The 54,693-nt window shown below is 71.5% G+C and carries 55 protein-coding genes, 2 tRNA genes, 1 pseudogene and 1 riboswitch (1 of these 59 running past the window's edge); of the genes and pseudogenes, 30 read left to right on the forward strand and 28 right to left on the reverse strand.

Translation table 11 applies throughout. The annotated features are described in order from the left end of the window. Nucleotides 1-120: 120 nt before the first annotated feature. From ACFYZB_RS10835 to ACFYZB_RS10850, 4 genes are all read right to left on the reverse strand, one after another. On the reverse strand, nt 121-657 hold the full coding sequence (locus ACFYZB_RS10835; protein ID WP_107100742.1) for an NUDIX hydrolase family protein: 537 nt from the start codon (nt 655-657) through the stop codon (nt 121-123). A 7-nt stretch (nt 658-664) separates the two neighbouring features. Further along, the gene (locus tag ACFYZB_RS10840; protein WP_388756821.1) at nt 665-1,840 is read right to left on the reverse strand and encodes an amidohydrolase family protein; all 1,176 of its coding nucleotides are present in this window, start codon (nt 1,838-1,840) and stop codon (nt 665-667) included. Nucleotides 1,841-1,842: 2 nt separating this feature from the next. After that, the gene (locus ACFYZB_RS10845) at nt 1,843-3,246 is read right to left on the reverse strand and encodes a glutamine synthetase (RefSeq protein WP_388756824.1); all 1,404 of its coding nucleotides are present in this window, start codon (nt 3,244-3,246) and stop codon (nt 1,843-1,845) included. Between the two features lie 89 nt (nt 3,247-3,335). Further along, a complete protein-coding gene (locus tag ACFYZB_RS10850) occupies nt 3,336-4,145 on the reverse strand; it encodes an SAM-dependent methyltransferase (RefSeq protein ID WP_388756827.1) in 810 nt (269 codons plus the stop codon). A 195-nt stretch (nt 4,146-4,340) separates the two neighbouring features. On the opposite strand from ACFYZB_RS10850, the gene ACFYZB_RS10855 reads away from it, so the two are divergent. Continuing rightward, a complete protein-coding gene (locus tag ACFYZB_RS10855) occupies nt 4,341-5,195 on the forward strand; it encodes a Cof-type HAD-IIB family hydrolase (RefSeq protein WP_388756830.1) in 855 nt (284 codons plus the stop codon). Between the two features lie 15 nt (nt 5,196-5,210). On the opposite strand, the gene ACFYZB_RS10860 is transcribed toward ACFYZB_RS10855, so the two are convergent. From ACFYZB_RS10860 to ACFYZB_RS10880, 5 genes are all read right to left on the reverse strand, one after another. Further along, entirely contained in the window at nt 5,211-6,017 is an 807-nt protein-coding gene (locus ACFYZB_RS10860) for an SAM-dependent methyltransferase (protein ID WP_388756833.1), read from the reverse strand. 48 nt (nt 6,018-6,065) lie between these two features. Further along, a complete protein-coding gene (locus ACFYZB_RS10865) occupies nt 6,066-6,713 on the reverse strand; it encodes an endonuclease (protein WP_388756837.1) in 648 nt (215 codons plus the stop codon). Between the two features lie 2 nt (nt 6,714-6,715). Then, the gene (locus tag ACFYZB_RS10870) at nt 6,716-7,060 is read right to left on the reverse strand and encodes a DUF3140 domain-containing protein (RefSeq protein WP_388756840.1); all 345 of its coding nucleotides are present in this window, start codon (nt 7,058-7,060) and stop codon (nt 6,716-6,718) included. Nucleotides 7,061-7,072: 12 nt separating this feature from the next. Then, complete coding sequence (locus ACFYZB_RS10875; protein WP_388756843.1) at nt 7,073-7,288, reverse strand: hypothetical protein; 216 nt, start codon at nt 7,286-7,288, stop codon at nt 7,073-7,075. Nucleotides 7,289-7,377: 89 nt separating this feature from the next. Continuing rightward, the gene (locus ACFYZB_RS10880; protein WP_388756846.1) at nt 7,378-8,187 is read right to left on the reverse strand and encodes an alpha/beta hydrolase; all 810 of its coding nucleotides are present in this window, start codon (nt 8,185-8,187) and stop codon (nt 7,378-7,380) included. A gap of 174 nt (nt 8,188-8,361) precedes the next feature. Here ACFYZB_RS10880 and ACFYZB_RS10885 point away from each other — a divergent pair, with 174 nt between their 5' ends. The 3 genes from ACFYZB_RS10885 to ACFYZB_RS10895 all read left to right on the forward strand — a co-directional run bounded on the left by ACFYZB_RS10885 (nt 8,362) and on the right by ACFYZB_RS10895 (nt 11,993). Further along, complete coding sequence (locus tag ACFYZB_RS10885) at nt 8,362-9,549, forward strand: thiolase family protein (protein WP_388756849.1); 1,188 nt, start codon at nt 8,362-8,364, stop codon at nt 9,547-9,549. A gap of 60 nt (nt 9,550-9,609) precedes the next feature. Further along, on the forward strand, nt 9,610-11,121 hold the full coding sequence (locus tag ACFYZB_RS10890) for a long-chain fatty acid--CoA ligase (RefSeq protein WP_388756852.1): 1,512 nt from the start codon (nt 9,610-9,612) through the stop codon (nt 11,119-11,121). 98 nt (nt 11,122-11,219) lie between these two features. Further along, a complete protein-coding gene (locus ACFYZB_RS10895) occupies nt 11,220-11,993 on the forward strand; it encodes a sulfite exporter TauE/SafE family protein (RefSeq protein WP_388756855.1) in 774 nt (257 codons plus the stop codon). Here ACFYZB_RS10895 and ACFYZB_RS10900 read toward each other — a convergent pair. Next, nucleotides 11,982-12,761 (reverse strand): HAD-IIA family hydrolase, encoded by a 780-nt coding sequence (locus ACFYZB_RS10900; protein WP_388757424.1) that lies wholly within the window; start codon nt 12,759-12,761, stop codon nt 11,982-11,984. The genes ACFYZB_RS10895 and ACFYZB_RS10900 overlap by 12 nt on opposite strands. Before the next feature lie 69 nt (nt 12,762-12,830). Here ACFYZB_RS10900 and ACFYZB_RS10905 point away from each other — a divergent pair, with 69 nt between their 5' ends. Together ACFYZB_RS10905 and ACFYZB_RS10910 are read left to right on the forward strand one after the other, a co-directional pair. Next, nucleotides 12,831-13,589 carry a cobalt-precorrin-6A reductase gene (locus ACFYZB_RS10905; RefSeq protein WP_388756858.1) on the forward strand — a complete coding sequence of 253 codons (759 nt, stop codon included), beginning with the start codon at nt 12,831-12,833 and terminating at the stop codon, nt 13,587-13,589. Between the two features lie 202 nt (nt 13,590-13,791). Beyond that, nucleotides 13,792-14,067: pseudogene (locus tag ACFYZB_RS10910) on the forward strand (IS200/IS605 family accessory protein TnpB-related protein); the annotation flags it as partial. A gap of 145 nt (nt 14,068-14,212) precedes the next feature. Here the strand turns inward: ACFYZB_RS10910 and cobF are convergent. Then, on the reverse strand, nt 14,213-14,980 hold the full coding sequence (gene cobF, locus ACFYZB_RS10915) for a precorrin-6A synthase (deacetylating) (protein ID WP_388756860.1): 768 nt from the start codon (nt 14,978-14,980) through the stop codon (nt 14,213-14,215). Between the two features lie 56 nt (nt 14,981-15,036). After that, entirely contained in the window at nt 15,037-15,543 is a 507-nt protein-coding gene (locus ACFYZB_RS10920; RefSeq protein ID WP_388756862.1) for a DUF309 domain-containing protein, read from the reverse strand. A gap of 106 nt (nt 15,544-15,649) precedes the next feature. Here ACFYZB_RS10920 and ACFYZB_RS10925 point away from each other — a divergent pair. Continuing rightward, nucleotides 15,650-15,723, forward strand: a tRNA-Pro gene (locus ACFYZB_RS10925). Nucleotides 15,724-15,780: 57 nt separating this feature from the next. On the opposite strand, the gene ACFYZB_RS10930 is transcribed toward ACFYZB_RS10925, so the two are convergent. Both ACFYZB_RS10930 and ACFYZB_RS10935 read right to left on the reverse strand, forming a co-directional pair. Then, nucleotides 15,781-16,707, reverse strand: coding sequence for a hypothetical protein (locus ACFYZB_RS10930; RefSeq protein WP_388756864.1), 927 nt, complete (start codon nt 16,705-16,707; stop codon nt 15,781-15,783). Between the two features lie 5 nt (nt 16,708-16,712). Next, a complete protein-coding gene (locus ACFYZB_RS10935; protein WP_388756866.1) occupies nt 16,713-17,156 on the reverse strand; it encodes a hypothetical protein in 444 nt (147 codons plus the stop codon). Nucleotides 17,157-17,373: 217 nt separating this feature from the next. Between ACFYZB_RS10935 and ACFYZB_RS10940 the strand changes: the two genes are divergently transcribed. The 3 genes from ACFYZB_RS10940 to ACFYZB_RS10950 are packed head-to-tail and all read left to right on the forward strand — an operon-like array spanning nt 17,374 to nt 23,116. Further along, nucleotides 17,374-19,188, forward strand: coding sequence for a CHAT domain-containing protein (locus tag ACFYZB_RS10940; RefSeq protein ID WP_388756869.1), 1,815 nt, complete (start codon nt 17,374-17,376; stop codon nt 19,186-19,188). Then, a complete protein-coding gene (locus ACFYZB_RS10945) occupies nt 19,185-22,241 on the forward strand; it encodes a CHAT domain-containing protein (RefSeq protein ID WP_388756871.1) in 3,057 nt (1,018 codons plus the stop codon). The genes ACFYZB_RS10940 and ACFYZB_RS10945 overlap by 4 nt, the downstream gene beginning before the upstream one ends. Nucleotides 22,242-22,252: 11 nt before the next feature. Then, entirely contained in the window at nt 22,253-23,116 is an 864-nt protein-coding gene (locus ACFYZB_RS10950; protein WP_388757427.1) for an aminoglycoside phosphotransferase family protein, read from the forward strand. Between the two features lie 3 nt (nt 23,117-23,119). On the opposite strand, the gene ACFYZB_RS10955 is transcribed toward ACFYZB_RS10950, so the two are convergent. The 5 genes from ACFYZB_RS10955 to ACFYZB_RS10975 form a co-directional block, all read right to left on the reverse strand. Next, the gene (locus ACFYZB_RS10955) at nt 23,120-25,132 is read right to left on the reverse strand and encodes a beta-galactosidase (protein WP_388756874.1); all 2,013 of its coding nucleotides are present in this window, start codon (nt 25,130-25,132) and stop codon (nt 23,120-23,122) included. Between the two features lie 33 nt (nt 25,133-25,165). Then, nucleotides 25,166-26,059, reverse strand: a complete 894-nt coding sequence (locus ACFYZB_RS10960; protein WP_055708773.1) for a carbohydrate ABC transporter permease — start codon at nt 26,057-26,059, stop codon at nt 25,166-25,168. Continuing rightward, nucleotides 26,056-27,036, reverse strand: coding sequence for a carbohydrate ABC transporter permease (locus tag ACFYZB_RS10965; RefSeq protein WP_388756878.1), 981 nt, complete (start codon nt 27,034-27,036; stop codon nt 26,056-26,058). The genes ACFYZB_RS10960 and ACFYZB_RS10965 overlap by 4 nt, the downstream gene beginning before the upstream one ends. Nucleotides 27,037-27,044: 8 nt before the next feature. After that, entirely contained in the window at nt 27,045-28,358 is a 1,314-nt protein-coding gene (locus ACFYZB_RS10970) for an ABC transporter substrate-binding protein (RefSeq protein ID WP_388756881.1), read from the reverse strand. 301 nt (nt 28,359-28,659) lie between these two features. Beyond that, nucleotides 28,660-29,451, reverse strand: a complete 792-nt coding sequence (locus tag ACFYZB_RS10975) for a GntR family transcriptional regulator (protein WP_388756885.1) — start codon at nt 29,449-29,451, stop codon at nt 28,660-28,662. Between the two features lie 179 nt (nt 29,452-29,630). Here ACFYZB_RS10975 and ACFYZB_RS10980 point away from each other — a divergent pair, with 179 nt between their 5' ends. The 5 genes from ACFYZB_RS10980 to ACFYZB_RS11000 all read left to right on the forward strand — a co-directional run bounded on the left by ACFYZB_RS10980 (nt 29,631) and on the right by ACFYZB_RS11000 (nt 33,841). Then, nucleotides 29,631-30,650, forward strand: a complete 1,020-nt coding sequence (locus ACFYZB_RS10980) for a sugar ABC transporter substrate-binding protein (RefSeq protein ID WP_351215440.1) — start codon at nt 29,631-29,633, stop codon at nt 30,648-30,650. After that, nucleotides 30,650-31,726 (forward strand): ABC transporter permease, encoded by a 1,077-nt coding sequence (locus ACFYZB_RS10985; RefSeq protein ID WP_388756888.1) that lies wholly within the window; start codon nt 30,650-30,652, stop codon nt 31,724-31,726. The genes ACFYZB_RS10980 and ACFYZB_RS10985 overlap by 1 nt, the downstream gene beginning before the upstream one ends. Nucleotides 31,727-31,730: 4 nt before the next feature. Beyond that, on the forward strand, nt 31,731-32,642 hold the full coding sequence (locus ACFYZB_RS10990) for an ATP-binding cassette domain-containing protein (protein WP_351215436.1): 912 nt from the start codon (nt 31,731-31,733) through the stop codon (nt 32,640-32,642). Nucleotides 32,643-32,644: 2 nt separating this feature from the next. Then, complete coding sequence (locus tag ACFYZB_RS10995) at nt 32,645-33,553, forward strand: sugar phosphate isomerase/epimerase (RefSeq protein WP_351215434.1); 909 nt, start codon at nt 32,645-32,647, stop codon at nt 33,551-33,553. A 93-nt stretch (nt 33,554-33,646) separates the two neighbouring features. Continuing rightward, a complete protein-coding gene (locus ACFYZB_RS11000; protein ID WP_388756892.1) occupies nt 33,647-33,841 on the forward strand; it encodes a hypothetical protein in 195 nt (64 codons plus the stop codon). Between the two features lie 48 nt (nt 33,842-33,889). Here ACFYZB_RS11000 and ACFYZB_RS11005 read toward each other — a convergent pair whose 3' ends face one another. The 3 genes from ACFYZB_RS11005 to ACFYZB_RS11015 form a co-directional block, all read right to left on the reverse strand. Continuing rightward, nucleotides 33,890-34,894, reverse strand: a complete 1,005-nt coding sequence (locus tag ACFYZB_RS11005; RefSeq protein ID WP_388756895.1) for a Gfo/Idh/MocA family oxidoreductase — start codon at nt 34,892-34,894, stop codon at nt 33,890-33,892. 69 nt (nt 34,895-34,963) lie between these two features. After that, a complete protein-coding gene (locus tag ACFYZB_RS11010) occupies nt 34,964-35,752 on the reverse strand; it encodes an SDR family oxidoreductase (protein ID WP_388756898.1) in 789 nt (262 codons plus the stop codon). 15 nt (nt 35,753-35,767) lie between these two features. Continuing rightward, a complete protein-coding gene (locus ACFYZB_RS11015; protein ID WP_388756901.1) occupies nt 35,768-36,934 on the reverse strand; it encodes a phytanoyl-CoA dioxygenase family protein in 1,167 nt (388 codons plus the stop codon). A 110-nt stretch (nt 36,935-37,044) separates the two neighbouring features. On the opposite strand from ACFYZB_RS11015, the gene ACFYZB_RS11020 reads away from it, so the two are divergent. Then, nucleotides 37,045-38,076 (forward strand): LacI family DNA-binding transcriptional regulator, encoded by a 1,032-nt coding sequence (locus tag ACFYZB_RS11020; protein ID WP_388756904.1) that lies wholly within the window; start codon nt 37,045-37,047, stop codon nt 38,074-38,076. 13 nt (nt 38,077-38,089) lie between these two features. Next, entirely contained in the window at nt 38,090-38,671 is a 582-nt protein-coding gene (locus ACFYZB_RS11025; protein ID WP_388756907.1) for a poly-gamma-glutamate hydrolase family protein, read from the forward strand. 8 nt (nt 38,672-38,679) lie between these two features. Here the strand turns inward: ACFYZB_RS11025 and ACFYZB_RS11030 are convergent, their stop codons facing one another. Then, complete coding sequence (locus ACFYZB_RS11030) at nt 38,680-39,024, reverse strand: cupin domain-containing protein (protein WP_351215420.1); 345 nt, start codon at nt 39,022-39,024, stop codon at nt 38,680-38,682. A gap of 129 nt (nt 39,025-39,153) precedes the next feature. Here ACFYZB_RS11030 and ACFYZB_RS11035 point away from each other — a divergent pair, with 129 nt between their 5' ends. Further along, nucleotides 39,154-39,669 (forward strand): hypothetical protein, encoded by a 516-nt coding sequence (locus ACFYZB_RS11035; RefSeq protein ID WP_388756910.1) that lies wholly within the window; start codon nt 39,154-39,156, stop codon nt 39,667-39,669. A 22-nt stretch (nt 39,670-39,691) separates the two neighbouring features. Here ACFYZB_RS11035 and ACFYZB_RS11040 read toward each other — a convergent pair whose 3' ends face one another. Next, a complete protein-coding gene (locus tag ACFYZB_RS11040; protein WP_388756913.1) occupies nt 39,692-40,270 on the reverse strand; it encodes a TetR/AcrR family transcriptional regulator in 579 nt (192 codons plus the stop codon). A 190-nt stretch (nt 40,271-40,460) separates the two neighbouring features. Between ACFYZB_RS11040 and ACFYZB_RS11045 the strand changes: the two genes are divergently transcribed. Then, nucleotides 40,461-41,885, forward strand: coding sequence for an MFS transporter (locus ACFYZB_RS11045; RefSeq protein WP_388756915.1), 1,425 nt, complete (start codon nt 40,461-40,463; stop codon nt 41,883-41,885). A gap of 45 nt (nt 41,886-41,930) precedes the next feature. Next, nucleotides 41,931-42,004, forward strand: a tRNA-Pro gene (locus ACFYZB_RS11050). Between the two features lie 76 nt (nt 42,005-42,080). Here the strand turns inward: ACFYZB_RS11050 and ACFYZB_RS11055 are convergent. The 3 genes from ACFYZB_RS11055 to ACFYZB_RS11065 are packed head-to-tail and all read right to left on the reverse strand — an operon-like array spanning nt 42,081 to nt 44,846. Beyond that, nucleotides 42,081-43,160 carry an ABC transporter substrate-binding protein gene (locus ACFYZB_RS11055; protein WP_388756919.1) on the reverse strand — a complete coding sequence of 360 codons (1,080 nt, stop codon included), beginning with the start codon at nt 43,158-43,160 and terminating at the stop codon, nt 42,081-42,083. A gap of 46 nt (nt 43,161-43,206) precedes the next feature. Further along, the gene (locus tag ACFYZB_RS11060) at nt 43,207-44,085 is read right to left on the reverse strand and encodes an ABC transporter permease (protein WP_388756921.1); all 879 of its coding nucleotides are present in this window, start codon (nt 44,083-44,085) and stop codon (nt 43,207-43,209) included. Then, entirely contained in the window at nt 44,082-44,846 is a 765-nt protein-coding gene (locus tag ACFYZB_RS11065) for an ABC transporter ATP-binding protein (RefSeq protein ID WP_388757431.1), read from the reverse strand. The genes ACFYZB_RS11060 and ACFYZB_RS11065 overlap by 4 nt, the downstream gene beginning before the upstream one ends. Nucleotides 44,847-45,180: 334 nt before the next feature. On the opposite strand from ACFYZB_RS11065, the gene ACFYZB_RS11070 reads away from it, so the two are divergent. After that, complete coding sequence (locus ACFYZB_RS11070) at nt 45,181-46,848, forward strand: ATP-binding protein (protein ID WP_388756923.1); 1,668 nt, start codon at nt 45,181-45,183, stop codon at nt 46,846-46,848. After that, the gene (locus ACFYZB_RS11075) at nt 46,845-47,534 is read left to right on the forward strand and encodes a response regulator (RefSeq protein WP_388756925.1); all 690 of its coding nucleotides are present in this window, start codon (nt 46,845-46,847) and stop codon (nt 47,532-47,534) included. Before ACFYZB_RS11070 ends, ACFYZB_RS11075 begins: the two co-directional genes overlap by 4 nt. Nucleotides 47,535-47,820: 286 nt before the next feature. Here the strand turns inward: ACFYZB_RS11075 and ACFYZB_RS11080 are convergent, their stop codons facing one another. Next, the gene (locus ACFYZB_RS11080) at nt 47,821-49,245 is read right to left on the reverse strand and encodes an amino acid permease (protein WP_388756928.1); all 1,425 of its coding nucleotides are present in this window, start codon (nt 49,243-49,245) and stop codon (nt 47,821-47,823) included. A 289-nt stretch (nt 49,246-49,534) separates the two neighbouring features. On the opposite strand from ACFYZB_RS11080, the gene ACFYZB_RS11085 reads away from it, so the two are divergent. The 8 genes from ACFYZB_RS11085 to ACFYZB_RS11120 all read left to right on the forward strand — a co-directional run. Then, on the forward strand, nt 49,535-49,657 hold the full coding sequence (locus ACFYZB_RS11085) for a putative leader peptide (protein ID WP_351215403.1): 123 nt from the start codon (nt 49,535-49,537) through the stop codon (nt 49,655-49,657). Between the two features lie 76 nt (nt 49,658-49,733). After that, complete coding sequence (locus tag ACFYZB_RS11090; protein WP_351215401.1) at nt 49,734-50,621, forward strand: glutathione S-transferase C-terminal domain-containing protein; 888 nt, start codon at nt 49,734-49,736, stop codon at nt 50,619-50,621. Between the two features lie 78 nt (nt 50,622-50,699). Next, nucleotides 50,700-50,811, forward strand: a riboswitch (SAM riboswitch). Between the two features lie 33 nt (nt 50,812-50,844). Then, nucleotides 50,845-50,994, forward strand: coding sequence for a hypothetical protein (locus ACFYZB_RS11095; protein ID WP_388756932.1), 150 nt, complete (start codon nt 50,845-50,847; stop codon nt 50,992-50,994). A 191-nt stretch (nt 50,995-51,185) separates the two neighbouring features. After that, nucleotides 51,186-52,166, forward strand: a complete 981-nt coding sequence (locus ACFYZB_RS11100) for an amino acid ABC transporter permease (RefSeq protein WP_388756935.1) — start codon at nt 51,186-51,188, stop codon at nt 52,164-52,166. Beyond that, nucleotides 52,163-52,954, forward strand: coding sequence for an amino acid ABC transporter ATP-binding protein (locus tag ACFYZB_RS11105; RefSeq protein ID WP_388756938.1), 792 nt, complete (start codon nt 52,163-52,165; stop codon nt 52,952-52,954). The genes ACFYZB_RS11100 and ACFYZB_RS11105 overlap by 4 nt, the downstream gene beginning before the upstream one ends. 65 nt (nt 52,955-53,019) lie before the next feature. Further along, the gene (locus tag ACFYZB_RS11110) at nt 53,020-54,042 is read left to right on the forward strand and encodes an ABC transporter substrate-binding protein (protein WP_388756941.1); all 1,023 of its coding nucleotides are present in this window, start codon (nt 53,020-53,022) and stop codon (nt 54,040-54,042) included. A gap of 154 nt (nt 54,043-54,196) precedes the next feature. Next, a complete protein-coding gene (locus ACFYZB_RS11115; protein ID WP_388756943.1) occupies nt 54,197-54,307 on the forward strand; it encodes a putative leader peptide in 111 nt (36 codons plus the stop codon). 108 nt (nt 54,308-54,415) lie between these two features. Further along, nucleotides 54,416-54,693, forward strand: the 5' portion of a protein-coding gene (locus ACFYZB_RS11120) for an LLM class flavin-dependent oxidoreductase (RefSeq protein WP_388756946.1). It continues 943 nt past the right edge of the window; only the first 278 of its 1,221 coding nucleotides appear in the window; the start codon lies at nt 54,416-54,418; its stop codon lies off the right edge, out of view.

A 54,693-nucleotide genomic window follows, 5' to 3' on the forward strand; every position in this document is an offset into this window, starting at 1 on the left:
GGGGCGCGTGGGGGGCGGGGGGCCGCCCCCCCCACCCACACACCGCCCCCCCCCGCCGGCCCCCGCGGGCGCGCCCCCGCGGGGGCGTGTTCGGCCGGGGGCCCCCCCCCCCCGCCGGCGTCAGAGGGCCAGACCCACGTGCGCGAGCGCCTGCTTCAGCAGCACCCCGTGCCCGCCCGGCATCTCGCTCTGCACCGCCGGGGAGACGGCCTCCTGCGGGCTGAACCAGACCAGGTCCAGCGCGTCCTGCCGGGGGCGGCAGTCGCCCGTGACCGGGACGATGTAGGCGAGGGACACGGCGTGCTGGCGCGGGTCGTGGTACGGCGTGATGCCCGCCGTCGGGAAGTACTCCGCGACCGTGAACGGCTGCAGGGACGGCGGGACGCGGGGCAGCGCGACCGGGCCGAGGTCCTTTTCCAGGTGGCGCAGCAGCGCGTCGCGGACCCGTTCGTGGTGCAGGACGCGGCCGGAGACCAGGGTCCGGCTGACCGTCCCGTCCGGGCCGATCCGCAGCAGCAGTCCGATACTGGTGACTTCGCCGCTGTCGTCCACGCGCACGGGCACGGCCTCGACGTACAGGATCGGCATCCGGGCCCTGGCCATTTCCAGCTCGTCCGTGGTCAGCCAGCCGGGCGTCGTCTCGGTCATGTCAGACATTGCTTGATCATACTTTCCGGGTGGGGCGGCCGCCGGTATCGCGGGCCGGGTCGGATACGGGAGGTCCGTACAGGCGCAGGGCGTTGTCGCGGCCGGTCCAGGCCGCGATCCGCAGGGCGTCGGGCAGGCTCAACTCGTCGGCGTCGACGCGGGCCTGCAGCAGATCGGCCAGCCCCTGCCGGAAGCACAGGGCGCCGAGGTGGTGGAATTCGGCCAGCCCGTAGGCATCGGAGCTGTAGAGCAGTTTGCGGAACGGGGTGATCTCCAGCGCCTCCTCCAGCACCGCCCGGCAGCGGGCCGGGCCCGTGTGGTGCAGGGCCAGACCCACGTCCAGGTGCACCTGCTCGAACACCGCGGACAGATAGGCGGCCTGGCGGTGGTACGGCCAGCAGTGCAGCAGCAGCACCGGGACCGTGCCGGCCGTCAGCCGCAGCCAGTCGGTCAGCAGGACCGGGTCGGCGTGGTGCAGCCTGAGGTCGGCGTCACCGAAGCCGGTGTGCAGCTGCAGCGGCAGGCCGAGGTCCACGGCGGTCCACAGCAGTTGCCGTACCAGCACCGGATCGGCGAGCCGGCCGCCGTCCGCGAGCCAGTGCCGGGCGGCCCCGGTCACCTCCGCGTCCGCCGGGCGCGCCGGGTCCAGGGCGAAACCGGTGCGGTAGGCGGCCACCGACTTCACGGCCACCACGCCCGGCCGGCGTACGGCGTCCTCGGCGGCGGCACGGAAGCGGGCCGCGTACTCGCCCGCCTCCACGCCCCGCGCGGCCACCGCCTGCGCCACCTGCTCCAGGCGTACGACCTCGAAGGCGGCGGCGCCGGAGGCCTCCGCCAGCTCGGCCGGGGAGGTGAGCGCGAGCGGGGCGTGGCCGGTGTCCACGAGGAACGCCCCGGCTCCCGCCGCCCGCAGGAAGCGGCGGTTGACCTCCTGCCAGCCGCATTCCGAGCGGCGGGCCAGATAGTCGGCCGGCGGCGCGTGCCGGGGGAGGTCCAGCAGGGGTGCGCAGTGCCGGCGTACGGCCACGCCGGCGGGGGTGTCGAAGGGGGACGCACCGGGCCAGGCCTCGCCCTCGGCCAGCAGTGGGGCGAACTCCTCGGGCGCGAGGTCGGCCGTCACCGCGCCGTGGCAGTGATGGTCCACCAACTCCAGTTCGGCGAGGGCCTCGTGGACCGGTCCGGGCGCGGTCATGGTCAGTACACCCAGCGGTAGGCCGCCGCCACCCGCGCGTCGTCCAGGCCCTCGACGGCCGCCGCCTCGCCGAGCCGGACGGCGGTCACCGCGTCCGCGAGCACCGGGCCCAGCGCGGACCGCAGCACCTCATCCGCCCGGAACTCCTCGACGGCCTGCGGCAGCGACCGCGGCAGCCGCCGTACGCCGAGAGCCGCCGCCTCCTCCGTGCCGTACCGGGCCGGGTCGCCGGTGATCTCCTCCGGGAGGGTGAGGGAGGAGCCGATCCCGTCCAGACCGGCGGCGATGACACAGCCGAGGGCGAGGTAGGGGTTGGCGGCCAGGTCGACCGGCTTCACCTCCAGGTTGGCCTCCTGCTCCCGGCGGCCGGCCGTGCCGGTGATCACCCGCAGCGCGGCCTCCCGGGTCTCCCGGCCCCAGGCGGTGAACACCCCCGCCCACTGGGACGGTTTGAGCCGCAGATAGCTGGCGGGGCTGGGTGCGGTGACCGCTGTCAGCGCGGGCAGCCGGGCCAGGATCCCGGCCGCGAAGGACTCGGCCTCGGGTGTCATGCCGTAGCGGCGCTCCCCGCCCGCGTGCAGGTTCACCCCCTCGCGCCGGCAGGACACGTGGATGTGGCCGCCGTTGCCGACGCCCTCGGCGGACACCGCGGGCGAGAACGACACCCTGAGGCCGTGCCGCCCGGCGACCGCCCGGATCGTCTGCCGGACCAGCACGCTGCGGTCGGCCGCCGCCACCGGGTCCAGTGCGCCCACGGAGACCTCGAACTGCCCGGCGGCGTACTCGGGATGGAGCTGGTCGACGGGCACGTCCTGGGCGGCGAGCGCGGCCAGCAGGTCGGCGGTGCAGTCGCTCAGTTCGACCTGCCGGATCGCGCCGTACGCCGGGCCGGACACCGCCGGTACGAACGCGCCGGCGGGTGCCGAGCCGAGCCCGACCGCCCACTCCACCTCGATCGCCGCCCGGAAGGCCAGGCCGTGCCGCTCGGCGGCGTCGGCGACGATCCGGCGCAGAAAGGTTCGGGCACAGCCGGGGTGCCGGGTGCCCTCCTGCGTGATGCGGTCCACCGGCGCCCACGCCCAGCCGGGCTGCCCGGCCAGTTCCACCAGCCGGTCCAGGTCCGGGTAGAGCCTGAGGTCACCGTCCGGGGAGCCGAGGACGTCGGTGGTGACGATCGAGTCGTCGGCGAGGAACGTGTCGAAGACCGGGGACATGCCGACGCCCCAGGACACGGCCGCCTCCAGCCGGGCCGTCGGGATCGTCTTCACCCGGCAGATGCCCGCGGTGTCCACGTAGGCCAGCACGATCCCGCGCACGCCCCGAGCGGCGAGGTCGGCCGTGAGTCCCGCGACCCGGCGCAGATCCTCCGGGCGCCCGCCGGGCACGGGGTCGGCAAGAGTGGTCATACGTCCTCCTCGGCCATACGTCCTCCTCGGTGAACCTCGCTGCCGCGGCCGGCACGTCCTCCCGGGCGGCGGTCCGCCCGGTGCCGGCGTCAGGGTTTCACGGCCACTGCGCCGAACTGCGGCACCGCGGCGGCCGCCACTCCGGCGCGCCACTGCGAGCAGGGCACCAGACCCGGCTCGACCGGTTCCAGGCCGGTGAGGAAGCCGGCGATCTCCGCGTGGCTGCGGGCGGTGATCGGCGGGGTGGCGTTGGCGTTCCAGAACTCCATCGCCGCCCGGTTGCCCTCGCCGCCCACGTCACGGTCGTAGGTCGGGTGGGTGAGGACCAGGTGGCTGCCCGAGGGCAGCGCCGCCATGAGCCGCCGCACGATGGCCCGGGCCTCTCCGGTGTCCAGGACGAAGTTCAGGATGCCCAGCAGCATCAGCGCGACCGGCCGGGTCAGGTCCAGGGTCTCGGCGGCGCGCCGCACGATGGTGTCCGGGTCGTGCACATCGGCGTCGACGTAGTCGGTGACGCCCTCGGGGGAGCTGGTGAGCAGCGAGCGGGCGTGCACGAGCACGATCGGGTCGTTGTCGACGTACACGATCCGGGACTCCGGGGCGATCCGCTGCGCGATCTCGTGGGTGTTGTCGACGGTCGGCAGTCCGGCGCCGACGTCCAGGAACTGCCGGATCCCGCGCTCGGCGACCAGGAACCGCACCGCCCGGGCCAGGAACTCCCGGTCCGCTCGCGCCACCGCCCGGATCACCGGGAACATGCCGGCGACGTGCTCACCGACCCGCTGGTCGACCTCGTAGTTGTCCTTGCCGCCGATCCAGTAGTTCCACACCCGGGCGTTGTGCGCCACCGAGGTGTTCAGCCTGTCCGGTCCGGCCGTCGGGGAGTGGCCCTCGGTCACGTCGCCGCCCTTCTCCGGTCGCGGTCGTCCTCCGCCGCCATTGTGCCGCCCGGTGATTGCGCTGTCCCGGGAAACCCGCACCGTGGGCGGTTCGGTGCGACTTCGGGACGTTTCGGACCGCGAGGAACCGGCTCGGGCCGTTTCGGCCCATGAGGAACACTGGACCGGTACGCCGTCCCCGACCGGAAGCAGGACATGCCCGCCACGCCCACCCCCCTCCGCGACACCCCCGGCCCGCCGGCCGGCCCCGCCGACATCCGCCTCATCGTCACCGACATGGACGGCACGCTGCTGGACGACGCCCAGCGGATCCCCGACGGGCTGTGGCCGATGCTCGCCGAACTGCGCCGGCGCGGCGTGCTGTTCAGCCCGGCGAGCGGCCGCCAGTACGCCACGCTGGCCCGGCAGTTCGCCGAGGTCGCCGAGGGTATGGTGTTCATCGCGGAGAACGGCACCTACGTGGTCCGCGACGGCGTGGAGCTGAGCTCCGACCCGATGGACAAGGCCGTCGCCGCGGGTGTGGTCCGCACGGTACGACGGCTGGTCGCGGACGGCGTGGACGTCGGCGCCGTGGTGTGCGGCAAGCGGTCGGCGTACGTGGAGCGTACCGACGAGGCGTTCCTGGCGGAGGTGCGCAAGTACTACGCCGAGCACCGGATCGTCGAGGATGTCACCGCTGTCCAGGACGACGTGATCAAGGTCGCGCTTTTCGACTTCGGGTCCGCCGAGCACTCCACCGCCCCGGCCCTCGCGGAGGCCGCCGCCACCCACCAGGTCGTGGTCTCCGGCGAGCACTGGGTGGACGTCATGAACCGCACCGCCAACAAGGGCACCGCCCTGCGCGGCCTGCAGCGGGCGCTCGGCATCACGCCGGCGCAGACCATGGTCTTCGGCGACTACCTCAACGACCTCGAGATGCTCGACGCCGCCGAGTGGTCCTTCGCGATGGCGGGCGCCCACCCCGAGGTCGTCCGCCGGGCCCGCCACCTCGCTCCGTCCAACAACGAGGGCGGCGTGCTGCGGACCATCTCCCGGGTGCTCGGCCTGTAGCGCCGTACCGGCTCGTCAGGGTGTGCGGGGTTTGCGGCCCACCGCGCCGTACAGCGAGACCGGCCCCGTGCCGTCGGCCGCCTGTTCGCCGCGCCAGGCGTCGACCGGTACGACGCCCGGTTCCAGCAGGTCGAGCCCCTCGAAGAAGGCGGCCACCTCGCCCCGGGAACGCGCGACCAGGGTCACTCCGCCGGCCGCGTACGCGGCGATGCCCTTCTGCACGTTCTCCGGCTCGAAGTCGGCCGTCATCGTCGACAGCACCAGCAGGCTGCCCGGCGCGAGCGCGTCGACCAGCGTCGACACCACCTCGTGGGCGCCGTCCTCGTCGGCGACGAAGTGCAGCAGCGCGATCAGGGACAGGGCCACCGGGCGGCCGAAGTCCAGGACGCTGGCGGCCTGTTCGAGGATGGCGTGCGGATCGCGGGCGTCGGCCTGCACGTACTCCGTCACGCCCTCGGGGGTGCCGCGCAACAGCGCGCCCGCGTGGGCCAGCACGATCGGGTCGTTGTCGACGTAGACCACCCGCGCGTCGGGCGCCACCGACTGCGCGATCTGGTGCAGGTTCGGCTCCGTCGGGATGCCCGTGCCGATGTCCAGGAACTGGCGGATGCCGTCCTCGGCGAGCGCGCGCGTGGCCCGCTGCATGAACGCCCGGTTGGCGCGGGCCGCCCGTGGCGCACCGCCCCCGTCCACCGCCGCGATCTGCCGGCCGAGCCGCTCGTCGACGGGGTAGTTGTCCTTGCCGCCGAGGAACCAGTCGTACACCCTGGCCGGATGCGGCCGTGTGGTGTCGATGTGCTGTGCCGGCTCGGTCCCCGTCACGTGCTGCTCCTTCACTCCCGCCGGGATGCGAGCAGCAGTCTGACACGATCATGACGCGCGGCGCAGACAGTCTTCGGCCACCTCCTTGTCGAGTGCGGCCCGCACCAACGCGGCGGCCAGCACGGCCGGTTCGGTGTTCCCGGCGAGCTCGGTGAGCTTGTCCGGGTCCTTCGGCAGGCCGAGCCGCTGCGCCCCGTCGAGCGCCTTGTCGTCCAGGTAGGGGGCGATCTCGCGCCAGACGCGCTGCGCCTCGCGCAGGAAGATGTCGGCGCCGGCCGGCCCGACCCCCGGCTCCTCCTGGAGCAGCCGCCTGAGTTCCCCGGTGTCGCCGTGCGCCTCCTCGTGCAGCCGGCGCAGGTCCCCGGACCAGCGGTCCAGCAGCAGCTCGGCACCGTCACCCAGTTGGGTGGCGGTGCGCTCGTCGTAGCGCCGGTAGCCGCCGCGGCCGAGCGCGTCCACCCGCTGCTGCCAGTCCGCGTCGGCCATCCGGCGCGGGCTGTCGAGGTGGTCCTCGTGCAGGGCCTGGGCGGCGGCCACCGCGACCGAGGCGCGGATCCGGGCGCTGAGCAGCAGGGCCAGCACGAGCAGCCGGTACAGCGGCTGCGGGGTGTCCTTCAGCCTGATGCCCGCCTCCTCGGCGTAGGTCCGTCCGTGCGCGGACAGCAGCTCGCGCAGGACTCTCTCGTCGCGGTCCATGGCTAGGGCTTGAGCGGGTCGTGGCCCAGCGTCATCAGCCGGTGCCGTCGGCGGGTGTCCTCCGGCGCCGTCTCCGGCTCCGGCTCGTCCGCCATGTCCACCAGGTCTCCGACCGTGTCGACGACCTCGTGCATCACGCGGATGTCGTCGTCGGTGAGGTCCATGCGGCGCTTCTGGAGGATGGCGAGGACATGCTGTCCCGTCTCCGTGCCCGCCTCCTCGGGCAGCGGCTCGGTCTCCTCGTCGGCGTCCCGGACCCGCAGCCAGGCCGCGAGCTCCGCCGAGGTCATGTTCACCACGCGGTGGAAGTCCTCCCACAGCGCTTCGGTTTCGAGGGCGTCGGCCATGGGTCCTGCCTTTCAGGTGTTGTCGAGCGGCCACTTCTCGGCCTCGAACAGCACCGTCGCCATCAACTCGACGACCTCGGTGCCACGCAGCCACGCGTCCTTGGTGCCGGGCGGCGCGAAGGCCGCGGCGATGGTCTCGGGCCGGCCGTTCGGCGGGACGCCCTCCTGCAGCGCGGTGCCGGTGACACCGAGTGCCCTCTCGGGCAGGGTGCTCTGCACCACGGTCATGAGCCCCTCGCCCCTTTCCGGCGTACGGTGCGTTTCCTTCGGGCCACGGAGCGCGGGTATCCATGCCGAAAGGGCGTAAACGTGCCTGATCAGCGGGGCAGGACCAGGTCCAGGAAGCGGATCAGCTCGGCGAAGACCTCCTTGCGGTCCGTCTCGTGGAACACCTCGTGCCGCGCCCCGGCGAAGATCCGCTCGGTGAGCCGGGAGCCCGCCAGCCGCTCCACGCCGATCCGGCTGCCCGGCAGGGGCACCAGCCGGTCGTCTTCCCCGTGCAGCCACAGCAGCGGCAGCGGGCCGATGTCACCGCCCCGGTCGACGGTCTCCAGGGTGCGCGCGAACGCCTCCACCGTCGGCCGCTTCATCGGCCCGTGCCACACCAGCGGATCGGCGGCGTAGGCGGCACCGACGGCCGGGTCCCGCGAGAGGGCGGCCGGGCTCACCGGGGTGTCCGGGATCTCCGGCAGGGCCAGCAGCCGCCCGGGCAGCTCCCAGCCGCCGATCACCGGCCCGGACAGGACCAGCGCGCTCAGCTCGGCGCCGTAGCGCTGGGCGTAGCGGGCCGCGATCAGTCCGCCCATCGAGTGGCCGACCAGGACGAGCGGCAGCCCGGGGTGCGCGGCACGGGCGAGATCCGCCACCGCGTGCACATCGGCGACCACGTCCTCGAAGTCCTCGATCAGCACCCGCTCCCCGGCCGACCTGCCGTGGCCGACGTGATCGGGTCCGTACACGGCCGCCCCGTGCCCGGTCAGTACGGCGGCCGGCTCGTCGTAGCGGCCGGCATGCTCGCCGTATCCGTGCACCACCAGGGCCAGGTACCTCGGCGCGGGGTGCGGCCACTCGCGCACGGCGACCGGGCCGTGGGTGCCGTCGAGGGTGTGCTCGCGGACGTGGTGCATGTCTCCTCCGGAGGGCGCGGGGTTGTCCGGGGGGATCTTCCCAGCGGGCCGGTCGGAGGTCTATAGTCCAAAACTAGCAGTGCTAATTAAGTGTTGCCGGGTGCTCATACAGTGTCCCGTGTGGTCCGCCGATCGACAGTGCCGTCGATCGGTCGTAGGTCAGGAGTCGAAGCCGTGCGTCCCGTCCACTTCGCGGCCGCCCGCCGCACCCCCATCGGCAAGCTGCGCGGAGCGCTGTCCTCCGTCCGCCCCGACGACCTGGCGGCGACCGTGATCCGCCATCTGGTGGCCGACGTGCCCGCCCTCGACCCGGCCCGGGTCGACGACGTCTACTGGGGCGCGGCCAACCAGGCCGGCGAGGACAACCGCAACGTGGCCCGCATGGCCGCCCTGCTCGCCGGGCTGCCCGAGTCCGTGCCCGGCGCCACCGTCAACCGGCTCTGCGCCTCCGGCCTCGAGGCGGTCACCGCCGCCGCCCGCACCATCGCCGCGGGCGAGGCCGACATCGTGATCGCGGGCGGCTCGGAGTCCATGAGCCGCGCCCCCTTCGTGCTGCCCCGCCCGGACGAGGCCCTGCCGCAGCGCATCGAGACCCACGACACCCGGCTCGGCTGGCGCCTGGTCAACCCGGTGATGAAGGACCTGCACGGCCTGCTCTCCATGGGCGAGACGGCGGAGGAGGTCGCCGAGCGGTACGGCGTCTCCCGCGAGCGCCAGGATGCGTTCGCCCTGCGCAGCCACCAACTCGCCGCCGCCGCACGCAAGAACGGCCACTTCGACGACGAACTCCTTTCGGTGGAGCGGCCGGACGGCATCGTGGTCGAGCAGGACGAGTGCGTCCGGGAGGACACCTCGCTGGAGAAGCTGTCGAGGCTGAAGCCGGTCTTCCGGCAGGGCGGCACGGTCACCGCGGGCAACGCCTCGCCGATGAACGACGGCGCGGCCGGACTGCTCCTGGTCAGCGAGGAGGCCCTGAACGAACTGGGCCTGGAGTCCCTGGGCCGCTACGCCGCGGGCGCCTCCGCCGGGGTCCACCCCGATGTGATGGGCATCGGCCCCGTCCCCGCCACCCGCAAGGCGCTGGCCCGGGTCGGCTGGGACATCGCCGACCTGCAGGAGGCCGAGTTCAACGAGGCGTTCGCCGCGCAGGCGCTCGCCTGCGTCGACCAGCTGGGCATCGACCCGGAGCGGGTCAACCCGACCGGCGGGGCCATCGCCCTCGGCCATCCGCTCGGCTGCTCGGGCGCCCGCATCCTGACCACGCTCCTGCACCGGATGCGGCGCACGGGCGCCGAGCGGGGTCTCGCGACCATGTGCGTGGGCGTGGGACAGGGAAGTGCGGTGCTGGTCGAGCGGCACTAGCACATCGCCCACGGGGGATCTGGTCAGTCGAGCCGCAGCAAGGAAACGGAGCAGCACTCCATGGCAACCCTGTCCGTCGCCGCCATCCTCGCCGAGAACGCCCGGCGCCGTCCCGAGAAGACGGCGCTCGTCGAAGGCGATCTGCGGCTGACCTTCGCCGAGGTGTGGCGCAGGGCCCTGGCCCGCGCGGGTGCGCTCACCCGGCTCGGCGTACGACCGGGCGACCGGGTGGCGCTGATGGCGCCCAACACCGCCGAGTTCCCGGTCGCCTACTACGCGATCGCCGCGGCCGGCGGAGTCGTCGTCCCCGTGCACCTGCTGCTGTCGGCCGGTGAGGTCGAGCACGTGCTCAGGGACAGCGGGGCGACGCTGCTGCTCGTCCACCCGGCCCAGGCGACGACCGGCCGGGCCGCCGCGGAGGCCACCGGCGCCCAAGTGGTCGTCCTGGGCCAGGAGTTCGACCGGCTCGCGGCCGATGCCGAGCCGCTGCCGTCGTACGTCACCCGCACCGCCGACGACCCGGCGGTGATCTTCTACACGAGCGGGACGACCGGCGTGCCGAAGGGCGCCGTGCTCAGCCACTTCAACCTCGTCATGAACGCGACCGTCAACGCCTTCGACGCCAACGACATCCGCGCCGACGACATCGCCCTCGGCGCGCTGCCGCTGTTCCACGCCTTCGGCCAGACGGTGTCGCTCAACTCCACCTGGCGGGCGGGCGCCACGCTGGTACTGCTGCCCCGCTTCGACGCGGCCCGCGCCATCGAGCTGATGGCCAAGGAGGGCGTGAACACCTTCCACGGCGTGCCCACCATGTTCGTCGCCCTCGCGGCGGCTGCCGCGGACGCCGCCGCGCTGCCCGCCCTGCGGGTGTGCGTCTCCGGCGGGGCGTCGCTCCCGGTCGCCGTACTGGAGCGGTTCGAGGACGCGTTCGGGGCGAAGATCTACGAGGGCTACGGGCTCTCGGAGACCTCGCCGACGGCCACCGTCAACCAGCCGGTGTTCGGCACCCGGGCGGGGACCATCGGCCACCCGCTGTGGGGCGTCGACGTGGAGATCGCCCGCGCCGAGCCGGAGGGCCGCATCGAACTGCTGCCGCCCGGCGAACTCGGCGAGGTCGTCATCCGCGGGCACAACGTCTTCTCCGGCTACCTCGGCCGGCCCGAGGCCACCGCCGAGGCCCTGGTCGACGGCTGGTTCCGCACCGGTGACCTCGGCACCAAGGACGACGAGGGCTTCCTCAGGATCGTCGACCGCAAGAAGGACGTCATCATCCGCGGCGGCTACAACGTGTACCCGAGGGAGGTCGAGGAGGTGCTGATGCGCCACCCCGGCATCGCCCAGGTCGCGGTCATCGGCCTGCCGGACGAACTGCACGGCGAGGAGGTCTGCGCCGTCGTCGTACCGGCACCGGGCGCCGCGCCCGACGCCGCCGCGATCACGGAGTGGTCCAAGGAGCACCTCGGGCGGCACAAGTACCCGCGGCGCGTGGAGTTCACGGACGCGATGCCGCTCGGGCCCAGCATGAAGGTGCTCAAGCGGGAACTCCGGGCGCAATACGCGGAACGGTGACGGAACGCGAAGGGCGGGCCGCGAAGGTCACCGCGGGGGTCACCTGGCGAGACGGTCCTTACGCCGGAGGCTTGTCCGGACATAGCATCGGTCTCCGCATGAACACGATGACGCTCTGGCACATATCCGGCTGGGGGTTCGCGGCACTCGCCTGCGCGGCCCTGCTCGTCGGCTTCTCCAAGACCGCGGTGAGCGGGGCCAACACGGTGAGCCTCGCGATCTTCGCGGCGGTCCTCCCGGCCCGCGCCTCCACCGGGGTCCTGCTGCCCGTCCTGATCGCCGGTGACGTGCTCGCCGTCCTCACCTACCGGCGGCACGCCCACTGGCCCACCCTGTGGCGGCTGTTCCCGGCCGTCGCGGCCGGGGTGGTGGTCGGCACGCTGTTCCTGGTGTGGGCCGACGACGGAATCGTACGGACCTCGATCGGCGCGATCCTGCTGCTGATGGCGGGGGTGACGGTGTGGCGGCGGCGCACGGCGGACACCGGGGAGGCACCGGACCGGGTCACCTCCCGCGCCGGCCGCGCCAAGGCCCGCTCCTACGGCGTGCTCGGCGGGTTCACCACGATGGTCGCCAACGCGGGCGGCCCGGTGATGTCGATGTACCTGCTGTCGGCAGGCTTCCGGAAACTCGGCTTCCTCGGCACCTCGGCGTTCTTCTTCCTCATCGTGAACGTGTCGAAGGTGCCGTTCAGCGCGGGCCTCGGCCTCATCGACGGGCGCTCGCTGCTCCTTGACGCAGCGCTCGCGGTGTTCGTCGTGCCCGGCGCGTTGTTCGGCAAGTGGGCTGTGAACAGGATCAACCAGCGACTCTTCGAACAACTCGTGATCGCGGCGACCGTCGTGGGCGGAGTGCAACTGCTACTGCGCTAGCCCCAGCAGGGCCGGGAGGTCCGCGAAGGAGTCCAGGACATGGTCGGGGGTGCCGCTCGCCCGCTCCAGGGCTCCCGGCAGGAACTTGCCCGTGCGGACCAATACCCCGGTGATGCCGAGCCGTTGCGCCGCGAGCACGTCGTACTCGACATCGTCCCCGATCATCAGTGCCTGCTCCGCGCCCACCCCGAGACGCCCGAGGGCCGCCTCGAAGAACGCCCGCGACGGCTTGCCGGTGACCTCCGCCTCGACCCCGGCGGCCGCCTCCAGGCCCGCCAGGAACGCCCCCGCGTCGAGCTGGAGTCCGTCGTCCGTCCGCCAGTACAGGTTCCGGTGCATGGCGACCAGCCGCGCGCCCCGCTGGAGCCGCCCGAAGGCACGGTTGAGCGCCTCGTAACCGAACTCCGGCCCGGCGCCGCCCAGCAGGACGACGTCCGGTACGTCCTCGTCGGAGTCGCCGACCAGGGTGATCCCCTCCAGATCCGCACCGATGTCCCCGCTGTTCAGCAGCGCGACGCGGGCCCCGGCCAGATGGCCGGCGGTGGCCGCGGGCGCCGTCAGGACGTCCTCGGCGCCCACCGGGAACCCCGCGTCCGCGAGCGATCCCGCGATGGACGCCCGGGACCGGGAGGTGGTGTTGGTCACCAGGACCACTCCCAGCCCCGTCTCCCGGACGGCCCGCAGCGCCTCGACCGCTCCCGGCAGCGGCTTCCAGGAGACGGTGAGGACGCCGTCGATGTCGATCAGCACGGCACGCACGGACTGCACGGACTGCATGGTTCGACGGTAGCGACCCGCACGGCGGACCGTCCCGTACCACCTCGTACGCTCACCCCTATGCCCGCGCATGTCCTGATCCTCGGCGGCACCGCCGAGGCCCGCCGCCTCGCCGCCGGCCTCGCCGCCCGGACCGGCGTCCGGGTGACCACCTCCCTGGCCGGCCGGGTGGCGCGGCCCGGAGCGGTCGCGGGCGAGGTACGGATCGGCGGCTTCGGCGGTGCGGAGGGCCTGGCCGACTGGCTGCGCGCGCACCACGTGGACGCCCTGGTCGACGCCACCCACCCCTTCGCCGAGGCGATCACGGCCAACGCGGCCCGTGCGGCGGCGGCCACCGGAGTCCCGGCGGTGGTCCTGCGCCGCCCCGGCTGGCGGCCGGGCCCCGGCGACCGCTGGTACGACGTCCCGTCCCTGGGCGGTGCCGCGGCGGCACTGCCCGGCCTCGGCCGCCGGGTCTTCCTCAGCACCGGGCGCCTGGGGCTCGCCGCGTTCGCCCACCTGACGGATCTGCACTTCGTCGTACGCTCCGTCGAACCGCCCGGGCCACCCATGCCGCCGTCCACCGAACTGGTCCTGGCGCGCGGCCCGTTCACCGTCGCCGAGGAGACGGAACTGCTGCGCACCCGTCGGATCGAGGTGCTGGTGACCAAGGACAGCGGCGGGGAGGCCACTGCCGCGAAGCTGACGGCGGCGCGGGAACTCGGCCTGCCCGTGGTCGTCGTACGGCGCCCCCCGCTCCCGCAGGGCGTGACGGTCGTCGCCGACGTGGCGGGCGTGCTGGAGTGGCTCGGTCTCAGCGGCTCGCTGGAAGCGACGTGATGGGCCGTCGTTCGTCTGTGGCGCCGAAGTCTCTGTTCATGCCCGCCGGCGCAGCCGCATATCGACACGGCGCCGCCCGCTGGCCAGATTTCGTACGACGTCGGGGGAACGGAAGTTTGTGGATCGAATGGGTGACCTTTGGGGGAGGGGCTCGTTGCGTGTGGTGAGGGCTTTTTGGTGCCGGAGAGGGAAGGGAGGGGGCATGGGTGGACTGCGGGAGGTGGCGGCGCCGTTCGTTGCCCTCGGCCCGTCCGGTGTCGCCGTGCGTACCCGCCTCAAGAACCTCACGGCCGGCGATGAGGAGGTACTCAGGCTGGTCGGCGGGCATCTCGGCAGGCTTGCCGGTCGTGATCTTCGGGTCCGCTGCGCTGCCGGCCTTGAGCATGACACGGAGGCGTGGGCGCAGCGCAAGCGGACCCTGACCGAGGAGTGCTCCTCGCGGTGGGCCGGGTCGGTCACGAAGGCCACGCACGATAGGAAACCCGCCCCCGTATCCCCGGACCACGGACACGATCCGCGCGCGCCGGATACGGAGCGAAAGCGGGGGGCCAGTGTGCCCACAACCGTTCGGGGTACGCGGCTGAGCACGAGTCCTGGCAGCAGGACTCACTCCCGCTCAGTCTCTAGGAACGGTTTCTGCGCAGCAGGTACGTGTCCATGATCCAGCCCTTGCGCTCGCGCGCCTCGGCCCGCACCCGCTCGATGCGCGGACCGGCCTCGGCGATCGGACCCGAGACCAGGAGCTCGTCCGGAGTGCCGAGATACGCACCCCAGTAGATGTCGATGTCCTCCCCGGTGTACTCCCGGAAGGCCTGGTGGGCGTCCAGCATCACGACCACGTCGTCCACTCCCTCGGGGAACCCCTCGGCCAGCCGCCGCCCCGTGGTGATCTGCACCGGCCGGGCCACCCGGTTCAGGCCCGTACGGTGCCGGGCGACCAGGGTGGAGACACTGCTGATGCCGGGTATCACGTCGTACTCGAACGCGACCGCGCCACGCTCCAGCACCTCCTGAAGGATTCCGAGCGTGCTGTCGTACAACGCCGGATCGCCCCACACCAGGAAGGCGCCGGTGCCGTCCTCGCCCAGCTCCTCGGCGATCAGGCGCTCGTAGATCCCGGCGCGGGCGCTGCGCCAGTCCTCCACCGCCGGCGAGTACGCCGACCCGCCCGCCTTCCGGTCCCGCTCCGGGTCACGCGCCTCCACCACCCGGTACGACCCCTCGGGCAGATGCGCGTCCAGCATGTCCCGGCGCAGCTGGGTGAGATCGCTCTTCACCTCGCCCTTGTCGAGCAGGAAGAACACGTCCGTGCTCCGCAGCGCCTTGACCGCCTGCAGGGTCAGTTGGTCGGGGTCGCCCGCGCCGATACCGATGACATGAATCTTTCGCACGCCCCGAGTCTGCCGCATGCCACTGACAGCCGGGAACGGGCCCGTACCGGAACCGGTCAGGAACGGAGCCGGGGCGCCTCGTCCGCCGCGTCCACCGGCCCGTCCCCGCCCTCCACGCGCGCCGCCAGCTCCCGCGCCCACCGGGTGAGCCCGGCGAGATCGATCCCGTACGGCCGGTCCTCGCCCTGTTCGGTCTCCCATGCCACGAGCGCCCCCGCGCCCCGCCGCAGCAGCCGGGCCCCGCCGACGGCGTTCCCACGCGCCGCGTGCGTGAGGCCCACCGCCAGCTGGGCGAGACCCCGCCACAGCGTGCGTTCTTCCTCGGGCCCCGACTTCCAGGCGTCCTCGAACACCTCGTGCGCATGGAACGGCTTCCCCGCGTCCAGCAGCGCCTGAGCCTCCTCGACCGTCTCCCGCGGCCGCCGCACGACACCCTCCGGCTGCCGGGGGACGCCCTCCGCGCCATAGGGCAGCGGCCGGCCGAGCCCGTCCCGGGGCCGCGCGCTGCGTGCCCGCCCCTCCGGGTCCCGGTCCCTGGCATCCGATGCGCCCGTGTTCGTCATACGACCGATTGTCCCCGGCTCACCCCCGGGCCCTCTTCGGCCCACCCCCGAAGGTGGGGTAAAGTGCTGTTCGCGCGATCACGCGGGTCACCGCGAGTGAGCGCATCGGGACGTGGCGCAGCTTGGTAGCGCACTTGACTGGGGGTCAAGGGGTCGCAGGTTCAAATCCTGTCGTCCCGACTTGCTGAAACAGCAGCTCGGAGGCCGTATCGGTGTAAGCCGAAACGGCCTCTTGAGCTATGTATGGAAGGTCACGTCGGCCCGGTCGCCGCCCCGCCACAGGTATTCCGTCAGTTCTTCCCCCGCCGTCCGTTCCGCCGCCGGGGTTGCCGGCAGAGGCCAGCAGAGCGCGGTGTAGAGCGCGCGTCGGTGCAGGTCCACGGTGGCCCGGAACAGATCGCCGTATGCGGCGGCGTTGGCGAGCAGCGAGAACCGGTGCAGCAGCCACACCAGAACCAGCGCGATCGGCGGTAGCCAGGGCACCCACCAGGCCCACACCAGCGCGAGCGCGGTCCAGATGACATACGTGACCGACCGGTGCAGCGCCGCATGGGCGGCCTGCAGGTCGGTTCTCGACTGCTCCGGGAGAAGGGCCCAGAGGTGCGGCCAGCACTTGACCGCGTCGAGGCCGTACTTGTCCCTGGCCTCGCTCTCGGCGGCCCGCAGATACATGCCCAGCCGGGTGGGCATGTGCAGCGCCGCGCGGGGCGGACAGCGCCGCAGTTCGAGGTCCAGGCGCTGGTACTCCCCGTCCTGGTCCGCGTCCGCCGTCCCGTTCGCGACGAGGGGCGCGAGTGCGTCGAAGCGGTCCTGCAACGGCTGCAGTCGCCGGGTCTGCCGGTCGGTGAGGTACCGGCGCACGAGGCGGAGGGACGGCCACCAGTAGCCCTGCAAGCCCCGCAGGACGGGCTGGGAGATCCAGTCCACGAGCTGGGCCGACACGGCGATGACGAGCAGCCCCGCCACGAGCGCGAGCACCTGAAGGACGAGGGGCTGCGTCCGCAGCGATTTCGCCCGGTCGGCCAAACCGGCCGTGCCATGGGCATGGACGTACGCGGCGGCTCCCAGCGCCCAGAAGAGCAGCGCGGGAAGAGCGACGGCGAGCCACCTCTCACCGAGCTTGGTGCCGATGGTCTCCCAGAACTTCCCCAGCACTCCCTGCACTCCCGTCAGGCTTTGACCAGGATGACGCCGTGTGTGGCGCATCGGGGGACGTCCTGTCCCACGTGCCGCCGCCACCAGACGAAGTCCCCGCCGACCGGACAGACGAACTTGGGTCCCGGCCGCAGCGTCTCCCCGTCTCCTGCCGGTCCCGGTGTCACGGAGCCGCGAGTGCCTCCGGGAACGAATTCCGGCGGGACGTCGAACTCCAGGAACTGCGAGACCCACACCTCGGTGACCGGGTTGCCCTCCAGGACCCCTCGCACCAGATCCGCGCTGTCCGGCCCGGCGCCCTTCTGCAGCAGCCGGGCGAGTTCGTCGTCGATGCGCGTGGCCAACTCCGGCGCGAAGGAAAGGAGGTCGGGGAGGTAGGGGCGGATCGCCCGAGCGGCGTCCAGAATCCCGGCCGGGGGCGGATCGTCCGGGGTCGGCGAGGCGTCTTCGTTCGGCACCACCACAGAGTGCCACACCGTCCCTTCGCGCCAAGGCAGTTGGCATCGAATCAGCGGGGCGCCGAGGCAGTCCCGCACCTCGGACCGCTCGCGCAGTTCTCGCCTTCGAACACCCCACGGGCCTCGCCCTTGCTACGGTCGTGGGACCACGTGCCGGTCACACCGGGCGTGGGCGGGGCCCATGCCCCGGGGGGACGAGTGCGCGCGGTGGAGTGTGATGGAGCCTGAGAGCGTCCTGGCAGCGGCAGCGGCGCTGCTGACCGAACTGGGGGAGACAGCCGGGCTCCGCAAGGATCTCACCGCGATCCTCGCGGACCCTGAGGGGGTCGACTCCGACACACTCGCCGACGACGTGGTGAGCGCGGTGCTGGCACATCCCGAGGCCGTCATGCGCTTCGAGGAACTGCTGGAGCCGACGGAGGCCCGCCGCGCTGCCCGCCGCGCCGAGGTCCTCGCCGCGGCCGGACCGGCCGCCTCGGCACCGGTCCTCGAAAGCGCGGCCGACCCCTCGGTGTGTTGCGGGTACCCCCGTATCGAGGCTCCCGGCGAGGTCGTCGCGGGCTGGGAGTTCAGCATCGTTGTAGGGCTGTCGCCGGAAATCATCGGTTCCGTGGTGGGCAACCCCCTGCGCAGTGAAGCCTGTTCCCGGCCCCTGACCGTCACCGTGCAGACACTGGCTGAGGGCTTCACCCTGGTGGAGGGCGACTGGACCGCCGACCTGCGGGTCACGGACACGGAGCGCTATCCGTGTCGCGTGCTCAGGGTACGCGCCGATTCGAAGGGGCGCCGGGTCCGGTCCGGGACGTTGCACGTGGTCTACAGCGTCGCGGGGGAGGTGGTGGGGCTGGGCGTGAGGTCCATCGCCGTCGTCAGCGAGCCCACCGCGCTCGGTGAGTGCGCGGAGTCGGCGGCGGGCGCGCCCCGGGCGCTGCTGCTGCCGCGGGGAGACGAGCCGGCCGACCTCACCGTCACCATCCTCCCGTCCGAGCGCCCTGGACGATTCCTCTTCCAATACCAGTCGCCCCATGTCCGTGTGCCCGGTCTGCCGGACGAGTGCTACGTGGGCGAGGACGCCCCGCAGTACGCCATCTCTCTGATCAACAGGATGGCGAGCCGCAAGGGGCGGCCCGACCTCATGGCCTTCATGACGGGGCTGGGCAAGGAGATCACGGATGTGATGCCGACCCGCCTGTGGAGTGTGCTCGCAGAGGTGGCCGAGGCCGTATCACCTCGGGTGCCCACGGTGTTGCTCCAGTCGTCCGAGGCGTACATACCGTGGGAGCTGGCCGTCGTACCGGACACGCCGGCCGGCGACCGGCCCGCGTTCCTCGGCTGCCAGGTGACGCTGGGCCGCTGGGTCCTCGCCGACCGGCGGATCACGGTGCCGCCACCGATGGTGGTGCGGGCCGCGTCCATGACGGTGATCTCCGGTGTGTACCAGACCGATGGCTGGCAGCGACTGCGCGAGGCCGAGCTGGAGGCCGCGACGCTGCGGGCGAGCTACGGCGCCACCAGCGTCGAGGCGAGCCTCAGCGATGTCATCAGCTACTTCCGTGACGGACCGATCGCTGGGATCGTCCACTTCGCGGGACACGGCCAGCACACGGAGGGCGGCTGGGACAACGGGTTGGTGATGGTCGACGGGATGACGCTCGATCCCACCACCGTCAAGGCGTACGACTTCCCGGGCGAGACCTTCGTCTTCCTCAACGCCTGCAAGGCGAGCGCCGTGCAGGGTGCGTTCGGCGGCTACGCCGGGCTCGTGCAGGCCTTCCTGTACGTCGGAGCCTGTGCGGTCGTCTCGCCTCTGTGGTCGTTGGACGACCGGGACGCGCGATGTCTCGCCCTGGCCTTCTACCACCGCGTCCTGGGGGGCGAGAAACCCGCGGAGGTGATGCGGTCGTTGCGCGCCGCGGCGAGGGACGACGCGGACCTGGCGTCCAGTGCGTTGGCGTACCAATTCTTCGGGCACCCGCACATGCAGGTGGAGCGGGTCGGCCAGTTCTGCGCCACCGGGGGTGATGCGGCGTGAGCGGGAAGAGGCGCGGTTCGCGGCAGGGCCGCGGCACGACCGCCGGACCCGGCGGCGGCATCCCCTCGGGTGTCACGGATCCGGAGCAGCTGGTGGAGGAACTGCGTTCGCGGCCGCACGACAGCGCCGAGGAGGCCCTCCAACTGGTGCTGGAGATCACGGCCATCTGCGCGGAAAGGCTCCGCGCGGCCGAGTCGGCGTCGGATGTCGACGAGGCCCTGCACATCCTCGAGCGGACGGCGCAGACGTTTCCCGACGGGCCCCTGCATCACTACTTCGCCTTCGGCTCCGGCGTCGCGCTTCTGGAGGCGTTCAAGATCCGTCGGGACCCCTCCTACCTGGCGCGGGCGCTCACCGGACTGCGACGCGCGGAACAGGACATCGCCGCGGAGTTCGGCACCGTACTCGCCCGCTACGCGCTCGCCAATGCCCTGCTCACCGCGTTCGAGGCGGGCGCGGCCGAGGAGTCCGCCGTGGAAGAGGCCATCGGGCTGCTGTCCTCGGCCATACGCGACAGCGATCCGAGCTACCCGCGCCGAACCGACCTGGTACGTCTGCTGGCCGTCGCACAGTCGATCCGCTACCGGTCACAAGGGGGAGAACGCACGGCGGCCGAGGAGTTCCGTTCCGCACTGTCCCAGCTGACCCGGCAGCGAGCACGCGAGAGAAGGGCATCGCCGCAGTGGCGGGACCTGGCCAACACCCAGGGGTGGATGCTGCTCGTCAGCTTCAACGTCGAAGGCCGGCAGGACGACCTGGAGAAGGCGGTCCAGGTCCTGCGCGAGGCGGCGGACTCCGACGTCGCTGACCGCACCCATGTCTTCCTGATCGAGGACGTCGTTCCGGACACGCGACGCAACCTCGCCGAGGCGCTGTACAACCGCGCACTGCGCGATCACCGGTCCCAGGACCTGGATTCCGCCGTGCGGCTGCTGCAGACGGGGCTCATCCACTGCCGTCCGGCTCAGCGCCCGGACATGCTGCAGTTCCTCGCCGATGCCAGCATCGTCCTGTACGACGTGCGGGGTGACAGGAGCGACCTCGACCGGGCCGTCTCCGCGGGCGAACTGGCCTTGGGAGTCCTGCCGCTGACCAGCAGCTCCCACCGGGCCATGCTCGGCTGGGCCGCCGGTCTGCGCTCGGCTCTCCATGTGCGGACCGGCGAGCGGGCCCACATCGACCGCTCGGTGGGGCTCTGGCGGGAGGCCGCCCTTGCCGCGGAGGCGCAGCACACCAGCGCGTCCGAGCAGCTGCAGGCCCTCGGCGACTGTCTCGTACTGCGACTCCTCCAGTACCCGTCGGCCGGCCCCCGGGAGGTGCGGGAACACCCCGTCGGTGACCTGCCCACCGCTCTGGCCGCGTTCGACAAGGCGGCACGTCTCGCTCCGGCGGAGTCCGAGGAACGTCATGAGGCCCTCCGCCACGCCCTTCTGGCCCTGATCCTCTACGGAACCTCCAGCGGGGACGCCACCGCCCTGGAGCAGGCCTGCCGCCTCGGTGAGGACTTCCTGCACCGGAGCACCCGAGCGGCACACCGCAGGCAGTTCGGGCTGCTCTGCGCCAGGGCCCACTCGGCCCTCGACGAGTTGGACGGAGCACCCGGGGCCGGGAAGCGAGAGCTGCTGCGGTATCTGACTGCCGCGGACCAGGACGAGGTGACGCGGGGGCCGGAGTTCGTCCCCGACAGCGCCATCGTCGGCGATCTGGCCCTGGAGTCGAAGGACTGGTCGGGAGCGGTTGCGGCCTATCTTCAGGCGCGGCTCAGTGGTGAGCGGCCAACCGACGAGTCACGACCAGGTCGCGCCGTGCTGTGGGCTCATGTCAAGCGGCGCGCGGGTACGGGGATGGCGTACGCCTACGTACGTCAAGGGCGGCTGGCCGAGGCGTTTCTCGCGCTGGAGGAGGTCTGCTCCAGCGTGGAGTCACTCGGTACGACACTGCCTTGGGGCACCGAAGCGAGGTTGGTGCCCCCAGCCCCTCTGCAGGAAGTGCAGCGGAGGCTGTCCGACCAGCAGGTCGTGCACCTCTTCACGACGGTCGAGGGCGGGGCCGCCTTGATCACGGACCGGGACGGAGTTCGCTCCGTGCTCCTGTCGGACCTCGACGCCCAGCGCGTGAACGACCTCTCACGGCGCTTCCAGAAGGCCGCCAACGAGGGGCGGGCATCAATGAGTTGGGCAGGTGTGCTGGAAGAGACCTGCGCCGAGCTGTGGAACCGCTGCCTGGGCCCCGTGGCGCAGGCAGTGGACCCCGAGCGGCCCGTCGTCCTCGTTCCGACCGGGCACCTCCGGCTGCTGCCCCTGCACGCGGCCTTCCGGCAGGACTCGGGCACCCCTGCCAAGCGCCGTTACCTCCTCGACGAGTGGCTGCTCAGCTACGCGCCCAGCGCCTCGTGCCTCGCGACTCCCCGCTCAGCGCGCTCCTCCCGGGGCGGCATGCGGATCTTCGGGTGCGCATACGAAGCTGGAGCAGCCGCATCGTCGTGGCTGCGCCACGACGACCTCTGGGACGGCATTCTCGACCGCGCCTCGATCCCGGATGTGCTCAACAACGAGAGCTGCGTCGTCCACTTCGCCGGACACGGGAGCACCAACCCCCTGTCGCCTCTGGACAGCTGGATCAGTCTGGACGACGGGCGCCTCACGGTGCGGGGCATGCTCGCGCAGGGCATCCGGTCGCCTCTCATCATCCTGTCGAGCTGCGACAGCGGCACCTACGGCACAACCGCCCTGTCGGATCCCGTTCCCCTGCCCTACTCCCTGGTGATCTCGGGTGCGAAGGGATGTGTGGCCGCGCTGTGGCAACCCGGCGATCTGGCCGTCCGCCTGCTCACCACGTTCTTCTACGAGGAGTGGGAGTCCCGTTCCCCCGCCGAGTCGCTCCGCCTGGCCCAACTCCGCCTGCGCGACATGACGAACGAGGAACTCGTCACCCACATGCCGGAACTGGCCGACACCGCCCCGCAGTCCGCCCGGTCACGAGCCCGGTGGGCCCGCATGCAGCCCTTCGCCGGTGTGGGCCATTGGGGGGCCTTTCTCTATGCCGGAAGCTGAACCGCACCATGGTGATCGAAGTTCCGCAGGCGTTCGTACGCGGCACCGTCGCACGCGAGGGAGAGCCCGGCAGGGCCTGGCTCGCCACCCTGCCCGGGGTCGTGGCGGACCTGCTGCGGCGCTGGGAGTGCCGGCCCGACGGCGCCGGGGCCGCTGTGCTGAAGGTGTCCTTCCCGCACCCCGGCAACGTGCACGAGCCGGACGCCTTGGCGGTCTGGCGCGGCCGGGGTGCCGTGCTGCTGCACGCGCGGGACGACGAACGGTTCGCGCTGCTGCTGGAGCGCGCCCCCACCACGACCCTGGCGCGGGCGGCGGACGACGACGAACTCCTCGCGGTCGCCGGGCGGATCAACCGCCGTCTCGCGGTGCCCGCCCCGCCCGGTCCGCCCCGGCTGCGGGAGCGGGCCGGCGCCTGGGCGGAGCGGCTGCGCACGGACGAGGCGACGCTGCCGCACCGGCTGCCGCGGCACGTGGTGGACGCCGCCGTGGCGACCGCACGCGAACTGAGCCCGGGACAGCCGGACGCGGGCAACATCCTGCGTGCCGACCGCGGGCCGTGGCGCGCGGTCGACCCCAAGGGATACGCGGGCGACCCGGCGTACGACGGGGGAACGCTGCTGAAAACGTACGCGGTGCACCGGGCCGCGGCCGGCGAGCTGCCGCAGGCCCTGCACCGCGCGTTCGACGTCTTCGCCGAGGCCGCCACACTCGACCGCGAACGCGTCCGGCGCTGGGCCCAACTGCACGCCGTCCAGGCCGCGTTCTCAGGGCGTCGGCATGGATTCCGCAGGGCCCGCCAGGGGGTGCGGCTCGATCGGCTCATCGCCTTCGCCGACCACCTGGCGGAACCGCTCACGGCAGCGGAATCCCGGTGAACGTCACCTCGGTTCCCGCACGACCGCCACGTCGCCCGGCGCGACCGTGACCGTGCCCGCCGTCCCCTTGCCGGTCAGGAGGTCAAACGAGCCCGGCGCCACGGGGAGTTCGGCGCCCCGGCCGGTGTGGTCGATGACGAACAGGTAGTCCGCCTCCGGCCCGCGCCGGCGGACCACCTCCACACCGGGCGGGGCCGTACGCACCGCCTCCACTCCCGCCTCGCCCCGGACGCGGTCGAGCAGCGCGGACAGGGTGGCCGGGTCCGGCAGGGTGGCCAGGTACCAGGCGGCGCCGGTGCCGTGCGGGTGGCGGGTCACCGCGGGGACGCCGGACAGGGGGCCGTCGGCGTACGACGCGACCGCCTCGGCGCCCTCCAGCCGCAGCCGCTCCGACCACAGCGTGCCCGCCGCCCCCTCCGGCACCGCACCGCAGAGTGCGACCCGCTCGCCGGGCAGCAGCGGGAACGGCTCGTCCGAGCGGACGCCGAGCACCTCGCGGAACGCGCCCGGGTAACCACCCAGCCGCACATGGCAGTTCTGGTCCACGGCCCCGCTGTGGAAGCCCACGGCGAGCGTGCCACCACGCTCGGTGAACGCCGTCAGGTTCGCCGCCCCTGTGCCGTCGACGAGGTACAGGGGCGGGACCAGCACCAGGCGGTAGGCGGAGAGGTCGGCCTGTGGCCGCACGAAGTCCACGGCCACACCCGACCGCCACAGCGGCTCGTACCAGGCCCGCACCAGGTCCGCGTAGCGCAGCTCCCCGCTCGGCTGCGAGGGCAGTTCCAGGGCCCAGCGGGCGTCCCAGTCCCAGACGATCGCCACCTCTGCCGGGTTCGTGCTGCCCCGGACCTCCGCCAACGCCCGCAGATCCGCGCCCAGTCGGACCACGTCCTGCCAGATCCGGCTGTCGATGCCCGCGTGCGGCACCATCGCCGAGTGCCACTGCTCGGCGCCCGCCTTCGACTGCCGCCACTGGAAGTACGCGACGCCGTCCGCGCCGCGCGCCACGTGGGCGAGCGCGTTGCGGCGCAACTCGCCTGGTTTCTTCGCCCGGTTGACGGGCTGCCAGTTCACCGCGCCGGTCGAGTGCTCCATCAGCAGCCACGGCCCGCCCGCCAGGGAGCGGGTCAGGTCGCCGCTGAGCGCGATGTCGATCTCCGACTCCGGGTCGCTGGACATCAGGTAGTGGTCGTTGGAGACGATGTCCAGCTCCGGCGCCCAGCGCCAGTAGTCGAGCGCGTCGAAGTTGGACATCACCATGAAGTTGGTGGTGGCCGGGACCGACGGCGCCGCCGCCCGCAGCACGTCCCGTTCCGCCGTGCACAGCGACAGCAGCTCGTCGGAGCAGAACCGGCGCCAGTCGAGCTGGTGGGTGGGGTTGGGTACGGCACCGGTGGCGCGCGGCGGCAGGATCTCCTCCCAGTCGCCGTACCACTGGCTCCAGAACCGGGTCCCCCAGGCGTCGTTGAGGGCTCTCAGGTCGTCGCCGTAGCGGGCCCTCAGCCAGCGGCGGAACGCGGCCGCGCTGGTGTCGCAGTAGCAGGCCGCGTTGTGGCAGCCGTACTCGTTGTGCACGTGCCACATGCGCACCGCGGGGTGGTCCGCGTACCGCTCGGCGAGTGCGCCCGCGATGCGCAGGGCGGCCTCGCGGTAGGCGGGGGAGGACGGGCAGAAGGTCTGCCGGCTGCCGTAGGAGAGGGTGCGGCCGTCGCGGTCGACCGGCAGCGCCTCCGGGTGGGCACGGAAGAACCACGCCGGAGGCGCCGCCGTGGGCGTGGCGAGGTCGGCGGCGATGCCGTTCTCGTGCAGCAGGCCGAGGACCTTGTCCAGGTGCGAGAAGTCGTACGCGCCCTCGGACGGCTCCAGCAGCGCCCAGGAGAAGATGCCGACGCTCACCAGGTTCACCCCGGCCTCGCGCATCAGGCGCATGTCCTCGGCCCACACCTCCTCGGGCCACTGCTCGGGGTTGTAGTCGCCGCCGTAGGCGAGACCGGGGACGGACAGGGTGGGTTTCACTTCGGTTCGGTTCTCTTTCACGAAACGCGCGGGTCAGCCCTTGTTGGAGCCCAGGGTCAGCCCGCTGACGAACTGGCGCTGCAGCGCGAAGTACACGATCAGGGTCGGGATCGCGGTCAGCAGGGAGCCCGCCGCCACCAGGTTGGGGTCGGTGAAGTACTGGCCGGAGAGGTTGTTCAGGGCCGAGGTGATCGGCATGTTCTGGCCCGTCGAGATCAGCACCAGCGCCCAGAAGAAGTCGTTGTAGATCCAGATCGACAGCAGGGTCGCCAGGGCCGCCATCGCCGGTTTGCACAGCGGCAGGGTGATCTGCCAGTACAGCCGCCACACCGAGGCGCCGTCGACCAGCGCGGCCTCGGTCAGCTCGTGCGGCAGCGAGCGCATGTAGTTGCTCAGCACGAACGCGCAGAACCCGGACTGGAACGCCACATGGATGAGGACCAGGCCGAGCGCGGAGTCGTACAGCTTGCCGCTCTGCGTGATGCCCGGCAGGTTCGTCAGCAGGTACAGCCGGTATAGCGGGGTGATGATGACCTGTTGCGGGAGCAGGTTGCCGGCCGTGAAGACCAGCAGCAGGGCCAGATTGAGCCGGAAGTCGAACCGGGCGACGTAGAACGCCACGCAGGACGACAGGAACAGCGTCAGCAGCACGGCCGGGATCGCGATGACCAGCGTGTTGCCGAAGTAGTGCAGCATGTCCGACTGTTTGAACGCGTTCGTGAAGTTCTCGAACGTCAGTTTGTCCGGCCAGGAGACGTAGCCCTTGGCGCTGGTCTCGCTGTACGGCCGCAGGGCCGAGAAGATCGCCCACAGCAGCGGTGCCAGCCACGCCAGCGCCGTGCCGGCGAGGAAGACGTGCAGCAGGACGCGGGCCGGGCGGATCGGGGCGCGCCGCTTCAGCGGCGCCGCGACGGTGGTGCTGCTCATGCGCGCCGCTCCTTCCGGAAGGTGGCGATCAGATACGGGATGATCACCGCGAGGGAGATCACCAGCAGGACGACGGCGATGGCGGAGCCGTAACCGATGCGGCTGGACTCGCCGATGATGTTGTTGGTGACCAGGATCGACAGCAACTCGGTGCCCTGGGCGCCCTTGTTGAAGACGAAGACCAGGTCGAAGGCGCGCAGCGCCTCGATGATCGTGACGACCAGCACGACCGTGTTGGTCGGGCGCAGGGTGGGGAAGATGACGCTCTTGAACGTCTGCCACTCGTTGGCGCCGTCCAGCGCGGAGGCCTCCCTGAGCGAGGGGTCGACGCTCTTCAGACCGGCGAGGTAGAGGATCATCATGTAGCCGGTGTGCCGCCAGGACGCGGCGATCAGGACCGCCCACAGGTTGAGGTGCGGGTCGCCGATCCAGTCGATGTAGTGGCCCGGCTTGTTGGCCCCGATGATGCTGTTGATCAGGCCGGTGTCCGGGTTGTAGACGAGCTGCCAGACGAATCCGATGCAGGCCATCGAGATGACGACCGGCAGGAAGAACGCGGTCTGGTAGACCCGGCTGAAGCGGATCTTCTTGTCCAGCTGGACGGCGAGGAAGAGCCCGAGCGGGGTCGGGATCAGGATGAGCACGACGAACCAGATGATGTTGTGCTCGACGGCCGGCCAGAACTGCGGGTTGTCGTTGAAGAGTTGCTTGAAGTTGTCCAGGCCCACCCACTTGATCGAGTCGAACCCGATGCCGTCCCAGGTGGTGAAGGCGAGGAAGATCGAGGCGATGGCGGTGCCCCACACCAGGAGCACGTGCAGGATCGTCGGCACGCCCGCCATCAGGGCGAGCGTGAACCGGTCACGGCGGGTCAGCAGGCGGCGATGGCCGTGCGTGGCCCGCGTGCGCGCGGGCGAGGCGCCCGGAGGCGGCACGGCGGCCGCCTCCGGGGACTTCGTGGTCGTGTCGGTCGTCATCGGGCCGCTCACTGGGACGCGAAGATGGTCTTCTTCTGCCGCTCGATGGACGAGAGCAGGCTGTCCACGTCCTTGGGGTTCTGCAGGAACTTCTGCAGGCCCGGCTGCATCACCGTGGAGGTGAAGTCGGGGCGGGAGTCGCGGTCCATGAACTGGGTGAGGCTCTTGGCGTTGCCGATCATGTCGAACGCCTTCTTCTGCAGCGCCGAGTACGCGGAGGTGCTGGCCTTGTTCGACGCGGCGACCACGCTCGGGTCGGTCTTGAGGTACGTCTCCTCGGCAGCCGGACTGCCCAGGTACTCCAGCAGCTTCACGACACCGTCGTGGTTCTTCGGGGACTTGCTCACCATGAAGCCGTCGGTCGGCGCCTCGACCGTGTCCTGGCCGTATGCGGAGTTGATCTCCGGGAAGGGGAAGAAGTCGAGGTCGTCCAGGTCGGCCTTGTTGGTGAACTGCTGGGCCACGAAGGAGCCGAGGAGGTACATGCCGGCCTTCTTGGACACCAGCGTCTGCGCGGCGTCCTCCCAGGTGCGGCCCATGAAGCCGTCCTGGTGGTAGGGGAGGAGCTCGGCCCAGTGGTCGAAGACGGCCTTCACCTTGGGGTCGGTCCAGGAGGCCTTGCCCGCCATCAGCTGGACGTGGAAGTCGTAGCCGTTGAGGCGGAAGTTGATCTGGTCGAAGGTGCCCATCGCCGGCCAGGCGTCCTTGTCGCCGAAGGCGATCGGGACCAGGCTGTCCTTCTTCATCTGCCTGCACAGGGCGACGAGTTCGTCCCAGGTGGTGGGGACCTTGTAGCCGTGCTGCGTGAAGACGCTCTTGCGGTAGAAGATCGCCCAGGGGTACGTCGTCAGCGGCACGAAGTAGTACTTGCCGTCCTGGCCCTTGCTGAGCTTCTTCATCGCGTCGGGGAAGTTGTCCCCGATCTTCGCCCAGACGTCGTCGATCGGCGAGGCCAGGCCCTTCGCCGCGAAGAACTGCATGCGGTACCCGGCGAACCAGTTGAACACGTCGTCCGGCGTGCCCTGCAGATACGAGTTGATCTGCTCCTGGAAGGTGTTGTGGTCCTTGGTGTTCACATCGACCGTGATGCCGGACTGCTTCTTGAAGTCGTCGTACACGGCCGCGAACGCCTTCTTCGGCACGGCGTCCGAGGCGTTGGAGCCGAGGGTGACGGTCTTCGGGTCCGAGGCGGAACCGCTGCCTCCGCAGGCGGACAGCAGGGGTATGCCGGCACCGGCGAGCAGGGCGGCACTGCCTGCTCCGCGCAGGACCGAACGACGGCTGGGACCCGGGAGGGAGAGACCGGAGGGGGAGAGGCGCATGGCGGCTCCTGAGGAATGCAGGGCTCGGTCAAGGGGATGAGTTGATCACCGAAAGGTTTTCGAAACCGCTCAGAAACCAACTCGACCGAACATCGTGGGCGTAATAACAGCCCCATGTCCGCTCATGAGTCAATAGGTCAGTCCTCTCTGTGCTGTCTCTTGCCCGAAACGTAATCGTCACCGTTACCTGCGTGTTCGCCGGTGCACAGAGCCAAGAGCCCCCTCGACGCGGGCGGCCGAGGGGGCTGTGTGAACACGGGTGGTTCCGCTTCGGGTCCTGACCAGGGGTTCGGTCCGCGGCTCAGGCGCGGACCAGCAGTTGGAAGTCGAAGGCGTATCTCGATGCCCGGTACACATGGCTGCCGTACTCCACCGGCCGCCCCGTGACGTCGTACGCGGTGCGCCGCATGGTGAGCAGGGCCGCGCCCTCCTGCTCGTCCAGCAGGGCACCCTCCTCGGCCGTCGCGCTGCGGGCGCCGACGGACTGGCGGGCGCTGTGCAGGACGATCCCGGCGGACCGCATCATGCGGTACAGCCCCGTCGACTCCAGCTGCGGCGTGGGGAGTTCGAGGAGTGAGGCCGGCAGGTGGTTGCACAGGAACGCCACGGGGTGGCCGTGGGTGCGGCGCAGCCGCTCCAGCACGACGACCTCGGCGCCCTCCGCCACGCCGAGGGCCGCGGCCACCTCCGCGCCCGCCGGGACCCGTTCGTTGCGCAGCACCCGGGTGGTCGGGCCCTGCCCGGCCGACTCCAGGTCGTCGTAGAGGCTGCTGAGTTCCAGTGGCCGCCTCACCTTGCTGTGCACGACCTGCGTGCCCACGCCGCGGCGGCGCACCAGCAGCCCCTTGTCGACCAGGGACTGGATCGCCTGGCGCACGGTGGGCCGGGACAGGCCGAGGCGTACGGAGAGGTCGACCTCGTTGCCCAGGAGGTTGCCCGGGGCCAGCGTGCCGTGTTCGATGGCCGCCTCGAGCTGCCGGGCGAGCTGGTAGTACAGCGGTACCGGGCTCGTGCGGTCCAGGGCGAAGCCGAGGGAGTCGACCGCGCGATCACCCGGTGCCGTTCGCTGTGGGGTGCGGTGTACTGGGCTCATGCCTCTCAGGTGTAGGTCCCGCAGGCCGAGGGTGTCAATGGTTTGTACTTACATTCGGACCTGCTTCTGAAATGATGTCTTAACAAAGTATTGACAGTGGGCGCCCCCAAGGACTTGGATCGCGTCCCAACGCATCAGCGTCCCTTCCCCCGTCGCACGCACAGTGAGGTGCAGGAAAGATGGACCGCTCTTCTCCCTCCCGCTCCCGGAGACTGGCCCCGGTGGTGGCGGTCGCCGCCGCGGCGGCCCTGACCCTCGCCGGCTGTTCCAGCAGCCATGGCGGCAAGAAGGCCGAGGAGGCGGCCCAGAACGCCTCGGCGGGCAAGGCCGACACCCCGCGCATGACCGTCGCCCTGGTCACGCACCAGGCGCCCGGCGACACCTTCTGGGACACCGTCCGCAAGGGCGCCGAGGCCGCCGCCGCCAAGGACAACGTCAAGCTCGTCTACTCCGCCGACCCCAACGCCGGCAACCAGGCGAACCTGGTGCAGAACGCGATCGACCAGAAGGTCGACGGCATCGCCGTCACCCTGGCCAAGCCGGACGCGATGAAGAGCGTCATCGGCAAGGCGGAGCAGTCCGGCATACCCGTGGTCGGCCTGAACTCCGGGCTGAGCGACTGGAAGAAGCTCGGCCTGCTGGAGTTCTTCGGGCAGGACGAGAGCGTGGCGGGCGAGGCGTTCGGCGACAAGCTGAACACCACCGGCGCCAAGAAGGTCGTCTGTGTCATCCAGGAGCAGGGCAACGTGGGCCTCACCCAGCGCTGCGACGGGGTGAAGAAGACGTTCAAGGGCACCACTGAGACGCTGTATGTGAACGGCACCGACATGCCGTCCGTGAAGTCGACCATCACGGCCAAGCTGAAGCAGGACAGCTCCATCGACACCGTCGTCACCCTCGGCGCCCCGTTCGCGCTCACGGCGGTGCAGTCGCTGGGCGACGCGGGCAGCAAGGCCAAGGTGGCCACCTTCGACCTGAACAAAGACCTCGTGAAGGCCGTCCAGAACGGCTCGATCGAGTTCGCCGTCGACCAGCAGCCCTATCTGCAGGGCTACCTGGCGGTCGACGCGCTGTGGCTCTACAAGTACAACGGCAACTACAGCGGCGGCGGTGTCCAGCCGGTGCTGACCGGCCCGGCCTTCGTCGACAAGTCCAACGTCGACAAGGTCGCCGAGTTCGCCGCGAAGGGGACCCGGTGATGAGCATGGCCCAGCAGGCTGAACCGGCCCTCGGCAGGCCGCCGGCGGCCGGACCCGGGCAGACCGACGGCCGCACCGCACGCCGCCCGCTGGCACTGCGGCTGCTGGCCCGGCCCGAGGTGGGCGTCTTCCTCGGCGCCGCCGCCGTACTGGTCTTCTTCCTGATCGTCGCGCCCTCGGTCCGCCAGGGCAGCTCGATGGCCACGATCCTCTACCAGTCCTCGACCATCGGGATCATGGCCCTGCCGGTCGCCCTGCTGATGATCGGCGGCGAGTTCGACCTGTCGGCCGGCGTCGCGGTGATCTCCTCGGCACTGACCGCCAGCATGCTCAGTTACCAGCTGACGCTGAACGTCTGGACCGGGGTGATCGTCGCCCTGGTCGTGTCGCTGGCGATCGGGTTCTTCAACGGCTGGATGGTGGTCAGGACCGGCTTGCCCAGCTTCCTGATCACGCTGGGCACCTTCCTGATCCTGCAAGGCGTGAACCTGGCCGTGACCAAGCTGGTCACCGGCAACGTCGCCACCGACGACATCAGCGACATGGACGGCTTCGACCAGGCCAGGAAGGTCTTCGCCTCCTCGTTCGACGTGGGCGGGGTCCAGGTGAAGATCACGGTGGTGTGGTGGCTGGTGTTCGCGGCGCTGGCCACCTGGGTGCTGCTGCGCACCAGGTACGGCAACTGGATCTTCGCGGTCGGCGGCAACAAGGAGAGCGCGCGGGCCGTCGGTGTCCCGGTGACCTTCACCAAGATCTCGCTGTTCATGCTGGTCGGGTTCGGTGCCTGGTTCATCGGCATGCACAACCTGTTCTCCTTCAACACCGTGCAGTCCGGCGAGGGGGTGGGCCAGGAGCTGATCTACATCGCGGCGGCCGTCATCGGCGGATGTCTGCTCACCGGCGGCGCCGGGTCGGCGATCGGCCCGGTCTTCGGTGCCTTCATGTTCGGCATGGTCAACCAGGGCATCGTCTACGCCGGCTGGAACCCCGACTGGTTCAAGGCCTTCCTGGGCGTGATGCTGCTCGGCGCCGTCCTGATCAATCTGTGGGTCCAGCGCACGGCGACCCGGAGGTAAACCGATGACTGACAACACATCCGGAACCCACGGCGCGGTCGTCCAGGACGCCGTGCCCCAGCAGGACGGGTTGCTGGTCGAGCTGCGCGGGGCGGGCAAGTCCTACGGCAACATCCGCGCCCTGCACGGCGTCGACCTGAGGGTGCACGCCGGCCAGGTCACCTGTGTGCTGGGCGACAACGGCGCCGGCAAGTCCACCCTCATCAAGATCGTCTCCGGGCTGCACCAGCACACCGAGGGCGAGTTCCTCGTCGACGGCGCCCCGGTGCGGTTCTCCAGCCCGCGCGAGGCCCTGGACAAGGGCATCGCGGCGGTCTACCAGGACCTCGCCACCGTCCCCCTGATGCCGGTGTGGCGGAACTTCTTCCTCGGCTCGGAGACGACCAAGGGCCCCTGGCCTCTCCGCCGGCTCGACATCGCCGGGATGAAGAAGACCGCCGACCAGGAGCTGCGGAACATGGGCATCGTCCTGGACGACCTGGAGCAGCCCATCGGCACCCTCTCCGGCGGTCAGCGCCAGTGCGTGGCCATCGCCCGCGCCGTCTACTTCGGCGCCCGGGTGCTGATCCTGGACGAGCCCACCGCCGCCCTCGGCGTCAAGCAGTCCGGTGTGGTGCTGAAGTACATCGCCGCCGCTCGCGACCGCGGCCTCGGCGTCATCTTCATCACCCACAACCCCCACCACGCCTACATGGTCGGCGACCACTTCAGCGTCCTGCGCCTGGGCACCCTGGAACTGTCCGCCTCCCGCAGCGAGGTCAGCCTGGAGGAACTGACCAACCACATGGCCGGCGGCGCCGAACTTGCCGCCCTCAAACACGAGTTGGCCCAGGTGCGCGGCGTCGACACCGAGGAACTGCCGGAGGAGAGCGACCTCACCGCACCCGTCGCGCCCTCTGCGGAAGGAACCCCCTGACCATGGCCACCCCCACCCCGCTGGACCGCATCCGGGTCGGTTCGGCCCCCGACTCCTGGGGCGTGTGGTTCCCCCACGACCCGCGGCAGGTGCCCTGGGAACGCTTCCTCGACGAAGTGTCCGAGGCCGGCTACGAGTGGATCGAACTCGGCCCCTACGGCTACCTTCCCACCGACCCCGCGCGCCTCGGGGACGAGGTGGCCCGGCGGAACCTCAAGGTCTCCGCGGGCACGGTCTTCACCGGCATGCACCGCGGCCCGTCCGTCTGGGCGGAGACCTGGGCGCACGTCAGCCAGGTCGCCGCGCTCACCCAGGCGATGGGCGCGCGGCACCTGGTGGTCATCCCGTCCTTCTGGCGGGACGACAAGACCGCCGAGATCCTGGAGCCGCCGGAGCTGACCGCCGAGCAGTGGGCGCACCTGACCAAGGGCATGGAACGGCTCGGCCACGAGGTCAAGGAGACGTACGGCCTGGACATCGTGGTCCACCCGCACGCCGACACCCACATCGACACCGAGGCCCACGTCGAGCGCTTCCTGGACTCGACCGACACCGAGCTGGTCAACCTGTGCCTGGACACCGGGCACTACGCCTACTGCGGCGGGGACAGCGTCAAGCTCATCGAGACCTACGGCGAGCGCATCGGCTACCTGCACCTCAAGCAGGTCGACCCGGACGTCCTCGCCGAGGTGATCGCGGGCGAGGTGCCGTTCGGGCCGGCGGTGCAGCGCGGAGTGATGTGTGAACCGCCTTCCGGCGTCCCCGAACTGGGGCCCGTCCTGGAGGCCGCGCAGCGGCTGGGCGTGGAACTGTTCGCGATCGTCGAGCAGGACATGTATCCGTGCGAGCCGGACAAGCCCCTGCCGATCGCGGTGCGAACGCGGCGGTTCCTGCGTTCCTGCGGAGCCTGACAGGATTCCGCCCGCGTGCCCCCGGGAACCAACCGGGGGCACGCGGGCGTTGTGCACGACGACGGGGGACGTCCGCGCAGACGGGAGGACGAGATGACACACCGCACCGAAACCCGCAAGGCGGCCCGGGACACGACCGACCCGGCCCTCCTGCGCCACGACCGCTTCGGCACGCTGCCCGAGCGGACACGCCCCGAGGACATGGTCGAGACCAGGCCGGCCACCTTGCCCGACCCGGCGCGGGACACCTACAACCCCGACGAGTGGCTGATCCGTTACTGCGGCTGAGACAGGGATGCGGCGCCGGGCACCTACGCCCGGCGCCGCCCGTGTCTCTCAGGCCTGCCGGACCTCCGCGATCGTCACCGGCCGGTGCTCCTGGAGGGACAGGGTGCAGGCCTCGGCGATCCAGCCCGCCTCCAGGGCGTCCTCGACGGTGCAGGGGGAGGGGCGGGTGCCGGCCACGACCTCGGTGAACGCGGTGAGTTCGGCGCGGTAGGCGTCGGCGAAGCGGTCCATGAAGAAGTCGTGCGGCCTGCCGGACGGGAAGGTCACGCCGGGTTCGACCGAGCGCAGCGGGAGCTTGTCCTCCAGGCCGACCGCGATGGAGTCGGCGAAGCCGTGGAGCTCCATGCGGACGTCGTAACCCCGGGCGTTGTGGCGGGAGTTGGAGACGACCGCGATGGTGCCGTCGTCCAGGGTGAGGATCGCTCCGGTGGTGTCCGCGTCGCCCGCGGCCCTGATGTAGTCGGCGCCCCGGTTGCCGCCGACCGCGTACACCTCGGTGACCTCGCGGCCCGTCACCCAGCGGATGATGTCGAAGTCGTGCACCGAGCAGTCGCGGAAGATGCCACCGGAGGCGGCGACGTACGCGGCCGGCGGCGGCGCCGGGTCCAGGGTCGTGGAGCGGACCGTGTGCAGCTTGCCCAGCTCGCCCGCCTGTACGGCGGCCCGCGCGGCGGTGAAGCCCGCGTCGAAGCGGCGGTTGTAGCCGATCTGGATCGGCACGTCGCTGCCCCGGACGGCCCGCAGCACCTCGACACCCTCGCTCATCGTCTTCGCGACGGGCTTCTCGCAGAAGACCGGGATGCCGGCCTCGACGCCGGCCAGGATCAGGGCGGGGTGGGCGTCGGTCGCGGCCGCCACCACGATGCCGTCCACGCCGGCGGCCAGCAGTGCCTCCGGCGAGTCCACGACCTCGGCACCGAACCGCTCGGCGGCGGCCTTGGCCGCGTCCGCGAACGGGTCGGTGACGACGAGCGACTCGACGGCGTCCAGTCCGGAGAGGGTCTCGGCGTGGAAGGCGCCGATGCGGCCGAGGCCGAGGATTCCGATGCGCATGGGGATGAGGCTCCTTGCAGTTCCTGTGGAGACGAGGAAGTTCCTACGGTGACGAGCGGAGAGGGAGATTCAGTCGAGACCGCCGAGCACGTTCTGGTCCCAGTCGATCACCGACCCGGTCACCACCCCGGACCGGTCGGACAGCAGGAACACCACGAAGTCGGCGATCTCGTCCGGTTGGCCCAGCCTGCCCATCGGCAGCTTCGCCGCGGCCTGCTCGCGCCAGTCGTCGCCGGCGCCGTGGAAGGCGCGCTGGGTGGCGTCCTCGCCCTCCGTCGCGGTCCAGCCGATGTTCAGTCCGTTGATCCGGATCCGGTCCCAGCGGTGGGCGTGCGCCGCGTTGCGGGTCAGGCCCGCGAGGCCCGCCTTGGCGGCGACGTACGGCGCCAGGAACGCCTGACCGCCGTGCGCCGAGGAGGTGATGATGTTGACGATCGTGCCGGGCGCCTTGCGGGCCACCATGTCGGCGACCGCCGCCTGCATCGCGAAGAACGGCCCCTTGAGGTTGATCGCGATGTGCGCGTCGAACAGCTCCGGGGTGGTGTCCAGCAGCGTGCCGCGGGAGGTCAGCCCGGCGGAGTTCACCAGGCAGTCGATGCGGCCGTGGGCGTCCACCACCTCGGCGACCGCCGCCCCGGCCTGCTCGGCGTCCGCCAGATCGGCGCGCACGAACATCGCCTCGGCACCGGCCGAGGCCAGCTCGGCGACCAGCGCCTCACCCGGCTCCGTACGGCGGCCGGTGACCGCCACGACGGCGCCCTCCCGGACGGCCGCCCGCGCGATCGCGGCACCGAGCCCCTGGCTGCCGCCGTTGACCAGGACGATCTTGTCCCGGAGAAGTCCGTCGAGAAGTCCCATGAATGTCGGCCTTCCTCAGCCGGCTCGTCGTTCGGTACCGGCCCGCAGCTCCGCACGGAGCCGCTCCGGGGACCACCTCTCACGCACCGCCCGCCGCAGCACGTCCGCCTGCGCGGGCGGGGCCAGGCCGTCGACCGGCGGGTCGCTGTCGAGATTGGTCGGGAAGGGGTAGCCCTCGGCGCTCGCCGCGATCACGTTCTCCAGCCACGCCTCGCCGGCCCCCTCGGCCGCGCGCCGCGACAGCACCGGGAACACCGCGTTCGCCACCGCCTCACGGTCCACCGCCTCCATCGCGCGCCCGAAGGCGGAGGACACCTGGAGCAGGTTGGCCGTGCGCCGCACGTCCGCCGTGCGGTTGGTGCCGGCGGCGTGGAAGAGCGCTGGGTTGAAGAAGGCCGCGTCACCCTTGGCGAGCGGGAGCTGCACATGGTGCGCCTCGAAGCACGCCTGGAACTCGGGGAGCCGCCACGCCAGATAGCCCGGCTCGTACCGCTGCGAGTACGGCAGATAGAGCGTCGGTCCCGATTCCACCGGCATGTCGCAGTGGGCGACCGCGCCCTGGAGCGTGAGCACCGGGGAGAGCCGGTGCACATGGGCCGGGTAGGCGGCCGCGGCCGCGTTGCTCAGGAAGCCGAGGTGGTAGTCCCGGTGCGCGGTCTGCCCAGCGCCGCCCGGGTTCACCACGTTGACCTGCGACGTCACCTGGTAGCCGGGTCCCAGCCAGGCCGCGGAGACCAGGGCCAGGACGTCGTTCGCGTAGTAGTCGGCGAACGCCTCCGGGTCGTACAGGGCCGTCTTCTCCAGCGCGTTCCACACCCGGTCGTTGGCGCCCGGCTTGGCGAAGTGGTCACCGGCGCCTGCCCCGGACGCCCGCTGTTCGGCGATCAGCGCCTCGAACACGGCCGTGACCCGGTCGACGACCTCCGGGTCGGGGAACGCCCCACGGACGACCACGATCCCGGGGCCGTCGGACAGGGCGCGTACCAGTTCCGCCGCCAACGCCCGCCGGTCATCGGCCGCCCGCAGCCGCTCACCCTCGTACACCAGGACGTTCTCCGTCACCGAGGCGGCGTGCGGGTGGTCCGCGAGGCGGGTGGTCCGGTCGATCAGGGTGCGGAAGGCGGCCGGATCGCAGTCCGGCTCGGACAGCCAGGTACGGCCCGGTACGGCGGCGACGGACATCGGTGTCCCTCTTTCGGTCACAGGAGCGGCGCGGTCCTGTCATTCTTGTCATGACAAACCCCTCCAACAACCAGCAGCCAGCCATCAAAAACCCCTCAAGGAGCCGGCCCATGGGGCACCCGTTCCCGATCCGGGAGATCGCACGTCAGGCGGGTCTCAGCGAGGCCACGGTGGACCGCGTGCTCAACGGCAGGGGAGGGGTGCGCGAGAGCACCGCGCAGGAGGTGCACCGGGCCATCGCCGACCTCGACCGGCAGCGCACCCAGGTGCGGCTGGTCGGCCGTACGTTCATGGTCGACATCGTGGTCCAGGCGCCCGAGCGGTTCAGCACCGCCGTCCGCGCGGCCCTGGAGGCCGAACTGCCCTCCCTGCACCCGGCGGTGGTGCGCTCGCGCTTCCACTTCCGCGAGACCGGCCCGGCCGCCGAGCAGGTCGGGACGCTGGACCGGATCGCCCGGCGCGGCTCCCAGGGCGTGATCCTCAAGGCGCCGGACGTCCCCGAGCTCACCGCCGCCGTCGGCCGGCTCACCGCGGCCGGCATCCCGGTCGTCACCCTGGTCACCGATCTGCCCGCCAGCGGCCGGATCGGCTACGTCGGCAGCGACAACCGGGCCGCCGGCGCCACCGCCGCCTATCTGACGGGCCAGTGGCTCGGCGACCGGCCCGGCCATGTCCTCACCAGCCTGAGCAGCGGCTTCTTCCGCAACGAGGAGGAGCGCGAGATGGGGTTCCGGAGCGTGATGCGGGCCCGGCATCCGCAGCGCACCCTGGTGGAGATCGCCGAGGGGCAGGGCCTGGACGCCACCCAGTACGACCTGGTGCGCGCCGCCCTGGAACGGGACCCGGAGATCCGGGCCGTGTACTCCATCGGCGGCGGCAACGACGCCACCCTGCGCGCCTTCGCCGACCTCGGCCGGGCCTGCGCGGTGTTCATCGCCCACGACCTCGACCGCGACAACACGCGACTGCTGCGCGAGCACCGGCTGTCCGCCGTGCTCCACCACGACCTGCGGCACGATCTGCGGGAGGCCTGCCACGCGGTGATGCGCTTCCACGGCGCCCTGCCCCCCGCCGGACCGCTGCTGCCCTCGGCGATCCAGGTCGTGACGCCGTACAACATGCCGGCGCAGACGGCCGAGTGAGGAGGATACGGCGGTGACACGCACCGAGCACGTGGAGATCGAGGGCACACCGCTGGTCGCGACCCTCGTACCGGGCAACGGGATCGGTCTGCTGGCCCTGCACGGCAGCAACGAGGGCGGCACCGCCGAACTGGCCCGGACCGTCGCGCACCGCTGCGGCGCCACCAGCCTCGTCTTCACCCAGCCGGGGGTACGGCGGCCCGTCCACATCCCGTCCCCGCGCATGGCGGTCGACCACTGCGCACTCCTGCGGGAGTTCCTGGAGCGGGTCGCGCTCACGGTCTCGCTGCACGGCCACATGCGCCCCGAGGCGCCGCACACCGTCTACCTCGGCGGCGGCAACCGGGACGCGGCCCGCGTCCTCGCCGAGGCGCTCGCCGCCGGGATCCCGCAGTTCCCGGCCGTGACCGACCTGATGGAGATCCCGGCGGACCTGCGCGGCGTGCACCCCAGGAACCCGGTCAACCTGACGCGCCTCGGCGGAGTCCAGGTGGAACTGCCGCTCCTGGCCCGCACGAGCGGGGAGGCGAACACTCCGCCGGGGGCGGTGGTCGACGCGCTGACCGCCGGGGTCAAGGGGCTGAGCTCGGCCTGAGCCGGTCCTCACAGGTTGATCGCGTAAGCCTTGCGCAGCGTCTCGTGCACGGTCCATGTCGTACGGTCGCCCGCACGCAGCACCGCCATGTCGCCCGGCCCCACCGTCAGCGTCGGCCCGTCCTCGACCTCGACCGTCGCGCGGCCGCTGATCACGACGAACAGTTCGTCGGCCTCGGTGTCGGTGACCACGCCCGGCGTGATCTGCCAGATGCCACGGATCTGCCGGCCGTCCGGAGACTCCCAGACCACCTTCCCGGTGACCTCGGGGTCGCCGGAGACGATCTGTTCCGGCTCGAGGGGCTCGGGTTCGAGGTCGGCGTCGGGGATGTGGAGCGCGAAGCTGTGCGTCATGCGGCGAGCCTAGCCAGCGCCGAGACGCGCCGAAGCCGACAGTGTGTGGGGCATCGGGGCTGGTGGGAGGACAGTTCGTCGGTCCGTGCGGACTGGCGGGGAGGCGCGGCACGGGTGACCGTGGGGAACATGTCCGAGTCCACCGCGGCCGGCCCGGCACCGCCCCGGCGGCACGACACACGCGAGGCCGTCCTGTTCGGCGGCGTGTACGGCGCCGTCCTCGCCAGCTCGATGGTGGCGGCGCTCAGCCAGTACGGCCGTACGACCGCCGCCGGCCGCCGCTACGACGCCGTGTGGCTCCTGGTGACCGCCCTCGCCTCCGCCCTCGCGCACGGCTACGCCCACTACATCGCCGAACGCGCCCCGTACAGCCGCTGGGACGTGATGCGCACGCTGCGGGACGAGTGGCCGCTGGTCACGGCCGTGCTGCCCACGGTCTTCCTGCTCGCGGGCGCGGGCTGGGGCTGGTGGCCGCCGAACGGCGTCGAGTACCCGGTGTTCGCCCTCAACATCGGGATCCTCTTCGCCCTCGGCCTGATCACCGCCCGCTGGTCCTCCCGGAGTTGGCCGATGGCCGTCCTCATGGGGATGGGCGACGCGCTGCTCGGCGTGATCGTGGTGGTGGCGAACGCGCTCATCAAGTAGGCGGGTCCTGCCGAGAGCGTGCTCAGCGGGCGGTGCGTACGCCGTCCAGCGCGATGGCGAGAACCCGGTCGCGCTGGGCGTCGTCGTCGAAGGCCGTGGCGGTGATGCCGGCGACCATCCGCAGCAGGTCGACGAAGTCCATGTCCGGCCGGGCCACGCCCGCGTGCTGGGCGCGCTCCAGGAGCGGGCCCCCGGCGGCGTACATCGAGTCGCGGCAGGTCTGGAAGATCTCCGACTCGTCGTTCAGCGCCTCGCGCACCGCGCGCTTGGTGACCATGTAGCCGGCGAAGCGGTCCAGCCAGGCCGTCAGCGCCTCCCACGGCTCGAGGTCCGCGACCTCCACGGCCGCCCCGCACAGGGCGTTGACCTCGTCGGCGTAGACGCTCTCGAAGAGGTCACGGCGGGTGGGGAAGTTCCGGTACAACGTGCCGATGCCGACGCCCGCGCGGCGGGCGATGTCCTCCAGGGAGGCGTCCGAGCCGTGCTCGGCGAACGCCTCGCGGGCGGCGGCGAGGAGGGCGTCGTAGTTGCGGGCGGCGTCCTTGCGGTGCGGCCGGCGGGCCGCCACGATCTCGCCGACGGGGAACGGCGTGGCCGTCACTGGTGCCTCCCAGAGGGAATCGATGAACCGGAGGAACGCATCCGGTTCGATTGAACCGGAGGTGTGCCTCCGCTAGAGTGGAGGGGTACCTCCACTTTAGCAGCGCGGGGGCCGCTCCGCCCTGGGCAGACGTGCCCGGCAGGAATGCCCCTCTCGCCCATCCCAGCGCTCCTCTCGGAGAGGCTCTCCCATGCCCCGCAAGTCCACTCGCCTCACCTTCGCGGTCCTCGCGACCGGTGCGGGCGTGTTCTCGATGCTCCAGTCGCTGATCGCGCCGGCCCTGCCGACCGTCCAGCACGCCCTGCACGCCTCCCAGTCGACCGCGACCTGGGTGATGACCGCCTATCTGCTGTCTGCCTCGGTCTTCACGCCGATCCTCGGCCGGGTCGGCGACCTCGCCGGCAAGAAACGCACGCTCGTGGGCGTCCTGCTCGCCGTCCTCGCCGGCTGTCTCGTCGCCGCGCTCGCCCCGGACATCGGCGTGCTCATCGTCGCCCGGGTCGTCCAGGGCGTCGGCGGCGCCCTGTTCCCGCTGTCCTTCGGCATCATCCGCGACGAGTTCGCGTCCGCCGAGGTCAGCGGCAGCATCAGCAATCTCTCCGCCGTCATCGCCGCGGGCGGCGGGGTCGGCATGGTGGCCGCCGGACCGATCGTCTCCGCGCTGGACTACCGCTGGCTCTTCTGGATCCCCGTGGCGATCGTCGCCGCGACGGTCCTGATCGCGCTGGCCTACGTCCCCGAGTCGCCCAAGCGGGCCCAGGGGAAGGTCAGTTGGTACGGCGCCGTGCTGCTCTCCGCGTGGCTGGTGGCCCTGCTGCTGCCGCTGAGCCAGGCCGGGCAGTGGGGCTGGGGGTCGCCGAAGGTGCTCGGCCTGTTCGCCGCCGCCGTCGTGCTGTTCGCCCTGTGGCTCACGGCCGAGGCCCGCTCGCGCAGCCCGCTGATCGACCTGCGCGTGATGCGGCTGCCCGCGGTGTGGACCACCAACGCCGCCGCCCTGCTCTTCGGCGCGGGCATGTACGCGATCTGGTCCTTCCTGCCGGGCTTCGTCCAGACGCCGACCGCGGCCGGCTACGGCTTCGGAGCGAGTGTCACCGCCTCCGGCCTCCTCATGCTCCCCATGCTGGTGGCGATGTTCCTCTCCGGCGTCCTCTCGGGCCGTCTCGAACCCCGCGTCGGCGCCAAGGCGCTCCTCACCACGGGTGCCGCACTGGGCGCGCTGGCCTGCGGATTCCTCACCCTCTGGCACGACGCCCAGTGGCAGATAGCCGTGGTGGCCGGGCTGTTCGGCCTCGGCATCGGACTGGCCTTCGCCTCCATGGCCAACCTCGTCGTCGGCAGCGTGCCGCCCGAGCAGACCGGCGCCGCGACCGGCATGAACGCCAACATCCGCACCATCGGCGGCTCCATCGGCGCCGCGCTCACCAGCGTCCTGGTCACCGCCCGCCTCCAGCCCTCCGGCCTGCCCTACGCCTCCGGCTACACCCACGGCTGGGCCCTGCTCGCCCTCCTCTGCCTGGCCGCGGCCGGCGCCGCCCTCCTCGTCCCGGCCCGCCACCAGGGTCGTACGACGGTCCCCGCCGCGGGGGCGACACGGGCACCCGCTCAGGTGCGGTAGGGTTGACCTGCGTGATCACGCGGGACGCCCCGGGTGAGACCGCAACGGGACGTGGCGCAGCTTGGTAGCGCACTTGACTGGGGGTCAAGGGGTCGCAGGTTCAAATCCTGTCGTCCCGACGTGCGGAAACGCGGGTCGGTGGCCGTGTCGGAGTCAGTCCGACACGGCCACCGCTCATTCCGGTGTGACGGAGGCTCAGCCGGACGTCCCCGCCGGGGTCGTCGTGGTGGTGAAGCCCTCCTTCTTGTTGGCCGCGACGGCGAAGTCATTGGTGAACGTCGTGCCGAGGTTCACCTTCGAGGTCGCGTGGCCCACCAGCTCCTCCGTGGTCAGGACGTTCTTGGGACCGCCGGCCGGCATGATGCCGTCCGGGAGGAACTGGCCCTTGTCCTGAGTGAGGGCCGCGACGTAGTCGGCCTTGGTGACCAGCTGGTTCTGCACGAACGACTGCGGCAGCTTGTCGGCGATGTCGGCCGCGCTGTGCTTGTCGATCCAGTGCATGGTGGCCACGAGCGCGTCGACGACCTTCTGCACCGCGTCCTTGTGCGAGTTCACCCAGTCGGTACGGGCGATGACCCCCGCCGCCGGCCAGGCGCCGCCCGTCGCAGCCTGGGCGCCCGAGGTGGTGGCCACGTCGACCGCCGAGTAGCCGACCCCCTTCTTCTCGATCGCGGCGACCGTCGGCTGCGTCGTCATGACACAGGCCACCTTGCCGTTCTGCAGCGCGGCGATGGCGGTGGAGCCCGCGCCGACCCCGATCCGGTGGAAGTCGCTGGTCTTCAGGCCCTTCTTGGCGGCCAGGAACTGGGTGAGGGTGTCGGTGCCCGAGCCCAGGTCAGTGACGCCCAGCGTCTTGCCCTTGAAGTCCGCGGCCGAGTGCACCCCGCTCTTGGTGGCGCACATCTCCCGCTCGCCCGGGGCGCCGGACAGCTGGACGACGTCCTCCACCGCCTTGCCCTTCACCTGGAAGTCGATCGTGTGGTTGTACCAGGCGCCGGCCATGTCCACCTGCCCCGAGGCCATGGCGTCCTCGGCGCCGGTGCCGCCGTCCTGCTCGGTGCTGAGGACGACGTTGACGCCGTACTTCTTGTAGAAGCCGAGGTTCTGCGCGAGCTGGTACGGCAGGTAGATCTGCTTGTCGATGCCGCCGACCATGAGCCTGACGGTCGGGGTCCCGCTGGAGCCGCCCGAGCCGGAGGAGCTGCTGGAACACGCGGTGGCCGCGCCGAGGGCGAGGACGGTGACGAGGGACGCGGTGAGGATTCTCTTGGACATGGCGGCTCTTTCGTTCTGAGGAAGGGGCGGTGGGGAAGGGGGAGGATCAGAGGCTGTTGGCCTCGGAGGGGGCCGGCGGGCGCCAGGAGAGGAGCCGGTGCTCGAGCTTGCCGATCAGCCACTCCGCGCCGAGCACGATCACCGCGATGACGAGCATCGTGGCGAACACACCGTTGGGGTCGAAGTTGTTCTGCGCGGTCTTGATGACGAGGCCGAGGCCGCTCTGCGCGCCGAGCACCTCGCCGACCAGCGCGCCGACGATGGCGAAGCCGAAGGCGCTGTGCAGGCTCGCGATGATCCAGGTCAGCGCGGACGGCACGATGACATGCCGGATGATCTGCAGCTGGGAGGCGCCGAGCACCCGGGCGTTGGCGAGGATGTTGCGGTCCACCTCGCGAACGCCCTGGAAGGCGTTGAAGAACACGATGAAGAACACCAGCACGGCGGCGAGCAGGATCTTCGGGGTGACGCCGATGCCGAAGGCGACGATGAAGATCGAGCCGAGCACGATGCGCGGGATGGCGTTGACCATCTTGATGTACGGGCCGAGGACGTCGGACAGGAAGCGGCTCTGGCCGAGCGCGACACCGAACACGACCCCGGTGACGGCGCCGACGACGAAGCCGACGAGCGCCTCCTGGATGGTGGTCCAGATGTTCGCGTAGAAGGACCCGAACTCGGTTCCGTTCTGGAAGAGGTCGATCAGCCGCTGCCAGATCCCGGACGGCTGTCCGAAGAAGAACGGGTCGACGATCCCCCAGGTGGTGAAGGCCTGCCAGCCGCCGATCACGAAGGCCGCGAGGCCGAGGCGGCCCGCCCACACCAGCGCGACCCGCCGTCGCGCGGCCCGTTTGGCGGCGGCCGCGGCCGAGGCGTGCCCGCCGTCGGCGGCCGGGACGGCGGATGTGGTGGACGTCGTGCTCATGCCTTTCCTCCTGCGGTGCGTGCGTAGGCGCGCTCCACCTCTTCGCGCAGCGTGTCCCAGATCTGGTGCTGGAGCTCGATGAAGCGGGGCTGGTAGCGGATCTCCTGGACCGAGCCGCGCGGCCGCGGCAGGTCGATGTCGAAGACGGCCTTGACCGATCCGGGGCTGGACGTCATGACGACGACCCGGTCGGCGAGCGCCACGGCCTCGTCGAGGTCGTGCGTGATGAAGATGACCGACGGACGGATCTGCTCCCACAGGTCCAGCAGTTCGGTCGACATGATCGCCTTGGTCTGCACGTCCAGGGCGCCGAACGGCTCGTCCATGATCAGGATCTTGGGTTCGTTGATCAGCGCAGCGGCCATCGCCACGCGCTTGCGCATGCCGCCGGAGAGCTGGTGCGGGTAGCGGTCCTCGAAGCCGGCGAGGCCCACCCGGCGCAGCCAGTCGCGCGCCGAGGCCTGCGCCTGCTGCTTGGGCACCCCACGGAAGACGGGACCCATCAGCACGTTGCCGAGGACGGTCTTCCAGGGCAGCAGCGCGTCCGCCTGGAACATGAAGCTGACGCCGTCGGTGACGCCGTCCACCTCGCGGCCGCCGACCCTGACCGAGCCCTCGCTGGGCCGGTCGAGCCCGGACACCATGCTCAGGGTGGTCGACTTGCCGCAACCGGTGGGGCCGACCACCGCACAGAACTGACCCGGTTCCACGGTGAACGACACGTCTTGCAGCGCCGTGAACACCTCACCGGCAGGGGTCATGAATCGCTTGGTGAGCCCGGAGATCTCGATGCGCGCGTCCTCGCGCTCTGCTGCACCGGCGATCGGGCTCGTCGCGACATCGTTTCGCGAAGCCATGTGAGGCCGTCTCCTTCCACACCTCGTGGGGTCGAGGAAGGCAGACGCTAGAGGTCACCCCGTGTTACGTCGCTGTTTCCCAGGTATCTCGCGAAAGCCGCGTTAACCGGGGTTCTGCTCGTTCTGCTCAGTGAAACGGGGGTGGGCAGGATTTCGGCCATCAGGCACAATCACGCCACCACGGGTCCGGCGGCAGGGCCGGCCCGGCACCACGCGGGACAGAGGCGAAGAGGCACCTGTGACACGCATCCGTATGCGGATCGGGCGCGGCGGGAGGGGGAGACTCTCCGCGCGGATCCTCGCGAGCCAGCTCCTCATCCTGGCGCTCACGGGCGCCATCGGCTTCGTCCTGTTCGCCTTCGCACAGCGCTCCGCGCTCGACCGCACCTACGAGGAGCGGGCCGTGGGCATCGCGCAGACCGCGGCAGCGGACCCGCAGATCCGGCGGGCCATGGCGCAGGGCGACGGCGGTGACGTGGTGCAGCGCGCCGCCGAGCGGATCCGGCGGGCGTCGGGGGCGTCGTACGTGGTGGTGATCGACCTGCACGGCGTCCGCCACTCGCACCCCATGCCGCAGCTGGTCGGCTCGCCGGTGGCCGAGCCCCTCGTGGCGCTGGACGGCCGGCCGCACGTCGGCACCGACCAGGGCGCGACCGGGCGTTCCGCCAACGGCAAGGCCCCGCTGTACGGGCCGACGCACCAGCTGGTCGGCGAGGTGTCGGTGGGCATCCCGGAACGCCATGTGCTCAGCGAGCTGTGGCGCGAGCTGCCCACCTTCGGCCTGTACGCCGCGATCGCCACAGCGCTCGGTGCCGCGGCCGCGTATGCGCTGGCCAGGCGGCTGAAGCGGACCACGTTCGGGCTGGAACTGGAGGAGATCGCCGGACTGCTGCAGGACCGCGAGGCGATGCTGCACGGCATCCGCGAGGGCGTGGTCGCCTTCGACCCCGACGGCCGGATCACCGTCGTGAACGACGAGGCGCGCCGGCTGCTCGGCCTCGGCACCGCGCTCGGCCGGACCGTCGAGGAGGTGCTGCCCGACGGCCGGCTGCGCCGCGCCCTGGACGGCACCCTCACCGGCAGCGACGTCAGCGTCCTGACCGACGAGCACTGCCTCGTCGTCAACCGCATGCCGGTCACCCTCCACGGCCGTGAACTCGGCGCCGTGGTCACGGTGCGGGACCGCACCGAGATGGTCGGGCTGCTGCGCGAACTGGACTCCGTGCGGGGCCTGACCGACGCGCTGCGGGCCCAGCAGCACGAGTTCACCAATCGCATGCACACCCTGGCCGGCCTGCTCGACATCGGGGAGTACGACGACGCCTACGAGTTCGCCGTCGGCGCGGCCGGCGCCGGCCAGGGGCTCACCGAGTCCGTGCGCAGGCGGATCGGGAACTCGCTCATGGTCGGTCTGATCGTGGCCAAGACCACGGTCGCCGGCGAACGCGGGGTACGGATCGTACTGACCGACGACTCGGCCCTCGGCCAGGATCCGCCGCACCTGCACCGGCTGCTGACCATCGTCGGCAACCTGCTGGACAACGCGGTGGACGCGGCCGGCGAGGGACTGCGTCCGGCCGACGGCCGCGAGGTACGGCTCACCCTGACCGAGAGCTCCCACGAGACGCGGGTCCGGGTCGCGGACACCGGTCCCGGGATCCCGCCGGAGGCGGCCGAGTCGATCTTCGAGGACGGCTGGTCGACCCGGCCGGAGCGGGGCACCGCCCGGCGCGGCCTCGGCCTGGCCCTGGTGCACCGGCTGGTGCAACGGCACGGCGGCACCATCACGGTCAGCGAGGGGCCCGGCGCGGTCTTCACGGTCGTACTGCCGCTGCCGGGCACGGCCCTCGCGCCGCAGGGAGCACCGTTCACCACAGCAGTGCCGGCGGGAGGCGAGCGCCGATGATCCGGACCCTGGTCGTGGACGACGACTTCCGGGTGAGCCACATCCACAGCGAGTACGTGAGCCGCGTCCCCGGCTTCCACGTGGTCGGCGAGGCGGCGACCGTCGCCGAGGCGCTGGAGGCGGTCCGGGCACTGCGCCCCGACCTGCTGCTGCTCGACATCTTCCTGCCCGACGGCAGCGGGCTCGACGTGCTGCGCAGGCTCACGGGGGACGAGGGCGGCGCCCGCCCCGACGCCCTGATGATCACGGCGGACCGGGACATCGAGTCGGTGCGCAGCGCCATGAAACTCGGCGCCGTGGGCTACCTGGTCAAGCCGTTCGGCTCGCCCGACCTGTGCGAGCGGCTCACCGCCTACCAGGAGCTCCAGCACCGGGTGGAGGTGCTCGGCCCGGCCGCCGAGACCGACCAGGCCGATGTGGACGCCCTGTTCAGCGCGGCCCGGCCGCCCGCCGTGCCGCGGGTGCCGGCCAAGGGCCACTCGGCGCCCACCCTGACCCTGGTGCACCAGGCGCTGCGCTCGGCCGACGGCCCGGTGTCGGCGGCCGAGGCGGCCGAACTCACCGGCGTCTCCCGCGCCACGGCCCAGCGTTATCTGTCCTACCTGGTCAAGGAGGGCATGGTCCGCCTGGAACTCCGCTACGGCGCGACCGGGCGGCCGGAGCACCGCTACCGCATCGTCACCTGAACCGGCGGACGTGTCGTCCCGTCGGTTCGATCAGCCCTGGGGCCGGCCCGGCGACCGCCACGCCCTTGTCCGCTTGGCCCCACCCGCCGGCCGCGGTGCGCACCGCGCGCCGAAGCCGACGGCTGCGGACCTGCGGTCGTCATCACGGTCCCGCCCCGGCAGCGGGGCCACGCTCGTACGTCCGCCGCGGGGAATCGGCCCGCCGGGCCACCGCGAGCGGCGTGCCGTCTGCCGGCGGCCGTGAACGATCGGCCATGCACCGGGGGACCGGCGAGCGACCGGCCGTTCACCGGGTGCGGGACCCGGCCTCGGCCGTATCCGCCGGCTTGCGCTGCCGGCGCGCCGCCATCACCGCGTGGACCAGGACCCCGGCGAACAGGAACAGCACGCCCTGGTACACCGCCGCGTAGCCGGCGCCCGCCATCAGCCAGAGGGAGAAGGCGGCCGCGACCGCGGTGATCACCGAGTCCCGCACCAGCCGGCCGCGGTCCACCGACCTGCCGGAGACCAGGTGGAACAGCTGCGCCGCCGTCGCCAGCAGGTACGGCACGGTCGCGGTGAACGTGGTGACGAGGACCAGGACGTCGAAGACCTTCGCCGAGCCCGACAGGTAGTTGTACGCCGTGAGCAGGGAGGAGAGCACGACGGTGACGCCGACGCCCACCGTCGGCACGCCCCGGCGGCGACGGGCGAAGGCGGCCGGGAACAAGCCGTCCCTGGCCGCGGCGTACGGGGTCTGCGCGCTCAGCAGCGTCCAGCCGTTGAGGCAGCCGGTCATCGACACCAGCGCCGCCAGCGCCACCGCCGTACCGCCCCAGCTGCCGCCGAACATCGTGTTCACGGCGTCGGAGAAGGGGGCCGTGGAGGCCACCAGCCGCTTGTGCGCGACCGTGCCGAAGACGGACAGCGTGCCCAGCAGGTAGACCAGCGCGGCGCCCGCGGTGCCGATCACGGTGGCGCGCCCCACGTTGCGGCGGGCGTTCCTGACCTCGCCGGCGCTCACGGCGGCGGACTCCACCCCGAGGTAGGAGAAGAGCAGCAGGGCGGCGGAGGCGGAGACGGCACCGACGGCGCTGTGCCCGCTCGAGTTGAACGGGCCGAGCCGGGACGGGTCGAAGAAGAACAGGCCGCCGACCGCGACGAGCAGCAGCGGCACGAACTTCAGCACGGTCGACACCAGTTGGACCGCGCCGACGTACCTGGTGCCGGCGAAGTTGGCGAGGGCCGGCAGCCACTGCAGGGCGAGGGCGGCCAGACAGGCGGTCCACTTGTGGTCGTCGACCGGGATCAGCACGTCCAGGTAGCCGACGGCGGCGACCGCGAGCGCCGCGTTCGACACCCAGGTGGTGATCCAGTACGCCCAGGCGGCGAGGAACCCGGCGAAGTCACCGAAGGCCTCGCGGGTGTAGACGTAGGGGCCGCCGGTACGGGGGTCGCGCGCGGCGAGCCGGCCGAAGACCAGCGCGAGCGCGACGGCCCCCACGGTCAGCACGGCGAAGGCGATCAGGCTGACCCAGCCGTACGGCGCGATGGAGGCGGGGAGCAGGAAGATGCCGCCGCCGATGATGTTGCCCATGACCAGCGCGGTCGCGACCGGCAGGCCGAAGCGGCGGGCGTGCTTGCCGGCGGTGCTGTGCGTGCCCTCTGCGGGGACCTCGTGGGCCTCGGTGGGGGCCGGAGCCGGCGGGGGGACGGTTCCGGTGACGTGCATGGGGGGATGTACCTCTCATCGAACAGATGTCCCAGGATCGCCGGGACGGAGCCCATGGTCGGGGAAGTGCCCATCCGCCGCAAAATCGCCGTTTCTTGTGGGGTCCGGCCCCGCCGATCACGGAAAAAGTGAGCTTGAGTGACCCTTGCGCAGTGAAATATCCCGCGGCCCGGACGTGGGGCGGTTCCCGGGGGCGGCATCCCCGTCCCAGGCGTGGACGCCCTCTTGACGTTGCCGGATGCCGGATCGACACTCCTGGATGGGAATCCTAGTGAACAGGTAGGGAATGATGACGCGCCTCGAAACCGGCACCGGCCTCGCGGGCCGTACGCCGCTGCGCGCGCCCCTGCTCACCTCCCGCCGGCACATCGATCTGCTGCGCGTCTGCAGCGCGATCAGCCTCTGCCGCTGAGCCGGGGCTCCGCGCGCCACCGGCCGGCGCCGTTCGTCGTCGCGCACGTCCGTACGTCCATCACCCGGGGAGACGCATGTCCATCACTCCGCTCGCCGCCGTTCCGTCCGTCCATCGCGCCGCCCCCGTCTTCCGGGGCCGGATCGGCCGGGACGCGCGCAGCGGCCACTACGCCGTGCCGCACCGCTACCGGCTCCATCTGTCGACCGCCGACCCCGACGGACTCCGCCTCGCCGTAGGGCACAGCCTCCTCGGCCTGGACGGCGGTTGTCCGGTCACGGTCCTGCCCGCCGTACCGGACTGTCCCGGCGGCGGCCACTCCGCGCTGCGCCCGCTGTACGAGGCGAGCGCCCACCACTACACCGGCCCGGCCCTCGCGCCCGTGCTCAGCGACGACTGGTCCGGACGGATCGTCAGCACCCGCGCCCGCGACATCCTGCGTGACCTCGACCGTTTCCCGCGCGGGGGCGGTCCCGCCCTGTATCCGTGCGGTCAGGAGTCCGTCATCGAGGCCGTCGAGCGGATGTGCGCCGAGGGGATCGAGGAGGCCGCGCAGCGCGCCGGGCAGGCCGGCACCGACCCCGCCGGGCAGGCCGCCGCCCTCGACGCGCTCCTCGACACCCTGGGCAGGCTGGAGAGCCGGCTGACGGGAGAGGAGTACCTGGTCGACGGGCGGCTCACCGCCGCCGACGTCGAACTGTGGGTCGCCCTGGTGCAGTTGGACACCGTCCACCGCTGCCACCTCGACGCCTCCGCCGTCCACCGCATCGCCGGACACCGTGCCCTGTGGGCCTACGCCGCCCGTCTGGCCGCCCGTCCCGCCTTCGGCCGCCACCTCGACCTCGACGGCATCTCCCGCCGCCACCACGGCCGTTGCAGGGGCCTGGAGGCCGCCGGAGCCGCCGTCCAGATCCTGGACTGGGTGGGCCACGCCGCGGATGCCGGGGACGCTTCCCGCAGGTGAGAGCGGGACGGATGACGTCCAGCAGGCGGACGGTCGTTGACATTCGAACGGACAACTGCCTTACTTGCGGCTCAGAACGGTCATGAGCGTCAGCGCCAAGCCCTGGCTCGCTGACCGGCAACCCTCGCACCGCGGTGGGGTGCCCCAGGTGACGACCGGACCGGAATGACGTTTTCGGTAAGCGCGAGGGCCCCGCGGGGCCGGAACAGTGACAGGTGACGCCATGTACGCAGCTCCCAGGACGGCCGTGAGCCGCCCCCAGGGCTGCGTACGGTCGTACGCCGGGCTCCTCGTCGCCGACCGCGCCGTCGATCTGCTCCGCGTCAACAGCGCACTGTGTACCGCACCGGGCCGTGCCCGCTGTCAGGGCTGACGTCTCCTCCCAGCCCCCCTTCCTGATTTTTCCCCCTCGCCTTCCCGACGCACCCCGCCCCCGAGGTGTGCCGTCGCCCGCCCAGCCCCCGGTTCCCACGTGCCGCCGAGCGCCGCCTCGCGCCGCAGTGCCGTAGCGGCCCGCACCCGTGCGCCACGACCCGGGGTGTCCGACCCAAGCCGGAGCCCGCCATGAGTGAACCCCCAGGCGCTGCCGTCTCCCTCGCCGAGGCGCCGCCAGCCGACACTTCGTCAAAACCCCTGAAAGCCCAGCGTGTTCAGCCGCTGCGTCGGCCCGGCCGGTGGATCGCCACCGCCGCCGTCCTCGTGATCGTCGCCCAGATCCTGCACGGACTGGCCACGAACCCCTTCTACCAGTGGGACCGCTTCCGCTACTGGTTCCTGCGCCCCACCGTCCTCGACGGGCTCCTCGTCACCCTCGAAGTCGCCGCCCTCAGCGCGGTGTTCGGGCTCCTCGGCGGCATCCTGCTGGCCCTCGGCCGGCAGTCCGGCAGCCCGGTGCTGCGCGCCGTGAGCTGGACCTACACCTGGCTGTTCCGCTCGGTGCCGCTGATCGTCGTGCTGATCTTCCTCTACAACTTCTCGGCCCTGTACAAGACGGTGAGCCTCGGCATCCCCTTCGGCCCCGCCTTCGTCACCTTCGACGAGTCGAGGCTCGCCACCGACATGACGGTCGCCGTGGTCGGGCTCAGCCTCAACGAGGCGGCGTACGCGGCGGAGGTCGTCCGCGGCGGCATCCTCTCCGTCGACCAGGGCCAGCACGAGGCGGCGGCCGCACTCGGCCTGCCCAGGGGCTACCAGTTCACCCGGATCGTCTTCCCGCAGGCCCTCAGGTCCATCACACCGAACTACGTCAACCAGCTCATCGGCCTGATCAAGAGCACCTCGCTGGTGTTCTACGTCTCGCTGCTCGACCTCTTCGGCTCCGTGCAGACCATGGGCAGCACCTACCCCGGCGACATCGTGCCCCTGCTGCTCGTCGCCACCGTCTGGTACCTGATCCTCACCAGCGCCGTGTCCGTCGTCCAGTTCTACGTCGAGCGGTACTTCGCGCGGGGCGCCACCCGCACCCTGCCGCCGACCCCGCTGCAGAAGGCGCGCGCGGGCCTCGCCGACTTCCGGGCCCGGCTGCGCAGGGAGGCCGCCGTATGACCGCCACCGACACCCTGGAGACCACCCCGGCCGCGCTGGAGGTCCACGACGTCCACAAGTGGTACGGCACCCATCGCGTCCTCGACGGCATCGACCTGACCGTGCGCCCCGGCGAGGTCACCGTCGTCATCGGCCCCTCCGGCTCCGGCAAGTCCACGCTGCTGCGGGTCATCAACCACCTGGAGAAACCCGAGGTCGGCCATGTCAGCGTCGGCGGCGAGCTGATCGGCGTCAAACGCGGCAGCGGCGGCCGGCTCAGGGAGCTGAGCGAGCGCGCCATCCTGGCCCAGCGCAGCCGGATCGGCTTCGTCTTCCAGAACTTCAACCTCTTCCCGCACCTGACCGTCCTCGACAACGTGGCCGCCGCGCCCGTCGCCACCGGCCGGCTCGCCAGGCCCGAGGCCCGGGAGCTCGCCCGCGAACTGCTCACCCGGGTCGGCCTCGGCGACCGTACCGGCGCCTACCCGCGCCAGCTCTCCGGCGGGCAGCAGCAGCGCGTCGCCATCGCCCGTGCCCTCGCGCTGCGGCCCGGAATCATCCTCTTCGACGAGCCGACCTCCGCCCTCGACCCCGAACTGGTCGGCGAGGTGCTCTCCGTCATCAAGGACCTGGCCACCAGCGGCACCACCCTGGTCATCGTCACCCACGAGATCGGCTTCGCCCGCGAGGTCGCCGACCGGGTCGTCTTCCTCGACGGCGGCCGGATCGTCGAACAGGGCTCGCCGGACGAGGTGCTGGACAGGCCCCGGCACGAACGGACCCGGGAGTTCCTCGCCAAGGTCCTCTGAGCACCCGTGGCCCCGGTATCCCGTATCCCCCTGACCCCCGCAGTTCCCGAACGACAAGGACAGCCATGCCCACCCAGCTCTCCCGACGCAGCCTGATACGCGGCATCACCGCGGCGACCGCCGCCGCCACCCTCGCCACCGGGCTCGCCGCCTGCGGTGGCAACAGCGACGCCGCCACCACCACGACCGACACGGCCGGCACGGTCACCGTGGGCAGGGTGTCCAACGGCGCCGCCCGGCAGACCGGGTTGAAGGTCTCCGAGGTCAAGTCCATCAGCGCCGAACTGCCCGCCGCCGTACGCAGGAACGGCAGCCTGAAGATCGCCGTCGGTGCCCTCCCCGACGGTTTTCCGCCGCTGGCGTACATCGGTTCCGACCAGAAGACCCTCACCGGAGCCGAACCGGACTTCGGCCGCCTGGTCGCCGCGGTCCTCGGGCTGAAGCCCCAGATCTCCAACTACACCTGGGAGAACATGTTCGTCGGCATCGACAGCGGCAAGGCCGACGTCGGCTTCGCCAACATCACCGACACCGAGGAACGCAAGAAGAAGTACGACTTCGCCTCCTACCGCAAGGACAACGTGGGCTTCGAGGTGCTGAAGAAGAGCACCTGGGAGTTCAACGGGAACTACGAGAACCTCGCGGGCCGGACGGTCGCCGTCGACAACGGCACCAACCAGGAGAAGATCCTCCTGGAGTGGCAGGCGAAGCTGAAGAAGGAGGGCAAGAACCTCACCGTCAAGCACTACCAGAGCAAGAACGCCACCTATCTGGCGCTGACCGGCGGCAGGATCGACGCCTACTTCGCGGCCAACCCCGGGGTCGCCTACCACGTCACCCAGACCGCCAAGTCGCCCGACCCGACCCGCAGCGCGGGCACCTTCTCCGGCGCCGGTGCAAGCCTCCAGGGACTGATCGCGGCCACCACCAAGAAGGACAGCGGGCTGGCCAAGCCGATCGCGGACGCCATCAACCACCTCATCGAGAACGGGCAGTACGCCAAGTGGCTCGCCGCCTACAACCTCTCCGACGAGGCCGTCGCCACGTCCGAGGTCAACCCGCCCGGCCTGCCGCTGAGCAACTCCTGAGAGGAACGCTCCCGCATCGTGCAGGTGGTGCGGACGCGCGCGAGGCGGTGCGCGGCGCGGGAACAACCGCGGCCGCCCGCGCGTTGTGCGTCATGACGAGATCCGCTGGACGGGCCAGGAGGCCCGCCGCGGCCGACGGACGGAGGTGACGGCCGTGACACGTGTACTCCCGCCGTACGCCCCGTGCCCGTACCGCTCCGTCCGGCTGATATCCCGGCCGCACATAGATCTCCAGCGCGTGTCCGCCGCGCTCTGTCGCCACTGACCTTTCCCCCGGCCGCAGGGCCAGGGTCTCCTCCTGCCGCGCTCGCCCTCGCCGACGCCTGCCCTCGCGAGCCGGTGTTCCCGTCCGGACATCAAGGAAGGCACCGACGTGTCCTCAACCCCCTCCCCGACTCCCGCCGACCGACTGCACCTTGCCGTCGCCCTGGAGGGCACCGGCTGGCACCCCGCCTCCTGGCGCGAGCCGGTCGCCCGCCCCCGTGACCTGTTCACCGCCGGCTACTGGGCCGACCTGGTCACCGAGGCCGAGCGCGGTCTCATCGACTTCGTCACCATCGAGGACGGCCTCGGCCCGCAGTCCTCCCATTTCCTCGACCCCGACGAGCGCACCGACCAGGTGCGCGGCCGGCTCGACGCGGTCCTCGTCGC

Source organism: Streptomyces sp. NPDC001852, assembly GCF_042891825.1.
In the GTDB taxonomy this organism is placed as follows: Bacteria; Actinomycetota; Actinomycetes; order Streptomycetales; family Streptomycetaceae; genus Streptomyces.

What these genes read in the sequence shown, in the direction of transcription:
- ACFYZB_RS10840 (WP_388756821.1), bottom strand. Translation starts at nt 1,840, where the DNA reads ATGACCGCGCCCGGACCGGTCCACGAGGCCCTCGCCGAACTGGAGTTG.
- ACFYZB_RS11110 (WP_388756941.1), top strand. Translation starts at nt 53,020, where the DNA reads ATGCCCACCCAGCTCTCCCGACGCAGCCTGATACGCGGCATCACCGCG.
- ACFYZB_RS11005 (WP_388756895.1), bottom strand. Translation starts at nt 34,894, where the DNA reads ATGCGCATCGGAATCCTCGGCCTCGGCCGCATCGGCGCCTTCCACGCC.
- ACFYZB_RS11095 (WP_388756932.1), top strand. Translation starts at nt 50,845, where the DNA reads ATGTACGCAGCTCCCAGGACGGCCGTGAGCCGCCCCCAGGGCTGCGTA.
- ACFYZB_RS11065 (WP_388757431.1), bottom strand. Translation starts at nt 44,846, where the DNA reads ATGACCCCTGCCGGTGAGGTGTTCACGGCGCTGCAAGACGTGTCGTTC.
- ACFYZB_RS11015 (WP_388756901.1), bottom strand. Translation starts at nt 36,934, where the DNA reads ATGTCCGTCGCCGCCGTACCGGGCCGTACCTGGCTGTCCGAGCCGGAC.
- ACFYZB_RS11055 (WP_388756919.1), bottom strand. Translation starts at nt 43,160, where the DNA reads ATGTCCAAGAGAATCCTCACCGCGTCCCTCGTCACCGTCCTCGCCCTC.
- ACFYZB_RS10975 (WP_388756885.1), bottom strand. Translation starts at nt 29,451, where the DNA reads ATGAGCCCAGTACACCGCACCCCACAGCGAACGGCACCGGGTGATCGC.
- ACFYZB_RS11090 (WP_351215401.1), top strand. Translation starts at nt 49,734, where the DNA reads ATGTCCATCACTCCGCTCGCCGCCGTTCCGTCCGTCCATCGCGCCGCC.
- ACFYZB_RS10835 (WP_107100742.1), bottom strand. Translation starts at nt 657, where the DNA reads ATGTCTGACATGACCGAGACGACGCCCGGCTGGCTGACCACGGACGAG.
- ACFYZB_RS10905 (WP_388756858.1), top strand. Translation starts at nt 12,831, where the DNA reads ATGCCCGCGCATGTCCTGATCCTCGGCGGCACCGCCGAGGCCCGCCGC.
- ACFYZB_RS10890 (WP_388756852.1), top strand. Translation starts at nt 9,610, where the DNA reads ATGGCAACCCTGTCCGTCGCCGCCATCCTCGCCGAGAACGCCCGGCGC.
- ACFYZB_RS11030 (WP_351215420.1), bottom strand. Translation starts at nt 39,024, where the DNA reads ATGACGCACAGCTTCGCGCTCCACATCCCCGACGCCGACCTCGAACCC.
- ACFYZB_RS10855 (WP_388756830.1), top strand. Translation starts at nt 4,341, where the DNA reads ATGCCCGCCACGCCCACCCCCCTCCGCGACACCCCCGGCCCGCCGGCC.
- ACFYZB_RS11010 (WP_388756898.1), bottom strand. Translation starts at nt 35,752, where the DNA reads ATGGGACTTCTCGACGGACTTCTCCGGGACAAGATCGTCCTGGTCAAC.
- ACFYZB_RS11080 (WP_388756928.1), bottom strand. Translation starts at nt 49,245, where the DNA reads ATGCACGTCACCGGAACCGTCCCCCCGCCGGCTCCGGCCCCCACCGAG.
- ACFYZB_RS10970 (WP_388756881.1), bottom strand. Translation starts at nt 28,358, where the DNA reads ATGCGCCTCTCCCCCTCCGGTCTCTCCCTCCCGGGTCCCAGCCGTCGT.
- ACFYZB_RS11045 (WP_388756915.1), top strand. Translation starts at nt 40,461, where the DNA reads ATGCCCCGCAAGTCCACTCGCCTCACCTTCGCGGTCCTCGCGACCGGT.
- ACFYZB_RS10940 (WP_388756869.1), top strand. Translation starts at nt 17,374, where the DNA reads ATGGAGCCTGAGAGCGTCCTGGCAGCGGCAGCGGCGCTGCTGACCGAA.
- ACFYZB_RS11085 (WP_351215403.1), top strand. Translation starts at nt 49,535, where the DNA reads ATGACGCGCCTCGAAACCGGCACCGGCCTCGCGGGCCGTACGCCGCTG.
- ACFYZB_RS10875 (WP_388756843.1), bottom strand. Translation starts at nt 7,288, where the DNA reads ATGACCGTGGTGCAGAGCACCCTGCCCGAGAGGGCACTCGGTGTCACC.
- ACFYZB_RS10895 (WP_388756855.1), top strand. Translation starts at nt 11,220, where the DNA reads ATGAACACGATGACGCTCTGGCACATATCCGGCTGGGGGTTCGCGGCA.
- ACFYZB_RS10995 (WP_351215434.1), top strand. Translation starts at nt 32,645, where the DNA reads ATGGCCACCCCCACCCCGCTGGACCGCATCCGGGTCGGTTCGGCCCCC.
- ACFYZB_RS11000 (WP_388756892.1), top strand. Translation starts at nt 33,647, where the DNA reads ATGACACACCGCACCGAAACCCGCAAGGCGGCCCGGGACACGACCGAC.
- ACFYZB_RS10965 (WP_388756878.1), bottom strand. Translation starts at nt 27,036, where the DNA reads ATGACGACCGACACGACCACGAAGTCCCCGGAGGCGGCCGCCGTGCCG.
- ACFYZB_RS11020 (WP_388756904.1), top strand. Translation starts at nt 37,045, where the DNA reads ATGGGGCACCCGTTCCCGATCCGGGAGATCGCACGTCAGGCGGGTCTC.
- ACFYZB_RS10920 (WP_388756862.1), bottom strand. Translation starts at nt 15,543, where the DNA reads ATGACGAACACGGGCGCATCGGATGCCAGGGACCGGGACCCGGAGGGG.
- ACFYZB_RS11075 (WP_388756925.1), top strand. Translation starts at nt 46,845, where the DNA reads ATGATCCGGACCCTGGTCGTGGACGACGACTTCCGGGTGAGCCACATC.
- ACFYZB_RS11060 (WP_388756921.1), bottom strand. Translation starts at nt 44,085, where the DNA reads ATGAGCACGACGTCCACCACATCCGCCGTCCCGGCCGCCGACGGCGGG.
- ACFYZB_RS11100 (WP_388756935.1), top strand. Translation starts at nt 51,186, where the DNA reads ATGAGTGAACCCCCAGGCGCTGCCGTCTCCCTCGCCGAGGCGCCGCCA.
- ACFYZB_RS10880 (WP_388756846.1), bottom strand. Translation starts at nt 8,187, where the DNA reads ATGCACCACGTCCGCGAGCACACCCTCGACGGCACCCACGGCCCGGTC.
- ACFYZB_RS10980 (WP_351215440.1), top strand. Translation starts at nt 29,631, where the DNA reads ATGGACCGCTCTTCTCCCTCCCGCTCCCGGAGACTGGCCCCGGTGGTG.
- ACFYZB_RS11035 (WP_388756910.1), top strand. Translation starts at nt 39,154, where the DNA reads ATGTCCGAGTCCACCGCGGCCGGCCCGGCACCGCCCCGGCGGCACGAC.
- ACFYZB_RS10845 (WP_388756824.1), bottom strand. Translation starts at nt 3,246, where the DNA reads ATGACCACTCTTGCCGACCCCGTGCCCGGCGGGCGCCCGGAGGATCTG.
- ACFYZB_RS10985 (WP_388756888.1), top strand. Translation starts at nt 30,650, where the DNA reads ATGAGCATGGCCCAGCAGGCTGAACCGGCCCTCGGCAGGCCGCCGGCG.
- ACFYZB_RS11105 (WP_388756938.1), top strand. Translation starts at nt 52,163, where the DNA reads ATGACCGCCACCGACACCCTGGAGACCACCCCGGCCGCGCTGGAGGTC.
- ACFYZB_RS10865 (WP_388756837.1), bottom strand. Translation starts at nt 6,713, where the DNA reads ATGGACCGCGACGAGAGAGTCCTGCGCGAGCTGCTGTCCGCGCACGGA.
- ACFYZB_RS10960 (WP_055708773.1), bottom strand. Translation starts at nt 26,059, where the DNA reads ATGAGCAGCACCACCGTCGCGGCGCCGCTGAAGCGGCGCGCCCCGATC.
- ACFYZB_RS10870 (WP_388756840.1), bottom strand. Translation starts at nt 7,060, where the DNA reads ATGGCCGACGCCCTCGAAACCGAAGCGCTGTGGGAGGACTTCCACCGC.
- ACFYZB_RS10990 (WP_351215436.1), top strand. Translation starts at nt 31,731, where the DNA reads ATGACTGACAACACATCCGGAACCCACGGCGCGGTCGTCCAGGACGCC.